Origin of the sequence: Haloarchaeobius iranensis (assembly GCF_900103505.1) — an archaeon.
GTDB classification, from domain to species: domain Archaea; phylum Halobacteriota; class Halobacteria; order Halobacteriales; family Natrialbaceae; genus Haloarchaeobius; species Haloarchaeobius iranensis.
In genome coordinates this window covers 215679-263133 of sequence record NZ_FNIA01000002.1, presented here as the reverse complement: position 1 = coordinate 263133, position 47455 = coordinate 215679, and the positions used below count along the sequence as shown (strand labels likewise).

The 47455-nt window shown below is 68.9% G+C and carries 54 protein-coding genes and 1 pseudogene (1 of these 55 running past the window's edge); 24 read left to right on the top strand and 31 right to left on the bottom strand.

What is annotated here, in order from left to right; all coding sequences use genetic code 11:
- A pseudogene (locus tag BLT27_RS02805) lies at window positions 1–263 on the bottom strand (IS5/IS1182 family transposase); the annotation flags it as partial.
- 243 nt (window positions 264–506) lie between these two features.
- Here BLT27_RS02805 and BLT27_RS19600 point away from each other — a divergent pair.
- Complete coding sequence (locus BLT27_RS19600) at window positions 507–1109, top strand: hypothetical protein (RefSeq protein ID WP_175526356.1); 603 nt, start codon at window positions 507–509, stop codon at window positions 1107–1109.
- Window positions 1110–1229: 120 nt separating this feature from the next.
- On the opposite strand, the gene BLT27_RS02795 is transcribed toward BLT27_RS19600, so the two are convergent.
- Together BLT27_RS02795 and BLT27_RS20480 are read right to left on the bottom strand one after the other, a co-directional pair.
- A complete protein-coding gene (locus BLT27_RS02795; RefSeq protein ID WP_089731504.1) occupies window positions 1230–2042 on the bottom strand; it encodes an endonuclease III domain-containing protein in 813 nt (270 codons plus the stop codon).
- Between the two features lie 99 nt (window positions 2043–2141).
- Window positions 2142–2486 (bottom strand): hypothetical protein, encoded by a 345-nt coding sequence (locus BLT27_RS20480; protein ID WP_368086020.1) that lies wholly within the window; start codon window positions 2484–2486, stop codon window positions 2142–2144.
- Between BLT27_RS20480 and BLT27_RS20475 the strand changes: the two genes are divergently transcribed.
- Window positions 2479–2724: a hypothetical protein gene (locus BLT27_RS20475; protein ID WP_368086019.1), complete on the top strand. Its 246-nt coding sequence runs from the start codon at window positions 2479–2481 to the stop codon at window positions 2722–2724. The genes BLT27_RS20480 and BLT27_RS20475 overlap by 8 nt on opposite strands.
- A 1-nt stretch (window position 2725) precedes the next feature.
- Here the strand turns inward: BLT27_RS20475 and BLT27_RS02785 are convergent, their stop codons facing one another.
- Both BLT27_RS02785 and BLT27_RS19595 read right to left on the bottom strand, forming a co-directional pair.
- Window positions 2726–3139 carry a DUF371 domain-containing protein gene (locus BLT27_RS02785; RefSeq protein WP_089731503.1) on the bottom strand — a complete coding sequence of 138 codons (414 nt, stop codon included), beginning with the start codon at window positions 3137–3139 and terminating at the stop codon, window positions 2726–2728.
- Window positions 3140–3164: 25 nt separating this feature from the next.
- Window positions 3165–3317 carry a hypothetical protein gene (locus BLT27_RS19595; RefSeq protein WP_175526355.1) on the bottom strand — a complete coding sequence of 51 codons (153 nt, stop codon included), beginning with the start codon at window positions 3315–3317 and terminating at the stop codon, window positions 3165–3167.
- 218 nt (window positions 3318–3535) lie between these two features.
- On the opposite strand from BLT27_RS19595, the gene BLT27_RS02780 reads away from it, so the two are divergent.
- The 5 genes from BLT27_RS02780 to BLT27_RS02760 all read left to right on the top strand — a co-directional run bounded on the left by BLT27_RS02780 (window position 3536) and on the right by BLT27_RS02760 (window position 9689).
- Entirely contained in the window at window positions 3536–5425 is a 1890-nt protein-coding gene (locus BLT27_RS02780) for a glycoside hydrolase family 2 protein (RefSeq protein WP_175526354.1), read from the top strand.
- Window positions 5426–5673: 248 nt separating this feature from the next.
- Window positions 5674–6564, top strand: a complete 891-nt coding sequence (locus BLT27_RS02775; protein ID WP_089731501.1) for a coiled-coil protein — start codon at window positions 5674–5676, stop codon at window positions 6562–6564.
- Window positions 6565–6739: 175 nt separating this feature from the next.
- Window positions 6740–7732, top strand: a complete 993-nt coding sequence (sppA, locus tag BLT27_RS02770) for a signal peptide peptidase SppA (RefSeq protein ID WP_089731500.1) — start codon at window positions 6740–6742, stop codon at window positions 7730–7732.
- Window positions 7733–7774: 42 nt separating this feature from the next.
- Complete coding sequence (locus BLT27_RS02765) at window positions 7775–8935, top strand: DUF373 family protein (RefSeq protein WP_089731499.1); 1161 nt, start codon at window positions 7775–7777, stop codon at window positions 8933–8935.
- A gap of 31 nt (window positions 8936–8966) precedes the next feature.
- A complete protein-coding gene (locus tag BLT27_RS02760; RefSeq protein WP_089731498.1) occupies window positions 8967–9689 on the top strand; it encodes a diphthine--ammonia ligase in 723 nt (240 codons plus the stop codon).
- Between the two features lie 95 nt (window positions 9690–9784).
- Here BLT27_RS02760 and BLT27_RS02755 read toward each other — a convergent pair whose 3' ends face one another.
- Window positions 9785–10753 (bottom strand): nucleotidyltransferase family protein, encoded by a 969-nt coding sequence (locus BLT27_RS02755; protein WP_089731497.1) that lies wholly within the window; start codon window positions 10751–10753, stop codon window positions 9785–9787.
- A 96-nt stretch (window positions 10754–10849) separates the two neighbouring features.
- Between BLT27_RS02755 and BLT27_RS02750 the strand changes: the two genes are divergently transcribed.
- Window positions 10850–11140, top strand: a complete 291-nt coding sequence (locus BLT27_RS02750; protein WP_089731496.1) for a transcriptional regulator — start codon at window positions 10850–10852, stop codon at window positions 11138–11140.
- Window positions 11141–11289: 149 nt separating this feature from the next.
- On the opposite strand, the gene BLT27_RS02745 is transcribed toward BLT27_RS02750, so the two are convergent.
- Window positions 11290–11709: a Rieske (2Fe-2S) protein gene (locus BLT27_RS02745; protein ID WP_089731495.1), complete on the bottom strand. Its 420-nt coding sequence runs from the start codon at window positions 11707–11709 to the stop codon at window positions 11290–11292.
- 81 nt (window positions 11710–11790) lie between these two features.
- On the opposite strand from BLT27_RS02745, the gene BLT27_RS02740 reads away from it, so the two are divergent.
- A complete protein-coding gene (locus tag BLT27_RS02740; RefSeq protein WP_089731494.1) occupies window positions 11791–12846 on the top strand; it encodes a saccharopine dehydrogenase family protein in 1056 nt (351 codons plus the stop codon).
- Between the two features lie 106 nt (window positions 12847–12952).
- On the opposite strand, the gene BLT27_RS02735 is transcribed toward BLT27_RS02740, so the two are convergent.
- The 6 genes from BLT27_RS02735 to BLT27_RS02710 form a co-directional block, all read right to left on the bottom strand.
- Window positions 12953–13876 (bottom strand): aminotransferase class IV, encoded by a 924-nt coding sequence (locus tag BLT27_RS02735; RefSeq protein WP_089731493.1) that lies wholly within the window; start codon window positions 13874–13876, stop codon window positions 12953–12955.
- Entirely contained in the window at window positions 13861–14484 is a 624-nt protein-coding gene (locus BLT27_RS02730; RefSeq protein WP_089731492.1) for an anthranilate synthase component II, read from the bottom strand. Before BLT27_RS02730 ends, BLT27_RS02735 begins: the two co-directional genes overlap by 16 nt.
- Window positions 14477–15979, bottom strand: coding sequence for an aminodeoxychorismate synthase, component I (gene pabB / locus BLT27_RS02725; protein WP_089731491.1), 1503 nt, complete (start codon window positions 15977–15979; stop codon window positions 14477–14479). The genes BLT27_RS02730 and pabB overlap by 8 nt, the downstream gene beginning before the upstream one ends.
- Before the next feature lie 41 nt (window positions 15980–16020).
- Complete coding sequence (locus tag BLT27_RS02720) at window positions 16021–16440, bottom strand: helix-hairpin-helix domain-containing protein (protein WP_089731490.1); 420 nt, start codon at window positions 16438–16440, stop codon at window positions 16021–16023.
- A 35-nt stretch (window positions 16441–16475) separates the two neighbouring features.
- Window positions 16476–17291, bottom strand: coding sequence for a shikimate dehydrogenase (locus BLT27_RS02715; protein WP_089731489.1), 816 nt, complete (start codon window positions 17289–17291; stop codon window positions 16476–16478).
- Between the two features lie 90 nt (window positions 17292–17381).
- Window positions 17382–18218 (bottom strand): universal stress protein, encoded by an 837-nt coding sequence (locus BLT27_RS02710; protein WP_089731488.1) that lies wholly within the window; start codon window positions 18216–18218, stop codon window positions 17382–17384.
- Between the two features lie 155 nt (window positions 18219–18373).
- On the opposite strand from BLT27_RS02710, the gene BLT27_RS02705 reads away from it, so the two are divergent.
- The 5 genes from BLT27_RS02705 to BLT27_RS02685 all read left to right on the top strand — a co-directional run bounded on the left by BLT27_RS02705 (window position 18374) and on the right by BLT27_RS02685 (window position 23096).
- A complete protein-coding gene (locus BLT27_RS02705) occupies window positions 18374–19783 on the top strand; it encodes a sodium/calcium exchanger protein (RefSeq protein ID WP_175526353.1) in 1410 nt (469 codons plus the stop codon).
- A 45-nt stretch (window positions 19784–19828) separates the two neighbouring features.
- On the top strand, window positions 19829–21148 hold the full coding sequence (locus BLT27_RS02700; protein WP_089731487.1) for a D-aminoacyl-tRNA deacylase: 1320 nt from the start codon (window positions 19829–19831) through the stop codon (window positions 21146–21148).
- Between the two features lie 118 nt (window positions 21149–21266).
- Window positions 21267–22421, top strand: a complete 1155-nt coding sequence (gene ftsZ / locus BLT27_RS02695; protein WP_089731486.1) for a cell division protein FtsZ — start codon at window positions 21267–21269, stop codon at window positions 22419–22421.
- A 66-nt stretch (window positions 22422–22487) separates the two neighbouring features.
- Entirely contained in the window at window positions 22488–22655 is a 168-nt protein-coding gene (locus tag BLT27_RS02690; protein WP_089731485.1) for a protein translocase SEC61 complex subunit gamma, read from the top strand.
- Window positions 22656–22658: 3 nt separating this feature from the next.
- A complete protein-coding gene (locus tag BLT27_RS02685) occupies window positions 22659–23096 on the top strand; it encodes a transcription elongation factor Spt5 (protein WP_089731484.1) in 438 nt (145 codons plus the stop codon).
- A 210-nt stretch (window positions 23097–23306) separates the two neighbouring features.
- Here the strand turns inward: BLT27_RS02685 and BLT27_RS02680 are convergent, their stop codons facing one another.
- From BLT27_RS02680 to trpC, 7 genes are all read right to left on the bottom strand, one after another.
- On the bottom strand, window positions 23307–23609 hold the full coding sequence (locus BLT27_RS02680) for a DUF7565 family protein (RefSeq protein ID WP_089731483.1): 303 nt from the start codon (window positions 23607–23609) through the stop codon (window positions 23307–23309).
- Window positions 23610–23671: 62 nt separating this feature from the next.
- A complete protein-coding gene (locus BLT27_RS02675; RefSeq protein WP_089731482.1) occupies window positions 23672–24184 on the bottom strand; it encodes a hypothetical protein in 513 nt (170 codons plus the stop codon).
- 40 nt (window positions 24185–24224) lie between these two features.
- Entirely contained in the window at window positions 24225–24794 is a 570-nt protein-coding gene (locus BLT27_RS02670) for a SprT-like domain-containing protein (RefSeq protein WP_089731481.1), read from the bottom strand.
- A 32-nt stretch (window positions 24795–24826) separates the two neighbouring features.
- Window positions 24827–25624 carry a 2-amino-3,7-dideoxy-D-threo-hept-6-ulosonate synthase gene (locus tag BLT27_RS02665; RefSeq protein ID WP_089731480.1) on the bottom strand — a complete coding sequence of 266 codons (798 nt, stop codon included), beginning with the start codon at window positions 25622–25624 and terminating at the stop codon, window positions 24827–24829.
- A 27-nt stretch (window positions 25625–25651) separates the two neighbouring features.
- Entirely contained in the window at window positions 25652–26515 is an 864-nt protein-coding gene (gene trpA, locus BLT27_RS02660; protein WP_089731479.1) for a tryptophan synthase subunit alpha, read from the bottom strand.
- Complete coding sequence (gene trpB, locus BLT27_RS02655) at window positions 26512–27714, bottom strand: tryptophan synthase subunit beta (protein WP_217639090.1); 1203 nt, start codon at window positions 27712–27714, stop codon at window positions 26512–26514. The genes trpA and trpB overlap by 4 nt, the downstream gene beginning before the upstream one ends.
- Window positions 27715–27803: 89 nt before the next feature.
- Window positions 27804–28556 (bottom strand): indole-3-glycerol phosphate synthase, encoded by a 753-nt coding sequence (trpC, locus tag BLT27_RS02650; RefSeq protein WP_089731519.1) that lies wholly within the window; start codon window positions 28554–28556, stop codon window positions 27804–27806.
- Between the two features lie 111 nt (window positions 28557–28667).
- Between trpC and BLT27_RS02645 the strand changes: the two genes are divergently transcribed.
- Window positions 28668–29147 (top strand): MGMT family protein, encoded by a 480-nt coding sequence (locus BLT27_RS02645; protein WP_089731477.1) that lies wholly within the window; start codon window positions 28668–28670, stop codon window positions 29145–29147.
- Here BLT27_RS02645 and BLT27_RS19590 read toward each other — a convergent pair.
- From BLT27_RS19590 to lonB, 3 genes are read right to left on the bottom strand one after another with little or no spacing between them, the layout of a single operon-like run.
- Entirely contained in the window at window positions 29144–29860 is a 717-nt protein-coding gene (locus BLT27_RS19590) for a hypothetical protein (protein ID WP_089731476.1), read from the bottom strand. The genes BLT27_RS02645 and BLT27_RS19590 overlap by 4 nt on opposite strands.
- A gap of 50 nt (window positions 29861–29910) precedes the next feature.
- A complete protein-coding gene (locus tag BLT27_RS02635; RefSeq protein ID WP_245707595.1) occupies window positions 29911–30852 on the bottom strand; it encodes a CPBP family intramembrane glutamic endopeptidase in 942 nt (313 codons plus the stop codon).
- 6 nt (window positions 30853–30858) lie between these two features.
- On the bottom strand, window positions 30859–33033 hold the full coding sequence (gene lonB, locus BLT27_RS02630) for an ATP-dependent protease LonB (RefSeq protein WP_089731475.1): 2175 nt from the start codon (window positions 33031–33033) through the stop codon (window positions 30859–30861).
- Between the two features lie 166 nt (window positions 33034–33199).
- Between lonB and BLT27_RS02625 the strand changes: the two genes are divergently transcribed.
- The 4 genes from BLT27_RS02625 (at window position 33200) to BLT27_RS02610 (ending at window position 36136) form a co-directional block, all read left to right on the top strand.
- The gene (locus BLT27_RS02625) at window positions 33200–33718 is read left to right on the top strand and encodes a nicotinamide-nucleotide adenylyltransferase (RefSeq protein ID WP_089731474.1); all 519 of its coding nucleotides are present in this window, start codon (window positions 33200–33202) and stop codon (window positions 33716–33718) included.
- A gap of 256 nt (window positions 33719–33974) precedes the next feature.
- The gene (locus tag BLT27_RS02620; RefSeq protein WP_089731473.1) at window positions 33975–34772 is read left to right on the top strand and encodes an SAM hydrolase/SAM-dependent halogenase family protein; all 798 of its coding nucleotides are present in this window, start codon (window positions 33975–33977) and stop codon (window positions 34770–34772) included.
- Entirely contained in the window at window positions 34766–35377 is a 612-nt protein-coding gene (locus tag BLT27_RS02615; RefSeq protein WP_089731472.1) for a trimeric intracellular cation channel family protein, read from the top strand. Before BLT27_RS02620 ends, BLT27_RS02615 begins: the two co-directional genes overlap by 7 nt.
- Before the next feature lie 174 nt (window positions 35378–35551).
- Window positions 35552–36136, top strand: coding sequence for a hypothetical protein (locus BLT27_RS02610; protein ID WP_089731471.1), 585 nt, complete (start codon window positions 35552–35554; stop codon window positions 36134–36136).
- A gap of 69 nt (window positions 36137–36205) precedes the next feature.
- On the opposite strand, the gene thsA is transcribed toward BLT27_RS02610, so the two are convergent.
- Entirely contained in the window at window positions 36206–37753 is a 1548-nt protein-coding gene (gene thsA / locus BLT27_RS02605; protein WP_089731517.1) for a thermosome subunit alpha, read from the bottom strand.
- Window positions 37754–38051: 298 nt separating this feature from the next.
- On the opposite strand from thsA, the gene BLT27_RS02600 reads away from it, so the two are divergent.
- Window positions 38052–38876 carry an amidohydrolase family protein gene (locus BLT27_RS02600; protein ID WP_089731470.1) on the top strand — a complete coding sequence of 275 codons (825 nt, stop codon included), beginning with the start codon at window positions 38052–38054 and terminating at the stop codon, window positions 38874–38876.
- Here the strand turns inward: BLT27_RS02600 and BLT27_RS02595 are convergent.
- Together BLT27_RS02595 and BLT27_RS02590 are read right to left on the bottom strand one after the other, a co-directional pair.
- Window positions 38873–39790 carry a glycosyltransferase family 2 protein gene (locus BLT27_RS02595; protein WP_089731469.1) on the bottom strand — a complete coding sequence of 306 codons (918 nt, stop codon included), beginning with the start codon at window positions 39788–39790 and terminating at the stop codon, window positions 38873–38875. The genes BLT27_RS02600 and BLT27_RS02595 overlap by 4 nt on opposite strands.
- Window positions 39791–39849: 59 nt before the next feature.
- Window positions 39850–40557, bottom strand: coding sequence for a class I SAM-dependent methyltransferase (locus BLT27_RS02590; protein WP_089731468.1), 708 nt, complete (start codon window positions 40555–40557; stop codon window positions 39850–39852).
- Window positions 40558–40631: 74 nt separating this feature from the next.
- On the opposite strand from BLT27_RS02590, the gene BLT27_RS19585 reads away from it, so the two are divergent.
- Window positions 40632–40793 carry a DUF6510 family protein gene (locus BLT27_RS19585; RefSeq protein WP_281241447.1) on the top strand — a complete coding sequence of 54 codons (162 nt, stop codon included), beginning with the start codon at window positions 40632–40634 and terminating at the stop codon, window positions 40791–40793.
- A gap of 45 nt (window positions 40794–40838) precedes the next feature.
- Here BLT27_RS19585 and BLT27_RS02585 read toward each other — a convergent pair whose 3' ends face one another.
- Complete coding sequence (locus tag BLT27_RS02585; protein ID WP_089731467.1) at window positions 40839–41240, bottom strand: PPOX class F420-dependent oxidoreductase; 402 nt, start codon at window positions 41238–41240, stop codon at window positions 40839–40841.
- A 135-nt stretch (window positions 41241–41375) separates the two neighbouring features.
- Between BLT27_RS02585 and BLT27_RS02580 the strand changes: the two genes are divergently transcribed.
- The 3 genes from BLT27_RS02580 (at window position 41376) to BLT27_RS02570 (ending at window position 43310) form a co-directional block, all read left to right on the top strand.
- Entirely contained in the window at window positions 41376–41657 is a 282-nt protein-coding gene (locus BLT27_RS02580; RefSeq protein ID WP_089731466.1) for a helix-turn-helix domain-containing protein, read from the top strand.
- Window positions 41658–41697: 40 nt separating this feature from the next.
- Window positions 41698–42486 carry an MBL fold metallo-hydrolase gene (locus BLT27_RS02575; RefSeq protein WP_175526351.1) on the top strand — a complete coding sequence of 263 codons (789 nt, stop codon included), beginning with the start codon at window positions 41698–41700 and terminating at the stop codon, window positions 42484–42486.
- Window positions 42487–42647: 161 nt separating this feature from the next.
- Window positions 42648–43310 carry a YkgJ family cysteine cluster protein gene (locus tag BLT27_RS02570; RefSeq protein WP_089731465.1) on the top strand — a complete coding sequence of 221 codons (663 nt, stop codon included), beginning with the start codon at window positions 42648–42650 and terminating at the stop codon, window positions 43308–43310.
- On the opposite strand, the gene BLT27_RS02565 is transcribed toward BLT27_RS02570, so the two are convergent.
- From BLT27_RS02565 to BLT27_RS02550, 4 genes are all read right to left on the bottom strand, one after another.
- Window positions 43307–43708: a TRAM domain-containing protein gene (locus BLT27_RS02565; RefSeq protein WP_089731464.1), complete on the bottom strand. Its 402-nt coding sequence runs from the start codon at window positions 43706–43708 to the stop codon at window positions 43307–43309. The genes BLT27_RS02570 and BLT27_RS02565 overlap by 4 nt on opposite strands.
- Window positions 43709–43789: 81 nt before the next feature.
- Window positions 43790–45511 carry a radical SAM protein gene (locus tag BLT27_RS02560; protein ID WP_089731463.1) on the bottom strand — a complete coding sequence of 574 codons (1722 nt, stop codon included), beginning with the start codon at window positions 45509–45511 and terminating at the stop codon, window positions 43790–43792.
- A 51-nt stretch (window positions 45512–45562) separates the two neighbouring features.
- Entirely contained in the window at window positions 45563–46492 is a 930-nt protein-coding gene (locus BLT27_RS02555) for a DUF429 domain-containing protein (protein WP_089731462.1), read from the bottom strand.
- Window positions 46489–47455: the 3' end of a hypothetical protein gene (locus BLT27_RS02550; RefSeq protein WP_089731461.1), read on the bottom strand. 1070 nt of this gene lie beyond the right edge of the window; the window shows 967 of its 2037 coding nt (coding positions 1071–2037); its start codon lies off the right edge, out of view; the stop codon is at window positions 46489–46491. Before BLT27_RS02550 ends, BLT27_RS02555 begins: the two co-directional genes overlap by 4 nt.

The window sequence follows — 47455 nt, the reverse complement described above, 5'->3', positions numbered from 1 at the left end:
AACGACTTGCAGAGCGCGGATGGGCCGGGGAACTCGCCGCGCTCGAGAACGAGCGCGGCTCGTACCCGCTCCATCTCCTCGGCCCAGTCGAGGACTTCTTGGAGCGTTGCGTCCATGTGAAGCCGGAGAAAGTGCAGGACGGCGTGCTTCCAGCCGGCAACCCCGTTGCCGGCTGGATGGCTGATCTGCATTAGCGCAGCATCAGTAAGTTTTCGTGCTATCGAGACAGCTTGTTTAACGAAGCGGAAGAGGACCTTTTGCACAACTGTACTCTCCCGCTTCACTTCCAACGTTCTGACGGCTCGTCCCTACGCCGTCCGTGGATTCAATAGAGCCGTCTGGTTGTTGTTGCCAACAACACTGGGACCCCACCGAGATTCACAGCACTGAGTATTTCGATGGGGTACCTAGGGGTTGAAGATACCTTTCCGGAGGTCCCCGTCGGTGGAACAGTGAGACAGGAGTATAATATCTCTCGATATCTCTCCGCTAGACGAACAAACCACGTGATCAAGATAGGTACGTTTGGCGATCACAAAGAGATACGTTTCAATCTCACGGTGAACTCGTCCGACCCGAACGGCGTCCCCCTCCCACAAATTGAGGACGTCGTGGTTGCCCATGAGACGGTCGACGATGAAGAGACCCTCGGTCTTCGTATCACTGTCCGAAATGAGGCACGGCGGCAGTATGTCCCGAACATTAGGGTGACGACGTTCGAAACTCATTCACGGTCACACTCTGCGCGCGTCCCGATGGCGGAGAACACCAGTACAATCTTCATTCCACTGAACGAGGAACCCGAGTTTATTGTCGCCGGAGAGGTCCGACTGTTCACTGGCTGGGTTCACAACGAGTCCAGAATCGCGGACCAGGTCGAGTTCGAAGGGACGGTCGACGGCGAGACGGAGGTTTGGGACCGGGAGTTCGTCCCGATCCAGATCGACTACGCGAACCGGGACGTCGAGGCGTATCAGTATCAGAACGCGACGGTGAAGGCGAAGAACGAGGAGATCTGGCGCGAACGTCTCAAACCGGTCGTGGCCGTAGCCGCTGCGATGATGGTCGGTCTCCTCGTCGTGGCTTCGTGGCTCTCGGAGCGGCGGTGATCTGCAGCACCCCTAACGTATCGGGTAATACGCTCAGTTATAGCTGAGAAGAGCACCATCACCTGTGCGGCCTGGGACCGTATCGGACTGGACGTGCTATATTCGGTTCCTCCCTGGCGGTCACTCGGCCGCGTCCGCTGGGTCCACGAGTTCGCCCGTCTCCGGGTAGACGCCGACCTGGTCGCACTGGTCGGCGAGCGGGCAGGCCTCGGGGTCGTCCAGACACGCCGGCTTGCGTGCCGAGCAGTACTCGCGGCCGAACTGTATCATCGCCGTGTGACCGAAGCCGCACTTCTCGGCGGGCACCGCGGCCTCCAGCGCCTCCCGGACCTCTTCGTGGTCGGCGTCGGCGGGCGCGAGGCCCATCCGACGCGCGATGCGGTGGACGTGCGTGTCGACCGGGAAGACGCCGCCCTGCCCGCCAGCGAACAGGAGCACGCAGTCCGCCGTCTTCGGGCCGACGCCGGAGACCGACAGCAGCGTCTCGCGAACCTCGCCGGGGTCGCCCTCGGCGACGAACTCGTCGAAGGCCCCGGTCGAGCCGAACTCGGAGAGCACCCACGCGGCGGCGTCGCGGATGACCTCCGACTTCTGGTTGTAGAGGCCGGCCGCGGAGATGGTCTCGGCGAGTTCGTCGTGGTCGGCGTCGGCGAGATTGGCGGCGAGGTCCGCGACGGGGCCGTACCGGGCCAGCAGGTCGTCGTGGGCGGGCTGGCTCGCCACGTCGCTGGTGTTCTGGCTGAGGATGGTGCGCACGAGGCACTCGAAGCCGTCCTTCCCGCCGTAGGTCTTCTGCCAGTACCGCTCGCCGAGGCGGTCGACGACGGCCTCGGCGCGGGTCGCGGCCTCGTCGGGGGCGAACTCGGCGGCGATGCCGCCGCCGTCGTCGCCACCGGAGATGTTCTCGGCGGGTTCCAGGTCGTCGTCGCTCATGGGTGCCAGTTGGGACGACGCGCCCAAGTACGGTTCGCCCGCGGTGCCGACGGCGACGCTGTTACGGGGCTGCCTCGTCAGGGAGCGGATATGAACGAGTCAGACGCGCAGCCGGTGGCGGAGAGAGACGGCGGGGACGAACCGCCGGGCATGGGCGACCTGTACGACGAACTGGAGGCGCTCGCGGCGACGGTGGACGACCCGGAGGAACAGGAGCGGGTCGCGTCGGCGATGCGGACCGCCGCCGCGGTCGAGCCGGTGGGCGTGTTCGGGCGCGTCGTGAAGGGGTTCGGGCGCGGCGACCTCGCCGAGGTGCTGCTCGGCAGCGCCCTCTTTGGCATCCCCATGCTCGTCGAAGGGGGGGACGGCAGAGGTCGGGGCGTACATCGCGACGCACCCGCTCTCGGTCGCGGGGACGTTCGCCTTCACCGTCGTCATGGTCATCGGCATCCTCTACGTGAGCAACATTCAGGACGTGCGGGTCACGCAGGCGTTCTTCGGGGTGGTCCCCCGACGACTCGTCGGCGTGCTCGGCGGCTCGTTCCTGTTCGCGGTCGCGTCGATGACTGTGTGGGGGCGCGTCTCGTGGAGTGAGCCCACACTCGCACTCGCTGCGGTCGCCGTGGCCTGGGTGCCGATGGCCATCGGCGCGGCGCTGGGGGACATCCTCCCCGGGACGTGAGTCACTCCACGGCCAGCGTCACGGTCACGTCGGCACCGTCGGCCAGCGCGGCGACGAGGTCGCGGTCGAACCCCGCGGCCGAGATGCTGCTCGCGAGCATGACCGTGCGCTCGTCGACGTAGTCGGAGGTGCGTCCGACCATGCTGCGCTCGCTGTCGAACGCGAGGTCGGGGTGGCCGACGCCAACGGCGGTCTCCTCGTGGCCGTCGGCCCGGAGGGTGCAGGTGATGGTCGCGCCGGGCTCGCGGCAAGCCGCCACGAACTCGTCGTCGAAGTCCGCGGGGGCGCGGTCGGCGTCGACGGCGAGGATGCAGTCGCCCGCCGGGGTGAGGTAGTCGTCGGTCGTCACCTCGAACGTGCTGGCGTGCTCGGCGGTGACGTTCTCGTGGCCGCGGGCGCGGATGACTTCTCTCATGCGCCGCCGTATCCGACGGGTGGCCTTAATCCTCGCGAACGACGGTGACGGTGACAGCGCCGCAGCCGCACTCGTAGGCGCGACGGGTTCCCGCGTCGGTCCGCATGGTGAGCATCAACTGGTCGCCGTCGAGCGGGCGGTCGCAGCCTTCGCAGGCGGCCGTGAGCTGGTCGAGCATACACGGTACTGTGTCCGCATCCCATATGAACCGCAGCCAACCGCGCGGTGAAAGTGAAAGTGAAACGGATGGCCGACGGGGGCGGGGTCGGTGTCGTTCAGGTTCGCTCTCGGACCGGACCGTCGTCGGACGGAGCCGGGCCAGGGCCAGCCGGAGCGCCGCGACTCGGCCGAACCGGCCGAAGACCTTTCGTCGTAGCGGTCGGTGATTGCGCCCGTATGACGAGTCAGTGGGAGGGCGGTCGCATTCTCGACGACACGGTCGGGGGTGGCCCACCCGCGGTGCAGTCGTGGGAGCCGGTGTCGGTGCCGGGGCGACCCGAGCGCTTCGCGGGCGCGGGCGCAGTGGCCTATCGCCTCCGGTTCGCGGACCCGCGGTCGACGCCGGCGCAGCGAGCCCTCCTCGAGTTCCGGGGCCTGTACGGCCACTCACGGGTGTGGCTGAACGGCGAACTGCTCGGGACGCACCGGGAGTACTTCGCGCCCGCCAGGCTCGAGTTCGAGCCGGCGGCGGAGAACGAGCTGGTCGTGGAGTGCCACCGGCCGGAAGACGGGTTCGGCGGGGTGTACGAGACCGACCACGTGCGCGAGGCGCTCGCGGTGCCAGGCATCTGGTGGGGCGTCCACCTCAGGCTCCGGCCGCCGGCGTTCCTGCGGGACCTCGTGGTGAACCCACGGCTCACGGACGACGGCGGAGCCATCGACGTGGCGGTGTCGGTCGACGCGGCGGAGCCGGTCGCCGAGCCGGTGACGCTGTCGCTTCGGCCGGAGGGGTTCCGCGGGGGCGGCGCGATGGAGCGCGAACAGGTCGAAGCCGGCCCGGGCGACCGAATCACGGTGACGCGGACGTTGACGCTGCGCGAGCCGTCGCTGTGGTGGCCGCGGAACCACGGCGACCAGCACCGGTACGTCGTCCGCGCGAAGTTCCGGGACCACGAGATAACGACGACGACGGCGCTCCGGACGGTCGAGTACAGCGCCGACGACGGCCTCCGCGTGAACGGCAAGCGGGTCCGGGCGCGCGGGGTGAACCTGCTCCCGAGCGACGACCCGCTGGCGAACTTCGAGCACGTCGACGAGGCCGGCTTCACGCTCGCCCGACTGCACGCCCACGTCGCCCGACCGGAGCTGTACGAGGCCGCTGACGAGGCCGGCGTACTCGTCTGGCAGGACTGCCCGCTCTCCGGCGACGTACGCGTGGATCCGGAACGTGGACGGACGGTCGCGCGGGCGGTCGCGAGCACGGTCGACCACCACCCGTCCGTCGCGCTGTTCGGCGTCCACGACGACCCGGAGACGCCGTTCGGCTCACGGCTGCGCGGCGGGCGGATGGACAGGCTGCGTTTCCGGCGGCGGGTCGGCACGGGCACTGACGCACGAGCGTCGGCCGAGCGCATCGCCGACGCACTCCCCGCCGACCGCCCGGTGTTCCCGGTGTGCGGGCAGCCCGGTACGGAGCCGGACGCCGCCCACCTCTACCCGGGCTGGACGTTCGGTGACGCCGCCGCGGTGGACTGGCTCTGTGCGACCGTGCCGGCGCTGACGCGGGTCGTCACCGAGTTCGGTGCGGGGTCGCTGACGGAGTCCGGCGCGGAACCGCCGGGGCTCGACCGCGAGATTCACGACGACGTCGTGGGGAGCGCCGACCCGGTTGCCTCGCAGGCGACCCAGGCCCGGACTCTCAAGCGCGTGGCTGAGACGCTCCGTCTCCAGGGTGCGGACGTACTCGCGGGCTTCTGCCTCAGAGACGCCGGGGCCGGCGGCGGGATGGGTGTGCTGGACGTGGACGGGGAGTCCAAGCCGGCGTACGACGCGCTGGCGACCTCGCTGCGGCCCGTCGTGCCGGTGCTTCGCGAGGTACCCACCCCCGGGAGCCGGGTGGAGGCCAGGCTGCTCAACGACGCGCCAGCGGCGGTCCAGGGCACGGTTCGCTGGACCTTCGATGGCCGACAGGAGGGTGACTCCGATGCCGGTGGGTCGTCGTCGGTCACGGCCCCGCCGTTCGAGAACGTCGCCGCCGGCGAGGTGTCGGTGCCCGCCGACGCGACGGCGCTGGAGCTGTCGCTCGAAACGGGAACTACGGCAGTAGTGAATCGATACGGTTTATAACCTCCGAACAGGTGGTTTGCTAGTCCTTTACACGGGTGTCCCCCGTCACGTCTCTCGATTTCCGCAGTTCTCGCAACCGGCAGATTTAAATTACCCAAGGTGGTAGTAGTTGATACCAGAACGCCGCCGGTGTTCCGGTAGCATCGCACGCCGACCAGAATGACACGGAACCTTATCACCGCGACGTCAGCAGTCGACAGCGATGCCTACCCTCCGGCGCGGGACGGAATCGAGGTACGAATACAACCATGGCAGAATCGATAGAGACATCCAAGAACGTAGAACTCACCGAAGACGACCTGCAGAACAAATCCAAAGGACAGCTAATCAAGCTCGCAGGGCAGCTTCGGGACCGACGTAACGACCTCAACCAGATGGCTTCTGAGCGCGCTTCCGAGCGCGACGACCTCAACGCGAAGACTCGCGAGAAGGTCGACGAAGCACAGGAGCACCGCGAGAAGCGCGACGAGCTCAACGAGCTGGTTCAGGAGCACAAGCAGAAGCGCAACGAGCTGAACGCCGAGGCCAACGAGCTCTTCGACAAGGTCGAGGAGATGAAGTCCGACCTCGAGCTCGACGACGGCAAGGACCTCGAGCAGCTCGAGTCCGAGATCGAGGACCTCGAGTTCAAGCAGCAGACCGAGGTGCTCTCCTCCGAGGAGGAGAAGGAGCTCATCGAGAAGATCGAGTCCAAGCGCGAGGAGTACCAGTCGCGCAAGGAGAAGGTGGGCCAGAACGACGACCTCGACGGGCTCGTCGAGGAGGCCGAGGAGGTCCGTTCCGAGGCGTCGACCCACCACCAGAAGGTCACGGAGCTCGCGGACAAGGCCCAGGAACACCACAACCAGATGATCGAGGCCTACCGCGAGGCCGACGACATCCGTGACGAGGCCGACGAGATGCACGAGAAGTTCGTCGATGCCCAGGAAGCGGCCGACCGCCACCACGAGGACTTCGTCCGCGTCCAGAAGCGCCTGCGCGAGCTGGACAAGCAGGAGGAAGAGGAGAAGCAGTCCAGCCGCGACCAGAAGCGCAAGGAGGCCGAGGAAGAGGCCGAGGAGATCTACCAGCGCTTCAAGGAGGGCGAGACCCTCGACACCGAGGACCTGATGAAGCTGCAGAAGGCGGGTCGTCTCTGATTCCGGTCCGGTAGTTCTGCGGTCTACTTTCGCGTTATTTTCCGGGTCCGTAGCCGCAGCGCTGGCTCGCCTCCGGTTCGAGCGACGCGTCGGAGACAGGCGGTGTACTCTCGCACCCAGTCAGGGGACGGCTCTCGGCACAACGGCTTTGTCCCGATTGGCCCAAGGTGGGTGCATGAACGCACCGACGCGGCTCGGGCGGCTCGTCGTGACGGTCCTCGGAACGGTGTTCGGGGTGCTGGTGGGCCTGTTCCTGTTCAGACGACTCCCCGGCACCGCCTTCGGGACCGTCGAAGTGCTGCTGACGCTGGCGACCACGATGCTGTTCGCGGTCCTGTCGGGGCGGTTCGCCCGGAACGCGTTCCCGGCGTACAACGTCGCGGAGGTCGCGGTGGAGGGGCCGATCACCCGCGACGGCGGCGGCTCGCTGGTGAGCCCGCCGACGGGTGCGATGGCCGACGAGGTCGTCGAACAGATCGACCGCGCGGACGACGACGGTGCGGTCGAGGCGCTGCTCGTGAAGCTGAACACCCCCGGCGGCGAGGTGGTGCCGAGCGACGACATCCGGCTGGCCGCGGAGCGCTTCGACGGGCCGACCGTGGCCTACACGAACGACCTCTGTGCCAGCGGTGGCTACTGGATCGCGAGCGGCTGCGACGAGCTGTGGGCGCGCGACGGCACGCTGGTCGGGAGCATCGGCGTCCGACTGGGCAACCTGAACCTCCGGGAGCTGGGCGACCGGGTCGGCGTCTCGTACAACGAGCTGACCGCCGGCGAGTACAAGAACGCCGGCTCGCCGTTCGAGGAGTTCACCGAGGACGACCGCGAGTACCTCCAGAACCTCGTCGACAGCTGGTACGACGAGTTCGTCGACGTGGTCGCCGAGGGGCGCGGGCTGGACGACGAGACCGTCCGCGACACCGAGGCGCGGGTCTACCTCGGCGAGGAGGCGGCCGAGCTCGGGCTCGTGGACGACCTCGGGACGCGAGACGACGTGGAGGCCCGGGTCGAGTCACTGCTCGGCGAGTCGGTCCGCACCGAGGAGTTCCGGCCGCAGCGACGGCTGCGGGCGCGGACGATGCTCGGTGCCACGCGGGTCGCGTACGCCGCCGGAGCCGGCGTCGCGAGCGTCCTCGGCCGCGACGACGAGGTGGAACTGCGGCTGTAGCGGGAGGCAGATTTTTATTCCCGTCGTGTGTCGCTACACGTAGTGGCTACCCTGGTCGTCTGCGTCGACCGTACCGACGACATCGGACGGAAGACGGGGCTGAAGACGCCGGTCGTCGGCTGGGAGGCCGTTCGGTCGCTGGTCACCGACGTGGGGCTCGCCGACCCCGAAGATTCCAGCGTCAACACGCTGCTGGAGACCCTCCGCGTGGCCCGGGACCTCCGCGACGCCGACGAGGAGGCCATCGTGGCGGTCGTCTCGGGGGCGAGCGACTCCGTGGTCGGTGCCGACCGCGCCGTCGGGCAACAGCTCGACGAACTGCTGGAGGCCCACGACATCGACTCCGCGGTCGTCGTCATCGACAGCGCGGAGGACGAACGGCTCGTCCCGGTCGTCGAGTCCCGACTCCGCGTGGACAGCGTCGACCGCGTCGTCGTCAGGCAGGCCCGGGACCTCGAGTCGACGTACTACCTGCTGAAGCAGTTCCTCGCCGACGAGGAGCTCAGACAGACCGTGCTCGTGCCGCTGGGCGTCGCGCTGGTCGCGTTCCCGGTGCTCGCGCTCTGGCGAGGGCCGGCGGTCGGTGCGGCGACCATCACCGCCGTCGTCGGCCTGTTCCTGCTGTACAAGGGGTTCGGCGTCGACGACGTGATGAAGGACGCCGCTCAGCGGACCCAGACCGCCCTCTACTCCGGGAACGTCTCCGTCGTCACCTACGTCGTCGCGGCCGGCCTGACGATGGTCGGCCTGTTCGTCGGTGCGCTCGGAGTCTCGAACCTGAACGACGCGGAGGGCGTCGTCATCCCGGCGATGCAGTTCGTCTTCGACGCCGTTCCGTGGCTGGCGATGGCGGGCGTCACCGCGAGCGTCGGCCGCCTGCTCGACGAGGCCATCGGCTCCGAGGAGGTGCCACGGGCGACCGTCAACATCCCCTTCCTCCTCGTCTCTGTCGGGCTGGTCGTCCGCGGGTTCGCGGCGTACTTCCTCGAGCGCGCGGCGTTCATCGGCCCCGTGCGGGTGCCCGAGGTGACCGTCGGTGCGAGCTCGCTGGGCCCGTTCGTCCTCAACGCCGGCGAGCGCCTCGCCGCGTTCGTCATCGTGGCCGTCCTGCTCGCACTGGTCGGCGTCCGCGTCGCCTCGGTGCTGTCGTCCAACGCCGTCGACGAGGCCGAAGCGGAGGCCGAGCTCGAACACGGTTCGTAGCTGGTTTACCCACCCGGCCGCTACGGCAGGTATGACCGACACCGGTTCGTGGGTGGGGCTGTTCTCCGGCGGGAAGGACTCCTCCTGGGCGCTCTACCGGGCGCTGGCGGAGGGCCTGCCGGTCTCGCACCTCCTGACGGTCCACCCCGAGGGTGACTCGTACATGTACCACGTCCCGGCGACCGAGCTCACCGCGCTGGCCGCCGAGAGCATCGGCCTCGAACACGTGAACGTCTCGCCCGACGACTTCGACGCCGCCAGCGCCGAGGACGCCGGCGAACAGGGCGACACCGAGCTCGAACCGCTCGAGGCGGCGCTGACCGACCTCGCGGCCGACCTCGACGGCGGGCTCGCCGGCGTCACCGCCGGAGCCGTCGAGAGCGAGTTCCAGACCTCGCGCATCCAGGCGATGGCCGACCGGCTCGGCTGCGAGGTGTTCGCGCCGCTCTGGCAGGAGGACCCCGTCGAACTCGCCGAGGCGATGCTCGATGCGGGCTTCGAGATCACCATCCTGCAGGTCGCCGCGGGCGGCCTCGACGAGTCCTGGCTCGGGCGCACGCTCGACGCCGAGGCGTTCGCCGAGTTACAGGAACTGAACGACGAGCACGGCGTCCACGTCCTCGGCGAGGGGGGCGAGTTCGAGACGTTCGTGACCGACGCGCCGCACATGGAGCGCGCCATCGAACTTGAGTACGAGACGGTGTGGGAGGGGACGAGGGGCTACATCGAGGTTACGGACGCGCGGCTGAGGTAGCTCACGCCGGTCGGCAGTACTGTCTGTTCGACTGGGTTTCGCTGTACACGGACGCGCGGAGCAATAGACCCGGCAACCGTCTCCCGTCGTCGAATTCAGTGACCGTTCGTGATCTTCGTGTGCGCACCGATGAGCGCGCCGGCGAGGTCCAGGTTGTCGAGGTGGGTCTCCTCGTCGATGATGGAGTTGCGGATGTCGGATTCGACGATGGTCGCGTCGGGGAAGACGACGGAGTTGTCGACGTGGCTGTCGACGAGTTCGGCGTCGCCCATCACGTGGACGTTCTCGCCGAGGGTGGTGTCGGAGAGCGCCGCGGAGTCGGCGATGTGGTTCTCGCCGTCGAGGTACCAGGCGACGGCGTCGAGGTATGACTCGGGCGTGCCGATGTCGAACCACGCGCCCTCGAACGTGAACGCGTAGGTGGGCTGGCGGTTCTGGAGCCACTGGACGAACCAGCCCGGCTCGTCCGGGTTGTTGTCGCCGGTGAGGTACTCATCCAACAGGCCGACGGACTCGGCGGTGAAGCCGTAGCAGGCGATGGAGACGAGCGTGCTCTTGGGGTCGTCGGGTTTCTCCTGGAAGTCGACGACGCGGTCGTCCTCGAGGTCGACGAGACCGTAGGACTTCGCCCGTTCCTTCGAGCCGACGTCGTAGGCGGCGATTGTCGGGGCCGCCTTCGCCTCGAAGAAGTCGACGAACTCGCTCACGTCGAAACTGATGAGGTTGTCACCGGCGATGACCAGCAGGTCGTCGTCGACGCCCTCGCGGTCGACGAGCTGGGCGAGCGCGCCGATGACGCCGAACTTCTCGTCCTCCTCGGTGGTGTCCTCGACCGAGAGCGTCGGCTTCTCGAACGCGCTCTCCTCGAGGTGTGTCTCGAACTCACCGGCGAAGCGCTCGTTCGTGCTGACGAACACCTCGTCCACGCGGTCGTCCCGTTCGAGCTCCTCGAAGATCTGGTCGATGACGGTCGAGTCACCGACCGGGAGGAACATCTTCGGTCGATGTTTCGTGATCGGCCAGAGACGCGTCGCGTACCCGCCAGCAAGGACGACTGCTTTCATACCCCCGGCTTCTGCAGCCGGTAGTAAGTCCTTTGTCTTTCTCTGTGAGAGGTTCGCCCGAAAAGACGTTTATCGAGGCAGGTCCGAATGGCCGGTATGCGTGAAGCAGACGAGACGACGCGACAGCGCATCACCGACAGGCTCCGTACGGAGGCAGCCACGCCGAGCGTTCTGGCGACGGAGTTCGACGTGACCGCCGGCGCGGCACTCCGGCACGTCGAGCACATCTCGCAGTCGCTCGGCCCGACCGACGAACAGCTGCTCGTCGCCCCGCCGGAGTGTCGCGACTGCGGGTTCACCGACTTCGACGACCTGCTCAACCGACCGTCGCGCTGCCCCGAGTGCAAGAGCGAGGCCGTCGCGGAACCGACGTTCACCGTCCGGTAGTGCGGCTGTCGGGTCTGGTGGTGCGGTTCGAAAGGGGGGAAAGGGGGGAGTTCGAAAGGTCGAGACCACGACCGCACCCACACAGTGTGGAGTACGAGTAAAGATTCTTGTGGCCGGGGACGACCGACGGACACCGGCGGATAGCCCGGTCAGAACTCGACGTTCGAGGTCGAGGTCAGGTCGGCGGGCCCGTCCGCCTCGACGCCGCCGAGGCCGACGAACTCGTGTCCGTCCTCGTCGAGGTACACCGTCCCGTCGGCGACGGCGATGTCGAGTGCGTTGAGGTATGCACCCTCGCACGGTCCGTACGTACACTGGCCCGTGTCAGATTCGAACATCGCACCGTGGTTCGCGCAGATGAGTTCGTCGTCCCGCATCGGTGCACCCGACCCCTTGTCGAGCTTGATGTGGGTGAGGTGCTGGCAGTAGTTGAGCCAGGCGACGATGCCGTCGTCGCGGCGGTGGAGGATGGCTTCCCGCTCCTCGCCCTCCCTGTTCCGGACGGTGAACAGGAGGGTCGACTCGGTGGGGACATCCTCGATCGGTGCGATGCAGCGTGTTTCGTCCATCGCACTGCCGTACCGGCGCGGACGCTTTGAACGCCACGGTCTCTGCCGACCTTTATGCTCTCGGCCCCCGGCGTGCTAGCTATGAGCGAACTCCTCGTCTACGGCTCGTACGGCTACACCGGCACGCTCGTCGCGGAGCAGGCGGTCGCGGGCGGGCTGGACCCGATCCTCGCCGGGCGGTCGCGCGAGGCAGTCGAGGAACAGGCCGCGGCGCTCGACTGCCGCGGACGCGTCTTCACGACCGAGGACCCCGCGACCGTCGCGGACTACCTGGAGGGGGTCGACGTGGTGTTGAACTGCGCCGGGCCGTTCGTCCACACCGCCGAACCGTTCGTCGAGGCCTGTCTGACGACGGGCACGCACTACCTCGACATCACCGGCGAGTGGCAGGTGTTCCGCGACGTCGCCGAACACGACGACCGCGCGACCGAGTCCGGCGTGATGCTCCTGCCCGGCGTCGGCTTCGACGTGGTTCCCTCGGACTGTCTCGCGGCCCACCTCCACGACCGCCTTCCGTCCGCGACGGTACTCTCGCTCGCCCTCGGCGGCCTGGGCGGTACCTCCTGCGGGACGGCGAAGACGATGGTCGAGAACATCGGCGAGGACGGTGTGGTCCGCCGCGACGGCGAGCTGGTCCGGGTGCCGACCGCCCACGACGACCGCGAGATACCGTTCAGCTACGGCGACCGCACCGCGATGGCGATCCCCTGGGGCGACGTGGTGACCGCCTACCACTCGACCGGCATCCCGAACGTGACGGTCTACTCCGAGACCCACCCGAAGACGGTCGCCCGGCTCCGCCGGTTCCGCAGACTCCTCCCGCTCCTGTCCTCCGCACCGGTCCAGAAGCTGCTCACGTGGCTAATCGACCGTCGCATCGACGGCCCCGACGAGCAACAGCTCGAGGAGGGGTCGGGCGAGCTCTGGGGCGAAGCGACCGACGGGGCGGACCGTGTCGTCTCGCGACTCCGGACACCGAACCCGTACGCCTTGACCCGCGACACGGCACTGCTCACCGCGAGACGTGCACTCGGTGGCGACGCGCCGGCCGGATTCCAGACGCCCTCGACGGCGTACGGTGCCGACCTCGTCCTCGAGGTGTCGGGTGTCGAGCGAACCGACGTTGGCGGCGTTTAAGTCCGAAGCCGGGGCCAGGGGCAGCGTGTTCTGACCACTCGACGCGCGGCGGCCGAGGCGGGTGTGTGACGACCCGCCGCGCGAGCGACCGCGTCGCCTGTTCGCCCTACTCGGGAGCGGCGTCGCCCGAGTGCTCACCGTCTCTCCCCGCGTCGGTAGGCAGCCGTTCACCGCCGTAGTGGCGGCGCTCGACCAGCGCGTCGAACCGCCGCCGTAACAGCGCCGTCACCGGCCCGCCCCCGATGTCGATGCCGTCGACGGTGGCGACCGGCCGCAGTTCCCAGGTGGTGTTCGTGAGGAACACCTCGTCGGCCTCGCGGACCTCGCTCGGCTCGTACCGGCCCTGGAGCACCGGGATGCTCTCCTCCCGTGCGAGCTCGATCACGACCGAGCGCGTGATACCCGGGAGCAGCGGCAGCTCCGCCGTCGGCGTGTGCAGACCGCTGTCGTCCACGAAGAACAGGTTGCTCGCCGCGCCCTCCGCGACGAACCCGTCGCTGTCCCGGAGCAGCGCCTCGTCCGACTCGTCGACGAGTTCGTTCCGTGCGAGGATGCCGTTGAGGTAGTTGTGGGTCTTCGCAGCCGGCGGGAGCGTGTTCGACGGCGGTTTGCGCGTCTTCGCGGTCTGGAGGACCGCCGGGGCGTCCCAGACCGACTCGCTCCCGACCCCACCTCGCGGCAGCGGCTTCACGACGACGACCACCGTCGGGTCCACCTCGGGGCTCGCGGTCAGGGTCCCGGGCTGGCTGCCGCGGGTCACGGAGAGCTTGACGTAGGCGTCGCCGAGGTCGTTCACGGCGAGCGTCTCCTCGATGCGCCCGCGCAGGTCGTCGTCGGTCAGCCCGTGGTCCAGCGAGAGCTCGTCGCAGGTCGCGGCCAACCGGTCGAGGTGTGCGTCCAGCTCGAAGACCGAGCCGCCGTAGGCCCGCATCGTCTCGAACGCGGCGTCGCCGTACTGGAAGCCGCGGTCGCGGACGCTCACGGTCGCCGATTCGGCCGGGACGAGGTCACCGTCTACGTGGTACTGCATGTGTCGAGGAAGTTGGCAACGAGCTGTTTCCCGATCCGGAGCGAGAGCGCCTGCCCCGTCTCGCGTTCGGTCGCTGCACCGGTGAGGATGCTCTCCGGGTGGAACTGCACGCCGACGTGTGGTCGGTCACGGTGACGGACCGCCATCGGTACGTTCCGCTCGTCGTCCGTTGCCGCAGTCTCGACCAACTCGTCGGGCAGGTCGTCACGCTCGACCGCGAGCGAGTGGTACCGCCCGACCCGGATGCGCTCGGGCAGCTCGGCGAAGATACCGGCGCCGTCGTGTCGGACGATGGACGGCTTCCCGTGGACGACCTCGGGCGCGTTCACCACCGGCGCGCCGTTGGCCGCACAGAGCGCCTGATGGCCGAGACAGACGCCGAGTGTCGGGTACGTGAGTTCGGCGAAGATGGGGACGGAGACGCCCGCCCCGGCTGGCGTCCCAGGACCCGGCGAGACGACGATGCCGTCCGGGTCGCGCTCCCGAATGTCGGCCACGTCGATGGCGTCGTTCCGGCGCACGACCACGTCGTCCGCGAGCTCGCCGACGTACTGGACGAGGTTGTACGCGAAGGAGTCGTAGTTATCGACGACGAGCACCTCAGTCATCGGCCACCTCCTGGTCGGCGACGGTCATGGCCGCCCTGTCACCGAGCGCGTCGTCGACGGCGGTCACGAGCGCCCTGGCCTTGGCAAGCGTCTCGGCGTACTCTCGCTGGGGGACGGAGTCGTGGACGACGCCGGCACCGACCCGCAGGTGGTACTCGTCGCCGTGACGGACGAGCGTCCGGATGACGATGTTGAGCGTCGCGCGGCCGTCGAAGCCGAACAGGCCGATACTGCCGGTGTACGGCCCGCGGCGGGTCGGTTCGAGCTCGTCGATGATGGCCATGGTCCGCGGCTTCGGGGCGCCGGTGATGGTGCCGCCGGGGAAGACCGCCGCGACGGCGTCGGCGAGCGACGCATCCGGCCGGAGCTCGCCGACGACGTTCGAGACGAGGTGCATCACCTCGGCGTAGCGGTCGACTCGACGGTACTCGGCGACGTCGACGCTGCCGTAGCGACACACCTTGCCGAGGTCGTTCCGTTCGAGGTCGACCAGCATCGCGTGCTCGGCGCGCTCCTTCTCGTCGGCCGTCAGGTCGGCTTCCAGGCCGGCGTCCTCGTCGTCGGTCGCACCGCGCGGTCTGGTGCCGGCGATGGGTTCGGTCCGGACGGCATCGCCGTCGCGCTCCAGGAGCAGTTCGGGGCTCGCGCTGACGAGGTCGAGGCCCGGGAACTCGAGGAGTCCGGAGTAGGGGGCCGGGTTCACGCGCCGGAGTGCGCCGTAGGCGCGGACCGGATGGACGGCCGCCGGTGCGACGAGTCGCTGGGAGATGTTCGCCTGGAACGTGTCGCCATCGTGGACGTAGCGCTGGACGGCCCTGACGCGGTCGGCGTAGGCGCGCTGGCCGCAGTCGCTCTCGAAGGTCACGCGGTCCGCTTCTACCGGCGGCTCCGGGACCGTCGGGTTGCCTTCGGTCGCGCGGCGTGCGAGGTCGAACGCTCGCTCGCGGCCGCGCTCGAAGGCGGCTTCAGGGTCGTTACCGACCCGGGGGCAGGCCGTGATGTGGAGCGTCGTTTCCCCGTCTTCCCGCGGTTCGCGCCAGGTGGCCAGCCGGTCGTAGACCCCGACCTGGAGCCGTGGCAGCCCCCGGTCGTCGGCGGCGTCTCCAGGCAACGATTCGAGTTCGCGGGCGATGTCGTAGGAGAGCCAGCCGATGGCCCCGCACGGGTACGGCACGTCGCAGTCGCCGCGTCGCAGCGACTCACCGGCGAGCAGGCCGTCGAGCGCGTCGAGAGACGGCGACGGACCGTCGAGCGAGCGGGCGTCGGGCGCGACGGTGAGCCGGTCGACCGGGTCGACCGCGAGGTGACCCCAGCCGGACTGACCGCCGGTGGTCTCGAGGTAGGCGTCCCACTCGCCCGTCCGTGCCCGTCGGTAGGCGTCGAACGGATCTGCCACGGTGACGGTCGCCTCGACGGGGACCCGCGCGTCGGCGGGCGCGTCGGCGGCAGTCGCGACGAACGATTCCCGGTCCGTCACGACGTGGGGCGTGGTCATGAGAGGAGGATAGCAGCGGCCGACTAATCGTCTTCCGGTCCTCAGCTGCGGGCCTTCGCGCGCTTGACCCACTCGGTGACACGGGTCTCCGAGATGTCGGTCTCCGCGGCGACGTGCTCCGGGTCGGCGTCGGCGAGGTCGGCGATGGTCTCGATGCCGACGGCGCCGAGGCGGTCGGCGTACGCGGGGCCGATGCCCTTGATCTCCTGCACGGGGTCGGACTCCTCCTCGTCCGGTTCGGTCGTCTCGTCGGTTTCGGGCTCCGGTTCGGTCGTCTCGTCGGCCGCCTCGTCCGTCGGCTCGTCGGTCGTGTGCTCCGCGGTCGAACCGCCGTCGTCGCCCTCGGCCGTCGCTCCGGCCTGCCGTTCCTTCTCGACCGTGACGCCGACGTCACGGGAGGACTCCGACTGTGACCCGTCGTCGAGTCCGAAGAGCGACTTCAACTTCTTGAGCAGTGCCATTGGCGGTACGTAGCTGTCGGTGCCACTTAAACCCGCTACCTGTCGTCTCGGAGGTGTGTCCGCAGGGCGTCGTCCATGGCCGCAACGGGTGCCGCCCGTCCCGTCCACAGCTCGAACGCCTCCGCTCCCTGATACAGCAGCATCCACGCGCCGTCGACCGTCGTCGCACCGACGGCGGCGGCGTCGCGAAGGAGTCTCGTCTGGAGTGGCGCGTAGACCGCATCGAGGACGACGAGGTCGGCGTGGAGCGCATCGGCGGGGACCGGTGTCTCGTCGGTCTCCATGCCGACGCTGGTCGCGTTCACGAGGACGGTGGCGTCGCCGAGCAGGCCCGGGAGCGCATCCAGTCCGTGCCCTGTCGCACTCGGGACGTCGGCGGCGAGGTCCACGGCCCGCTCCTCGGTTCGGTTCGCGATGGCGACGGTCGCGCCCGCGTCGGCGAGTCCGTGGGCGACGGCACGGCCGGCACCGCCCGCGCCGACGACGACGGCCTCGGCACCGTCGAGGGCTGCGTCGCCCTGTGCCTCCAGGGCGCGACGGGCACCGGCCGCGTCGGTGTTGTGACCGGTCGGCTCGTCGCCGCCGAAGTCGACGGTGTTGACCGCGCCGATGCGTGCGGCGAGGTCGTCGACCGCGACGAGGTCGAAGACGCGTTCCTTGTACGGGACGGTGACGTTCAGTCCGCTGACGCCGAGCGCCCGGGCGCCGTCGATGGCAGCCGGGAGGTCCGCCGCCGCGGGCTCGAAGGTGACGTACCGGGCGTCGATATCGCGGGTCTCGTACGCCGCCTCGTGCATCGGCGGCGACAGCGAGTGGCCGACGGGGTTGCCGACGAGTCCGAACACCTGCATGGCTGGAGGCGAGGCGGCCGTGCGTGAAAAGTCGTCCGGGGGTGGCAGTGTTCGCGTGCCGGTGCCGGTCGGTGGCCGTCGCCGCCTGGCTCAGGGATGGACGACGAGGACGGGCTCGTCGACGGTGCGCAGCACGCGGTCGGTCGTGCTCCCGAGCAGCTGCCCGGTCAGGCTCGACTGGCCGCTGGAACTCATGACGACGATGTCGACACCCTCCTCCGCGACGTACTCCACGATAGATTCGCTCGGGGTCCCCGTCACGGCCGCGCGCTCCGTCGCCAGGTCGCCACCGGCACGGTCGGCACAGTCGTCGGCGAGCGCGTCGACGCCCTCGCGCTCCGCGTCGAGGAGCCGGTCGACGTACGCCTGGTCGACCCCGCCGGCGCTGAACGGCCCGGACTCGCGGACCACGTCGACGACGCCGAGGACGTGCAGCGTCGCGCCGTAGGTGCTGGCGAGGTCGATCGCCGGGGCGGCGGCTGCGGCGGCGTCCTCGCTCCCGTCGGTCGGGAGGAGGACGTCGGTGTAGTCGTCGGCCGGCTCGTCGCCGGCCGGGACGGTCAGGACGTGGCGGTCGGTGTTGCGGAGCACGCGCTCGGTGGTGCTCCCGAGGAGCCGCTCGCGGAAGCCCGAGTGGCCGTGGCGGCCGACCACGATGGCGCCCGCGTCCACCTCGTCGGCGAGGGAGACGACGGACCGGGCTGGTCGGCCGGTCACGACGCGGGACTCGACCGTGACACCGGCCTCCTCCCCGATGGCTTCGACGTCGGCGAGAACGCGCTGGGCGTCGTCCTCGTCGAGTTCGTCGTGAGCCGCGGCGACGGCGTCGACCGTCCCGCCGTACTTCGCGGCTACTGCCACGCCCACACGGGCGGCCCGTGTCGCACAGTCGCTACCGTCGACCGCGATGAGAAGTCGCTCGAACATGTCTCTGGTCGTGGATTCGAAGACTCGGTACAAAAGTGATGCGTCGCCGTCCCGTCGTTGGGGCGGCTGTCCACCGTGGGGTGTGGAAACGGCTGCCAGCACGTCTTGCTCCTGAAACCACAAGCGTTACCTACGCCATAGTGAACCGTTGAGGTATGTTGAAGGACCGGATCCAGCACCCGCTGGCCGCCCTTGTCTTCGCCGCCCTGCTCACCGTTCCGTGGGTCGGAGTGGTGCTGCTCGGGGGCCCGGAGGCCGTGGGACTCTCTCATATCGGAACAGTCGCGGTGAGTGGACTCTCCGTACTCGGTGCCTCGTTCATGCTCGCATGGGGTGCCGAGACCGCCGAGAAGGACGTTCCCCGTGCGTTCGCAATCGCGGTGCTGGCGGTGCTCGCCGTCGCACCGGAGTACGCGGTCGACGCCCTGTACGCCTTCGGCGCCGGTGACGGCGGCGCGACGGCCCAGGCGTGTGCGGACTTCACGACCCAACAGATAGAGACCGCCGACGACGGGACCGTCGCGGCTGCCTGTCACGACGCCAACCTCGCCGTGGCGAACATGACCGGCGCGAACCGCATCCTCATCGGGCTGGGCTGGGCCGGTATCGCCCTGTTCACGGTCTACCGCGCCGGGAGCGCCAGTGACCCGGCCGTCCAGGAGGAGGACGGGTTCCTCGCGAACCACGTCAGGCTCGACCGCGACCTCGGACTGGAGATAGTCTTCCTGCTCGCGGCGACCCTCGTCGCGTTCTTCGTCCCGCTGAACGGCGGCATCGGAATCGCGGACACGCTCGTCCTCGTCGGCATCTACATCGCCTACATCGCGATCATCATCCGCGGTGACGTCGACGAACACGAGGAGCAGGTCGGTGTCCCGGCGTACCTGCAGCAACTGCCCTTCGCCTACCGGACGCTCTCCTCTATCACGTTGTTCCTCTACTCCGGCCTGATGATCTACACTGCCGTCCATCCCTTCGCACACGGGCTGGAGGAGATCGGGCTCTCGCTGGGCATCCCCGAGTTCTTCATGATCCAGTGGCTCGCCCCCCTGGCATCGGAGAGCCCGGAGCTCATCGTCGTCGCCTACCTCGTCAACAAGGCGCGGTCGACGGCGGGCTTCAACGCGCTCATCTCCTCGAAGCTCAACCAGTGGACGCTGCTCATCGGGACGCTCGCGGTCGTCTACAGCCTCGCGCTCGGTAGCGTCGGCACGCTCCCGTTCGACGAGAAACAGACCGCGGAGATCTGGATTACGGCGGCCCAGAGCCTCTTCGCCATCGCCATCATCACGAACTTCGACATCTCGGTGCGTGAGGCGGTGGTACTGCTCCTGCTGTTCGCCTCGCAGGTGGCCATCGAGTTCGGTGCCATCGTGACGATGAGCCAGAGCGGGGCGGAGGAGTTCAGCATCTTCATGCTCCACGCCTACACGGTGCTGTACGTCGCAATCTCGGCCGTCCTGTTCTACCGGCGGCGCGAGGCGCTCGTCGACATCTTCCGGACGACGGCGGCAACCGCCCGGGAGTCCGTGACCGGCACGTCCCCGGCCGAGCACTCGGACTGACCGGGACCCGACACCGACTTGTTCTCGCCCCCGTAACCCCGAGCCATGATCGGCATCGTCGTCAGCCGTGCGGACTCGGCCTCGGAGCATATCGGTGAGCACCTGCTCGGCCTCGCCGACTGGGACGCGACGGTCGACGACGGCCGCCGCGACGCCGTCGGCGGCGGGACCGTCCACCGGACCGACGGGTTCGAGCTCCGCACCTTCGACGAGTTGCACCTCCACCTCGACGGCGTTGCGGCGGCGTTCGACGACCCCGACCTGGTGCTGTTCGCGTCGCGACACTCCGGGGACACCGGCCCGCTGCTGACGGCACACTTCACCGGGAACTTCGGCCCCGCGGAGTACGGCGGCGACGACGACGCACTGGCGGCGGCCTGCCCGAACGCACAGGCGGCACTCCTGTCCGCGTTCGACCGGCACGCCCCCGACGGCTACGAGGTCGGCATGGAGTGTACCCACCACGGCCCGAGCGACGTCGGCGTCCCGTCGATGTTCGTCGAGCTCGGCAGCGACGAGGCCGAGTGGGCGGACCCGGCGGGTGCCCGCGCCGTCGCCCGGGCGATCCTCGACGTCGAGGGCGTCGACCCGACCCGCGAACGGAGCGTCGTCGGCTTCGGCGGCGGCCACTACGTCCCGCGGTTCGAGCGCGTCGTCCGCGAGACCGACTGGGCCGTCGGACACGTCGCCGGCGACTGGTCGCTCGACGCGATGGGCCACCCCGAGGAGCACCGCGAGGTCGTCGACCGTGCGTTCACCGCCAGCGGCGCGTCGCTCGCGCTCGTCGAGGGCGAGCAGCCACAGCTGGTCGAGACCATCGCGGACCTCGGCTACAGGGTCGTGAGCGAGACCTGGCTGCGCGAGGTCGACGGCCGTGACCTCGACCGGGTCGCGGCGCTCGAGGACGCGCTCGTCCGGGTCGACGACGGCCTCCGGTTCGGGGCGAGGTTCGCCGTCGAGGAGTGGTCCGTCCGGACGCTCCCCGAGGACCTGTTCGCGGCGGCGCAGGCCATCGACCGCGAGACGACGTACGACCTCGTCGCGTCCCGCGCGGTGGCGCTCGAGACGGAGAACGCCGGCAGTCGGGTCGGCGACCGGGCGGCGTTCCCGCCCGGCGGGTTCGACGCGCTCGTCGACGACCTCTGTGCGGTGCTGGCCGAGAAGTACGAGACGGTCCGGCGGGAGGACGGCGCGGTCGTCGCGGAGGAACGGGCGTTCGACCCGGCGCTCGCCCACGAGGCGGGCGTGCCGGAGGGGCCCAAGTTCGGCGAACTCGCCGGCGGACAGCCGGTCGAGGTCGAGGGCCGAACGGTCGAGCCCGCGGCGGTCCGGACCGAGCGAACCGACCGGTTCGAACTGGGATAATTTCACCAGGGAAGGCGACAGGGTAATCGTTCGTTAGATATTTCGAAAATTTCGTCAGACGGTCGTCAGACACCAGGGGAAAGGTAATTAACCTGCATAATATAAAGGAGGGCTAAGGATGGATTCGATCGTTGAAGACGCTATCGACGAGGCCGAGGGGGAGGCCGAGGCCCCCGACGAGGGTGGGCCCCCGGGAGCCACCAACCGGGAGGAACCGGCGCACCGAACGGGCAAGATGACCGACGACGAGCTGGAGGACGTACTCGAGGACCTCCAGACGAACATCACCGTCGTCGGCTGCGGTGGCGCCGGTGGCAACACCATCAACCGGATGCACGAGGAGGGAATCCACGGCGCGAAGCTCGTCGCCGCGAACACCGACGTCCAGCACCTCGTCGAGATCGGGTCCGACGAGAAGATCCTGATGGGCGAGCAGAAGACGGGCGGGCGCGGCGCGGGGTCGCTGCCGCAGGTCGGCGAGGAGGCCGCCCTCGAGTCCCAGGAGGAGATCTACGAGTCCATCGAGGGCTCCGACATGGTGTTCGTCACGGCCGGCCTCGGCGGCGGTACGGGCACCGGCTCCGCGCCGGTCGTCGCCAAGGCCGCCCGCGAGTCGGGCGCACTGACCATCGCCATCGTCACGACGCCGTTCACGGCGGAGGGCGAGGTCCGCCGCACGAACGCGGAAGCTGGCCTCGAACGGCTTCGAGACGTGAGCGACACGGTCATCGTCGTGCCGAACGACCGGCTGCTCGACTCCGTCGGCAAGCTCCCGGTCCGGCAGGCGTTCAAGGTCAGCGACGAGGTGCTCATGCGTTCCGTGAAGGGAATCACCGAACTCATCACGAAGCCCGGCCTCGTCAACCTGGACTTCGCCGACGTCCGCACCGTCATGGAGCGCGGCGGCGTCGCGATGATCGGCCTCGGCGAATCCGACTCCGACGCGAAATCGACCGACTCCGTGAAGGCCGCACTCCGCTCGCCGCTGCTCGATGTCGACATCTCCGGGGCGTCCTCGGCGCTGGTCAACGTCACCGGTGGCTCGGACATGAGCATCGAGGAGGCCGAGGGCGTCGTCGAGGAGATCTACGACCGCATCGACCCCGACGCCCGCATCATCTGGGGCACGTCCATCGACGAGACGCTCGAGGGGAGCATGCGCACGATGATCGTCGTCACCGGCGTCGACTCGCCGCAGATCTACGGCCAGCCGGGCGACGAGACGGCCGACCCCGACCCCTCGGCCCAGCAGGACATCGACTTCGTCGAGTAATTCTCCGACCGCGGTCGGTTAGCTCGCATCAATAGATAGAAAAGCGCTGATACCGAAGCGTCGCCCATGAACGTTCCAAAGGACCTCAACTCCTACGTGCGTGTGCTCAAGATGGCGAGCACACCCTCGCGCGAGGAGTTCTCACAGATCGCCAAAATCGCCGGTGCAGGGATTCTGCTCGTCGGCGTCATGGGCTTCATCATCGCACTCGTCATGGGGTTCCTCCCCGCCTGAACCATGCCCATCTACGCAGTCAAGACGACCGCGAGCCAGGAGCGAACGGTCGCCGATATGATAATGAATCGCGAAGAGGAGGCCATCCACGCAGCGCTCGCACCCGACTCGCTGACGAGCTACGTGATGGTCGAGGCGGACGACTACAACATCATCGAGCGCGTGCTCGACGACATCCCGCACGCCCGCAGCGTCATCCCCGGGGAGTCCGACATCACCGAGGTCGAGCACTTCCTCTCCCCGAAGCCGGACGTGGAGGGCATCGCGGAGGGCGACATCGTCGAGCTCATCGCCGGCCCGTTCAAGGGCGAGAAGGCACAGGTCCAGCGCATCGACGAGGGCAAGGACCAGGTCACCGTCGAGCTGTACGAGGCGACGGTCCCGATTCCGGTCACGGTGCGCGGCGACCAGATCCGGGTGCTGGACAGCGAAGAACGGTAGTTCTCCCTGCGAGAGACACCGTCCAGCCCAGCGAAAATCGGTACTGGAGTACGACGGGTCCGGACCCCCCTAAGTCGTAGCTCCCCCCGGATCACGACTTAGGTACTGTGTAGCACCGTCCGAGCACACAAAGGAACCGCACCCAACTAGTTAGAGTGGTTCATCGAGTTCTCGACCGAGCCGCTCGCAGCGGGCTGTCCCCACGTGCGCCTAGGACTGCACGGCCTCGCCGCCGAGACGTTCGACCACCGTCTGGAGGTCGGCCTCGTCCTCGACGAGGTCCTTGATCTCCTCGCGTTCGCGGACCTCCTCGGAGCTCGCGCCGTAGGCACGGACGTACTCCGCGCGGGAGTGTTCGTTGAACGCGTGGCGGATGGCGAGGTAACCGTCGGGGACGACGACGCCACAGACCTTGCACTCGCGGCGTTCGTGGTCCGAACTCTGATGGACGACGAGGTCTTCGGGCGTGCCGAACCGCTCGCCGCAGCCGTCGATTCCACATTCCCAGGGCATCGGTTGGCCGGATGTACGCGAGTCCGGTATTTCACTGTTGTCCCCTGGTCTCGCGATGATTGTCACGGGTCGTCGACGACGGTGGCCCGGAGGCTCTCCGGAACGCCGCCAGCCGGGTCGGTGACCCGCAGCAACAGCGAGTGGATGGCGAGGTCGTCGCCGTACCCACCCGAGGGCTCCGCCACCCGGGCGACGATATCGAGGCCGTCGTCCGTGCGCTCGATGCGGTCGAGCTCGAGCCACGTCGCGCTCTGTCTGCCGTACTGGACCACGACGACGAACGACTCGTCGAAGTCGGTCTCGTCGAGGAAGCTGGCCGGTAGATTCGGCGCCGAGATGGCTCTCGTCGCGTTCTCGCGCTCGGTGAACAGTCGGTGGACCGTCCCACCGTCGTAGAGCCGCTCCCGTCGGTCACGTGAGTCTGGAAGCACGTCCCAGACGACGTGCTCCGTGGTCACCGAGAGCCCCGGTGGCAGCGATGGCGAGTCGTCGACGAGCGTGTCGGCGCTGAAACAGCCGCCGAGGAGGGTGGTGAAGGTGGCACCGCCGCCCGCGAGGACCGTTCTGCGTCGCATATGCGAATATACGAAACCAGGCATCTTGTCGCTTCTCCCGTCACCAGTCGTCGCCGAGTTCGGCACGCACCCGCTCGTACCCCGCGCCGTCGTCCCACGTCCGACCCGAGCCCGCGTGCTCGACGACGTACCGCGCCCCGCAGTCGCCACAGCGGTAGCGGGCTGGCTCGGTGACGGTCTTCGAGGCGCGGTAGCGGCGGGCGCGCCAGCTGCAGCCGTCGGTACGGCACCGGAGGACGTACCGCGGGTCGGCGAACGGCTCGCAGTGCCGCGGTGCGTCGACCGCGTCGGCCTGGCGCTCGAACCGCGGCCCGTGCCCCGACTCGCCGAACTGCTGGAACTCCCAGGCGTGGACGAGCTCGTGCCGGACCGTGTCGGCGACCTCGGCCCAGCCGTGGGCCCGATACGAGTGCCAGGAGAGGACGATGGTCACGCCGTCGTCGTGGTCGTAGCGGCAGGCGCCGGCCCGGCGACGCGCGTGCTTCGAGACGTCCCAGCCGACCGCGTCGAGGTCCACGTCGATGTCGACCGTGCGCGCGTAGGTGCGGGCCCACGCGAGCAGCTCCTCGGGGCTGTCGGGCTCCGGTGTGCCGGTGCTGTCGCTGGCCACGGTGGAGTCTCGGAGGACTGGTGCAAAAGCGTTCAGGCTTCGACGACGAAACCGCCACGCTCGAGCGCCTCGTCGACGCTCGCGTCGTCGTGGACGACCGCGGAGACGGCGGCCGTGATGGCGGCAGGGTCGTCGTGCTGGAAGATGGACCGGCCCATCGAGACGCCGGCCGCGCCGCCGTCCATCGCGCCGCGGACCATCCCGACGGTCTCGCGGTCGGTGCCCTTCGCGCCGCCGGCGATGAGCACCGGCAGGCGGGTCGACTCGCAGACGTGCTCGAAGGACTCGCCGTCGCCGGAGTAGCCGGTCTTCACGAGGTCCGCGCCGAGCTCCTCGGCGAGGCGGACCGCGTGGCCGAGCGACTCGGGGTCGGTGCTGTCGACGCCGGGGCCGCGGGCGTACGCCATCGCGAGGACGGGGATGCCGAAGCGGGAGGCGACGTCGGTGACGTCCGAGAGGTCCTCGATCTGCGCCGGCTCGTGGTCGCTGCCGACGTTGATGTGGAAGGAGACGGCGTCAGCGCCGGCGCGGATCGCCTCCTCGACGGTGCCGGTGAGGCGCTTGTCGTTCGTGTCCGGGCCGATGGTCGTCGAGGCGTTGAGGTGGACGACGTAGCCCGCGTCGTTCTTGTTGTCGTGGACACGTGGCGCGATGCCCTTCTGGGTGAGGACGGCGTCCGCGCCGGCCCGCGTCACCGCGTCGATGGTCGATTCGATGTCCTTCAGCCCCTGTACCGCACCGAGTGTGATACCGTGGTCCATCGGGACGACGAGGTACTTCCCCGCTGTCCCGACGCGACCGAGGCGTGCGTGTGTTCCTGGTGTCGTCATTGGTTGTCAGTAGTTAGCATATCGCATTTATTGGCCTTCCGGTTTCGCCATATTTTCCGCGCCGGCCGCGACGCCCTCGCTGAGTTCGCGGGCCTTCGCTTCGAGTCGCTCGGGGACGTCGTCCCCGTCGGGGTCGCCGTGCTCGGCGACGACGTCGACGAGCGCACTGCCGACGATGACGCCGTCCGCACCGGCTTCGACGATGTGCCGCGCCTGGTCACCACTCGACACGCCGAAGCCGACCGCCTTAGGAATGTCGTACTGACTGACCTTCGCGAGCGACGCCTCGGTCTGGTCGCTCACGTCGGCCTTCGCCCCGGTGACACCGAGGCGCGCCTGCACGTAGAGGTAGCCGGAGGACAGCTCGACCATCCGTTCGAGGCGGTCGCCCTCGGTGGTCGGCGCGACGATGAAGACGAGGTCGAGGCCGTGGTCGTCGCAGGCCGCCCTGAGGGGGCCGGCCTCCTCGGCGGGCAGGTCGGGGATGACGAACCCCGAGATGCCGACCTCGGCGGCGCGTTCGACGAACGACTCGGGGCCGTCGCTGGCGGCTTCGCCGCTCGCATCCGAGGCGCGTTGCGCCTCGCTGTCCCCGTACTGGTAGAGCAGGTTGTAGTACGTCATGCAGACGACCGGCACGTCCACGTCGAGGGAGTCGACGAACTCGAAGTACTGCTCGGGTGTCGTCCCAGCTTCCAGCGCACGGACGACCGAACCCTGGATGGTCGGCCCCTCCGCGATCGGCTCGGAGAACGGGAGGCCGAGTTCGAGCACGTCAGCGCCGCCGCGGACGAGCGCCTGCACGTACTCTCGGGTGCGCTCGACGCTCGGGTCGCCGACGCAGAGGTACGGGACGAACGCCGGCTCGTCGAAGGCGTCCGCGAGGTTCATAGTCCGCCCCCCGAGCCGCCGGCCGCACGCTCGAAGATGTCCATGCCGGGGGCGTTCTCCAGCTCGCGGTTCTCCGTCTCCTCGATGACGGACTCGAGGTCCTTGTCGCCGCGCCCGGAGACGTTGATGACGGTCAGTCCGCCCAGCTGCTCGGGGTTGGCCCGCGCGAACGCGACCGCGTGGGCCGACTCCAGCGCCGGGATGATGCCCTCCTCCTGGGAGAGCAGGTGGAACGCCTCCAGTGCCTCGTCGTCGTCGACGTTGACCGGCGTCACCCGCTCGGTGTCGACGAGGTGGGCCAGCTCCGGCCCGACGCCGGCGTAGTCCAGCCCGGAGGAGACGCTGTGGCTCTCGACGACGTTGCCGTCCGAATCCTGCAGCAGCTTCGTCCGTGCCCCGTGGAGCACGCCCTCGGTGCCGGTCGAGAGCGACGCCGAGTTCGGCGCGACGCCGGTCTCCTCGTCGACCGCGAGCGACGAGCCGCCCGCCTCGACGGCGAACAGGTCGACCGACTCGTCGCCGACGAACTCGTGGAAGGTGCCCATCGTGTTCGAGCCGCCGCCTGCGCAGGCGACGACCGAGTCCGGGAGCTGCCCGGCCTGTTCCTGCACCTGTGCGCGAGCCTCCTCGCTGATGACGGACTGGAACGTGCGGACCATCTCGGGGAACGGGTGGGGGCCGACGACGCTGCCGATGACGTAGTGGGTGTCCTCGACGTTCGTCGCCCAGTCGCGCATCGTCTCGTTGATGGCCTCCTTCAGCGTGCCGCGGCCGGCCGAGACGGGGTTCACCTCGCTCCCGTTCAGCCGCATCCGGAAGACGTTGGGGCGCTGGCGCTGGATGTCGCGGGTGCCCATGTACACCTCGCAGGGCATGTCGAGGTGTGCAGCCGCCATCGCCGTCGCGGTGCCGTGCTGGCCCGCGCCGGTCTCGGCGACGATGCGCTCCTTGCCCATGTACTTCGCGAGGAGCACCTGCCCGAGGGCGTTGTTCAGCTTGTGCGCGCCGCCGTGGAGGAGGTCCTCCCGCTTGAGGTACACCTCGCGGTCGAGCCGGTCGCTCAGCCGGTCCGCGCGCTGCAGCGGCGTCGGGCGGCCGCCGAAGTCCCGGAGCCGCCGCCGGAACTCGTCCACGAAGCCGTCCACGTTGTTCAGGACGTAGCGCTCGTAGGCGTCCTCCAGCTCCTGTACCGCGGGCATCAGGGCTTCGGGCACGTACTGGCCGCCGTAGCGGCCGAACGTCCCGTCTCGGTCCTCGGTCTCGTCGGCTCCTCGCTGTGTCTCGTGGCTCACGCGTACACCAACTCCTCGGTCGCCTCTCGGGGCTCGCCGGCCATAATCGCACTGCCGACCAGCAGGCCGTCGGCACCGGCCTCGCGCATCCGGCGGGCGTCCGCGGGCGTCGCGATGCCGGACTCCGCGACGAGCGCCACGTCGGCGGGGGCCCCGGGTGCGACGCGCTCGAACGTCGACAGGTCGACATCCAGGCTGGCGAGGTCGCGGTTGTTCACGCCGACGAGCGTCGCACCGGCGTCGAGCGCGGTCTCGAGTTCGGCCCCGCTGTGGACCTCGACGAGCGGCTCGAAGCCACGCTCGCGGGCGGCAGTCACCATCTCTCCTACGTCGTCGACGAAGCGGGCGATGACCAGCGCGGCGTCCGCCTTGACGGCGTCGAGGTGGCCCGGTTCCAGCAGGAAATCCTTGCGCAGCACGGGCACGTCGACGGCCGCGCGAATCCGTTCGAGGTTCTCGACGCTGCCGCCGAAGTGCTCAGGCTCGGTCAGCACCGAGAGCGCGGCCGCGCCGCCGTCGACCATCGCCCGAGCGAGGTCGACCGGGTCCTCGGTCCGTGTGCCCGCTGTCGTGGGACTCGTCGGTTTCACCTCCGCGATGAGTGGGACCCGACCGTCCGCGTCGGCCGCCGCGAGCGCGCCGGAGAGCGACGCACCGTCGACGCTGACCCGGCGCTCGTGCACCGGCCGTCGCGCCGCGGCGTCCAGGATGGAGCGGACAGCGGGGTCGAACTCCTCAGTGGCGTTCATCATCGTACATCAATGTGCTAATCTGTACATAAGTTTTGCGTCATCGGCGGGCCGGCGGGGACCGCCGACGGTACGGGAACCTTGAAGGCTGTCTCCACCCTCGATGCCCCTATGGACGCTGACGACGCCGGCGTCGCCGGTATCTACGCACGACACTCCCCGTTCCTCGACCGGGACGTACAGATCGGGGTCGCGAGCGGACGGGTCATCTCCGTCTCCTTCCCCGAGGGGGCCGACGCCGACGCGGGTGCCGACCACCCGGTGCTCGACCGCATCGACGAGTACCTCGACGGCGTCGCATCGGTCGCGTTCGACGACGTGGAGGCGGCGCTGACGCTGCCGACCGACCAGCGCACCGTCCTCGAGACGCTGCGCGAGCAGGTTCCCTACGGCGAGGACGTCTCCGTCGCACAGCTCGCCCGGCTGACCCCAGGCCTCGACGCCGAGGACGACGACGACCTCGTCCTCGTCCGCACCGCGCTCGACGCCAACCCGGTGCCGCTGCTCGTCCCCGACCACCGCGTGCGCGACGGCCCGAGCGCGGCCGAGCCGCACGTCGAGCAGAAGCTCCGGTCGATCGAGGGGCTCTAATCCGCACCGGCGGCGGTTCCGTATCGGGCCTCGGCGTTGTCCTGCAGTCCGTGAACCACGCTGTTCACGAGTATCGCGACCGCGAGCACCAGCCATGACCGCGTCAGGACGAACGCGACGCCGAGGACGAGGAAGGCTGTCGTGGTTCTGAAGACGATGCCCGGCCCCTCCCAGGCACCTTTCGCTCCCGCGAGGACAGCCGAGACGCCAGCGAGGCCGAACGCCGCCGGGGTCGTCCCCATCGTCAGCCCACCGACGACGAACGCGACGTAGAGTGTTGCGTCGACCGTCGTGGAGAGCCACGCCGTCGGTAGATACACCACCCACTCGAGCGTCGAATCCGGCCAGAGCGTCGTCCACGCGGCCGAGTCGGTCTCCCAGTCGAACCGGTCGGCGACCATTCCGGATGCGAACGACGCGAGGACGAACGCCAGCCCTACGAAGAGACCACCCACGACGGACGCCGGGGTGAACTGCTGGGCACCGATGCCGACCGTCGACAGCGGTCCGCCGACGACGGCGAACAGAACGGCGACGAGAAACGCCAGCGTGACCGCGCGCGTCGCAGCCTGCTTCGCGGTCGCGCGGAACGTCTCGAAGACCTCGTCGTAAACCTCCGGAGTCCGGTACATCCGGACGAGGATGACGGCAGTCGTCGTCGCGTTGATGAACAGTGCCGCGATACCGAGGCTGAAGCTGGAGCCGGTTGTCATCTCCCCGTTCTTATCCAAGGGTCGACAAATAGGTTTGTGAATCCCCCTGCTCAGACCCACTCCACGCCCAGCCCCTCGTGCACCCCGAACTCCAGCGCGTTCACGAGGTAGTGCGCGACGACGACCGTCACGAGACTCCCCGTCAGCACGAACGCCGCCGCCAGCACGAAGCCGAGCGCGCCGGTGACGGCGACGCCCGCCGGGCCCTGGAGGCCGTGGCCCGCCGCGAACAGCAGCGAGGAGCCGACGGCGAGCAGCCACGGCGAGAGCCCGAAGCCGGCGGCGAGCACGCCGACCATCGCCGCCCGGAACAGCACCTCCTCGAAGACGGCGACGAGTGGTAGCACGAACCCCAGCAGTGCCGCCCACCCCTGCGCGCTGTCGGGTGCGAGCACGCTCCGCAGCCGCTCGTCGTACTCGATACCCGCGCCCTCGGCGACCGCCGCGCCGACCTCGTTGGCGACGTAGAGCCCGACGCCGAGTCCGACGCCGACGAGCAGCGGCGCGGGGCCGACCGCGGCCGGCGCGAGGCCCATCGCGGCCCTCGGGACGCCAGTGAGCACCGCGGCTCCGACGACGGCGACGAGGAACACGCCCTGCGTGATGGCGACGTTCGCGAGCAACAGGCCCGTCGTCATCGTCGCCAGCGGGTCCGTCTCGCCGTCCTCCAGCCACGGGGGGTAGTTCTCCGGCGGGCCGACAGCGGGGTCGAGGCCCGCCGCCTCGTCCGGTTCGGCGGGCCGTTCGCTCCGGCCGTGACTCTCGGCCGGGTCGTCCGCCGCTCCATTGCCCGACTCCCGCTGTCGCTCAGCGACCCCGCCCTCGACCGACCCGCCCGTCATCGCCTGCGTCGTCGAGTACGACAGCACGAGCATCAGCCCCGTGACCAGTGCGAGAGCGGCCGTGAACGACATCGCGTCGAACGACGAGCCGGCGGCTGTCGGCGTGAACGACGGAAGAAGGCCGACGGCGGCTGCCGTCAGGCCGGGCATCGGCGGTTACTGCGGGCTCGGAGAGCCACCGCTGCGGCCGATGTCGTGCTCGAGCGCGGAGCCCGTGATGGACTTCAGCCGGTCGACCAGCGAGTCCTTGTCGGGCTCACCGGCCAGTGCCACGTCCAGGACCTCGCTGATGTGGCTGACCGGGATGATCTCGATCTGGTCCTTGTACTCGTCCTCGATCATCACGTCCTGCTCGTTCGCCTTCGGGATGATGACCCGGTCGAGACCGGACTTCGCGGCCGCCTCGATCTTGTGGGTCACGCCGCCGACGGGCAACACGTCGCCGCGGACCGACAGCGAGCCGGTCATGGCGAGGTCCTGCGCGACGGGCATGTCCTCCAGCGCGGAGATGACGGCGGTCGCGACCGTGATGGACGCGGAGTCGCCGTCGACGCCCTGCTGGCCCGCCTGCACGAACTGGATGTGGATGTCCTTCTCCGAGATGTCCTCGTCGGAGAACTTCTTGATGATGGCGGAGACGTTCTGCACCGCCTCCTCGGCCATCTCCTGCAGCTTCCCGGTGGCGATGACCTGTCCGGGGCCCTGCGAGGGGGCGACCTCGGCCATGACGGGGAGGACGATACCGGAGTCCTCGCCCATGACCGCGAGGCCGTTGACGCGGCCGACCACGTCGCCCTCGGAGACGGTCATCTCGTAGTCCTTGCGGCGCTCGATGTAGTTGTCGGCGAGCTGCTGCTCGATGCCACGGGAGCGACGCTTTGCCTGGATGACGTCGTCGCGCGTGGTCTCCTCCCGGTTCTCGCCGCGGGCGATGTCGCCGGCGACGCGGACCAGCCCACCGAGGCTCCGCAGCTCGAGGGTGAGGTGGCCCTTCCGGCCGGAGCGGCGCTTCGCCTCGAGGATGACCTCCTCCGCGGCGTCGCGGGTGAAGTGCGGGAGCCGCCCGTCGTTCTCGACCTCCTGGGCGATGAAGCGGGCGTACTTCCGGCGCATCTCGGGCGTGTCCTCGATGGTGTCGTCCATGTACACCTCGTACCCGTAGCCCTTGATACGGCTGCGGAGCGCGGGGTGCATGTTCTCCATCGCGTCGAGGTTCCCGGCCGCGACCATCACGAAGTCACAGGGGACGGGCTCGGTCTGGACCATCGCGCCCGAGGAGCGCTCGGACTGGCCCGTGATGCCGAACTCGCCCTCCTGGATGGCCGTCATCAGCTTCTGCTGGCTGCGGATGTCGAGCGTGTTGATCTCGTCGACGAACAGCACGCCCTTGTTGGCCTTGTGGATGGCCCCGGGCTCGACGCGGTCGTGGCTCGGCGTCTCCATCCCGCCGGACTGGAACGGGTCGTGGCGGACGTCGCCCAGCAGCGCGCCGGCGTGTGCGCCGGTCGCGTCCTCGAACGGCGCGGTCTGCTGCTCGGCGTTGTTCACGACGAGGTTCGGTATCATCGAGTCCGTCGAGCGGCCGGAGTAGCGGAACGCGAGATAGACGACACCGGCCGCGAGGATGCCCAGCAGGAGGCTGCGGGTCACGACCGCGTAGACGAGCACCACGGCCATGATGATGAGCATCAGGAACGAGCGCATCTGGTTGCGCTTTCTGGCCTCGTCCTTGTACGCCTCGATTATCTGGTCGCCCTTGCCGGCGGGGACCGTGCGGACCTTCGGCTCGTTGCCGTCGTCCGGGTTGTGGTAGACGAGGATGTCCTGGAGGTCCTCCTTCGGGAGGAGCTGGGACATCGCCTTCGCGAGCATCGACTTCCCGGTACCCGGGGAGCCGATCATCATCACGTGGCGGCGCTGCTTGGCCGCCTTCTTGACGATGTCGCGGGCGTCGTCCTGCCCGATGACCTGGTCGACGAGGCGGTCCGGCACCTCGATCTCGTCCGTGGCGTCGACCTTCAGACCGCCGAGGAGGTCGTCTTCGGCGATATCCTCGTCTATCTCTGCGCCCAGGTCGACCTCGACGTCGCTACCGAGGCGGTCGATGTCGGGACCCTCGTCGTCGAGTGTCCCGTCGTCGCCGGTGCCGTCCTCGATGGTCACGTCGCGGAGGCCACCGTCGTCCGGCGACCCGTCGTCATCCGGGGCCACCGGCTCGAACCCCTCTTCGTCGTCGGGGGCGGGGGAATCGTCACTTTCGGGCTCCCGCTCGCCGACCGTCTCTTCGACCGTCGGCGGGGGGCCGTCGTTGGGGTCACTATCGTTGCTCATGAAACGAGTTGCTACCTGAATTCTGGTGTTTTGTACTGATATACTTTCTCCCTTCTGAAGTCGCCGACGCACGACCGAAAACAGCAGACTCAGCCCCCGAGGGGTGCTGATACGTCGTCAGGAATGTCTCGTCACCCTTATAAACAAACGGGGCGACGGGTTCGCCATGGCGCGGGGATTCTACATCGGCCGGTTCCAGCCGTACCACAACGGCCACCACAGCATGGTCGAGACCATCGCCGACGAGGTCGACGAGCTCGTCCTCGGCATCGGGAGCGCGGGCGACTCCCACTCCCAGCACGACCCGTTCACCGCGGGCGAACGCATCATGATGCTCAGGAAGTCGCTCGTCGACTCGGACCTCGTCACCTACGCCGTCCCCATCGAGGACCTGGAGCGCAACTCCGTCTGGGTGAGCCACGTCCAGAGCATGTCTCCGACGTTCGACGTGGCGTACTCGAACAACCCGCTCGTCATCCGGCTGTTCGAGGAGGCCGGCATCGAGGTCCGCCAGTCCCCGATGTTCAACCGCGACGTGCTGGAGGGCTCGGAGGTCCGCGAACGGATGGTCGAGGGCGGCGACTGGGAGTCGCTCGTCCCCGACGCCTGCGTGGAGGTCATCCGCGAGATCGACGGCGTCGAGCGCATCCAGATGGTCGCGGACTCGGACACGAACGGGGACTGAACGGTCACGGCAGGCCGAGCCGCTCGCTCGCGATGCTGAAGTTACGGACTCGTTCTCGGCTGGCCGTATTCGGGCCATCAGTTCGACAGCGTTCGTCGGTTCCCGGGTCGATGACGAGGAGTAGGGCGGGAACCCGGTGCCCTGGCTGTGGTTCCCCGTCGCAGTCCGAATTCTTTGGGCGGAACTCCCCGACACCGAGCTGTCCCCGTCTCCGACACCACCACAGTTATTCTCCCGCATCTGCCAGGGTTGAGCAATGATTACGCTCTCGTCGGACTTCGGCTCGCCGTACCCCGCGGCGATGCGTGGCGTCATCCTCGACCGTTGCGACGCGCGGCTGGTCGACGTGAGCCACGAGTTCCCCCGGCACGACGTGCGCGCGACTGCGTTCTGGCTGCGCGAGACGCTTCCCTACTTCCCGCCGGCGGTCCACTGCGTCGTTGTCGATCCCGGGGTCGGCACCGACCGCGACGCCATCGTCGTCCGGGTGGGCCGGCACGCCCTCGTCGCGCCGGACAACGGGGTCGTGCTGCCCGTGGCGCGGGCGCTCGCCGGCCTCGACCCCGGTGAGTCGCTCGCGGACGCGACGCACCAGACGGTCGAGGCGTACGTCGTCGACGACGCCGACGCGGCGTCGAGTACGTTCCACGGGCGGGACGTGTTCGCGCCGGCGGCGGCGCGGGTCCACGAGGTCGGGGTCGCCGCGGTCGGCGGGATGGAGGGCGTCGAGGCGACCGACCGCGACGCGCTCGTGGACTGCACGCTCCCAGCCGCGACGGTCGAGGGCGACCGCGCCGAGGGGGAGGTGCTGGTCGTGGACGACTTCGGCAACGCCGTGACGAACGTCCCCGGTGGCTTCCTCGCGGACGCAGAGGCAGCGACGGTCAACGGCGAGCGCGTCCCGGTCGGCGAGACGTTCGCGGCCGTTCCAGAGGGCGAGCAGCTGGTCACGGTCGGGAGCCACGGCAACGTCGAGTGCGACGTGAACCGCGGGCGCGGCGACGAGGCGTTCGGGCTCGGACCGGCCGACGAGGTGACCCTCGAGCGATGCTGACGCCGTTCGCGGCGATGAACGCCATCGGCACGGTCGCCTTCGGCGTCGCCGGCGCGTCGAAGGGCGTCGACGCCGACCTCGACTACCTCGGGGTGACCGTGCTGGGCGTCGTGACGGCGCTCGGTGGCGGTATCACCCGGGACCTGCTCGTCGGGCGCGTCCCGTCGGCGCTGACCGCGGAGACGGACGTGCTGCTCGCGCTCGCGGGCGTCGCGCTCGCAATCGCGCTCGTCCGGGCCGAACGCGGGGCCATCGCGGACTCGCCGCTGCTGACGATTCCGGACGCCGTCGGGCTGGCCGCGTTCGCGGCGACCGGGGCCATCGTCGGCGTCGAGAGCGGCCTGTCGCCGTTCGGCGTCGTCATCTGTGCGACGCTGACCGGCGTCGGTGGTGGCGCGATCCGTGACCTGCTCGCCCAGGAGGTGCCGTTCGTCCTCCACGAGGACTTCTACGCGACGTGTGCCATCGCGGGCGGCACCGTGTTCTGGCTGTTCTGGACCCTCGGCGTCGCGCCGCCGGTCCCGACCGCTGCCTGCGTCGGTCTCGCACTCGGCCTCCGCCTGCTGGCGATGCGGCGGGGCTGGTCGCTCCCGGCCGTGGCCTGACGGACCTACCGAGGAGTCGACGGTGCGGCCCGAGCGCCATGGCGACCCCCGATGCGTCGGAGCTGGCGGTTGCGACATGACAGGGGCTGCTACCACGCTGTCGCGGTTACAGCCACGGCGGAGGCACGCCGGGTCGGCGCCCGGAGTTAACTCTCTGGCACCGTACGGCCCAGTATGAACGCGAAGGAAGAGAGCCGTGGCTCGACCGGGACGACCACCGACCAACCGGAGATCGAGTCGGTGTTCGAGGAGCTGGAGGAACTGGAGGAGATCGTCGACACGGAGGCGGAACGCGAGCAGGTGAGGCAGACGATGCGGACGCTCCGCCGCGCGCGACAGCCGCGAGTGTTCGGCCGGTTCCGCTCCTCGTTCAGTCTGCAGGACGCTGGCGAGGCGCTGGTCGGGAGCTTCGTCTTCGGCATCCCGATGATCGTCGAGGGCGGGACCCTCGAGATCGCCGAACACCTCTCGAGCCGGCTGCCGGTGCTCGGCCTGACGCTCCTCGTCGGCGTCGCACTGGTGCTCGGTATCCTCCATGCGGCCGGGTTCGAGGACGTCGAGGCGGACCGGCTGTTCGGGCTCGTCCCCGCCCGGCTGCTCGGGGTGCTCGGCATCGCCACGATGACGTCGGTCGTTCTGATGACTGCCTGGGGCCGCGCCGACTGGGCGACGCCCTGGGTGGCGACGAGCGCGACGGGACTCACCGCCGTCGTGATGGCCGTCGGTGCAGCGCTCGGGGACGTCGTCTCCGAACCCTGAGAGCGGCAACGAACGTCCGTCTCGCGGCGGGCGAGGACTCGTGGGGCTCGACCACGGTGGTCCGTCGGCTCAGTTCGCGGCGATGACGTCGTCGATGCGGAGGATCATCGTCGCGGCCTCGGTGGCGGACTCGACGGCCTCGCGCTTGACGTCGGCGGGGTCGATGATACCGGAGGCGAGCGGGTCGTCGACGCGGCCGGTCTCACCGTCGCTGATGAGGCCGACGACCTCGCCCTCTTCGCGGCGGGCGCGCAGCGAGACGAGCGCGTCGATAGGGTCCATGCCGGCGTTCTCGGCGAGCGTGCGCGGGATGGTGTCGACGGCGTCGGCGAACGCCTCGACGGCGAGTTGCTTGCGGCCCTCGATGCTGGCGGCCGCGTCGCGGACCGCGGCGGCGATGGCGAGTTCGGACGCTCCTGCACCGGGCAGGACTTCGCCGGACTCGACGGCGACGCTGACCACGTCGAGTGCGTCCTCGAGCGTCCGCTCGAGCTCGTCGACGACGTGCTCGGTGCCGCCGCGGACGAAGACGGTCACGGAGCTGGCGGCCGCGCCCCCCTCGACGAAGGTGAGCTGGTCGTCGCCGACGCGCCGGACGTCGATGGACTCGACGTGCCCGAAGTCGTCGTCTTCGAGGTCGTCGAGCGCGCCGACGCGGCGGGCGCCCGTCGCGGTCGCGATGGCGCGGGCGTCGCTGTCCGAGAGGCCCTCGAAGGCGAGGACGCCCTCCTCGGCGAGGAACGAGGCGACGCGCCCGTCGATGTCGTCGGTCGAGAAGACGACGTCGACGTCGGCGTCGGCGATGGTCTTCGCGTACTCGCGGAGCTCGGTCTCCTCGGCGTCCATCGCGGCGGTGAGCTGGTCGACGGAGGTGACCTGGTACTCGGCGTCGATGTCGGCCGTGCGGACGTCGAGTTCGAGGTCGAGGACGAGCACGTTCGCGTCGGTGACGTGTTTGGACATCTCGTCGTGGACCGGCTCCTCGTCGACGATGATGCCCTCCACGAGTTCTGTCGCGTTCGAGGACGCGCCGACCTTCGTGGTCACGCGCACGTCGTCACGGCTCACGGTACCGTCGTCGCTCTCGACGTGCCGGACGGCCGAGACGACCGTCTCGGCGAGCTGGTCGGCCGTCAGGCCGCCGGTGCCCTTCCCGGTCATGCTGGACTCGGCGACCTTGCGGAGCGTGTCGTCGTCGACCGCCGCATCGAGCACCTCGTCGTCGATGGCCTCCCGGGCGAAGCGTGCGGCCTCGTGGTAGCCCTCGACGATGGTCGTCGGGTGGACGTCGTTCTCCAGCAGGTCCTCAGCCTGTGCGAGGAGTCGGCCCGCGAGGACGGCCGCGGTCGTGGTGCCGTCACCGACGGCGTCCTCCTGAGTCTCGGCGACCTCGACGAGCATCTCCGCCGCCGGGTGCTCGATGTCCATCTCGGTCAGGATGGTCGCGCCGTCGTTCGTGATGACGACGTCGCCGGTCGAGTCGACGAGCATCTTGTCCATGCCGCGCGGCCCGAGTGTGGTCCGGACGGCTTCGGCGACCGCCTTGCCGGCGGTGATGTTCGAGGACTGGGCGTCCCGGCCCTGTGTGCGTCGGGAGTCCTCGGCCAGGATGAACATCGGTCGGTTGCCCATGCCCCGCTGTGCGAAATCTGCTGATGACATGCTGTGAAACCTCGCCAGTAGATTGTTTCTTCTTCTATATAATTGTTGTGTAGGTATGGCGGCGCTTGCTTGCGATTAGCACGGATCTGCCAGACGGCATCCCTACGTCCCATCGGGTCGGCCGCGCCTTCGGCGGTTGCCGTCACCGGCGAGGACCCGCGGCTCCCAGGGACTCGTTCCACAGCCCGAACCGTGCCAGCGACCCACAGTTTGACCGGTATCGAGAAATACGAGGGGCCGCAACGGACGGTAGATGCTGGAGCTGGAGCACCGCTTTCGCGTGGTCGACGTCCACGTCCAGCTGCCGACTGACGAGCACGGCTCGACGGGGCCACACACCGCGCCGGAGACCGTCGAGCGCGAGATGCAGCAGGCCGGTGTCGTGCGCTCGGTGACGTTCCCGGAGCCGCGACCGGAGGAGGGGCCGTACCTGACCGCGAACAACGCCGTGGCGCGCCACAGCGTCGAGCGGCCGTTCCTCGCGTTCGCACGGCTGGCGGGGCCACGTGACCCGGGGTCGAGCGCGTCCAGCCGGCTACGGAACCTGACGGCGTCGCGCAAGGAGTACCACGCGGGCCCGGAAGCGGTCGAGCAGTACGCGTACGACGACCGGTTCCACGGGTTCGTCGTCGACCCGCTGCACGACGGACTGCCCGACGAGGCGGTCGTCGACGTGCTCGGCGAGGTCGGACTGCCCGTGCTGGTCCGGGCCGGCACGGGGTTCCCACCGGACGCGGTGGCCAGGACGCTCCTCGGGCGCGGCTTCCCGGTCATCCTCGCACACTTCGGCGGCTACCCGCTGGACCGTGAGGCGACCGAGCGGACCATCGAGCTGCTCGCGAGCCACGACGACCTGTACGTCGACACGAGCTTCGTCCGGTTCCGCGAGCCGATGGAACGCGCGCTGCTGGAACACCCCGACCGCGTGCTGTTCGGCTCCGGTGCGCCCGGAGTTCACCCGAACGTGGGCGTGATGGAACTGCTGACTCTGGATGTCTCGGAGGACAAGATGCGCCGTGCGTTCTCGAAGAACGCGGTCCGCGTTGTCGACGGGCTCGCGCCCGAGGCGGCGGATTAGTCGGCGGTGCTGGCGATGTCGTACCGACAGACCGCCCGGTCCGCCCGCGTGGAGACTCCGTTCGGGTTCCGCCGGGGCGAACGGTCGGCCTTCCGCGCGGCGAGGCCGTCCTTCGCGCCGACGACGAGCCCCTTCGCGACGGCGCGGCCGCTGCCCAGCCACTCGGACGGTCGTCGGGCCCCGGTGACGACGTCGCGGAGCGACGAGACCCCGTCACCCAGCGCGTCGGTGAGGGTTCGACGCGCCACCGTGGGGCGGATACCGTAGTTCTTCACCATGCGATAGGCGAGCGCCCGGTACTTCCACTGCCAGTCCTCGGGTTCGCGCCCGCCGTCGGTCTCGTACTCGCCGCGGACGCACATGTCGCTGTGCCAGTCCACGTCGTACCGCATCACCGCGATTCGGTGGGCGGCGTCGCGGGCACCGCCGGTCTGGAGGTACTCGTCGAAGCCGTCGAGTGCGGTGAGCGCACCGCGCCGGAAGGCGGCGTTGTCGCCGTTGAAGTAGGTGACGGAGCGGCCGGCGATGCTGCGTCGCTCCTCGGTCTCGGTGGTCATGCCGGCGGGGACGGTCCGGTGGGTCGGGCCGGTGACGACGTCGGCACCGTCGTCGAACGCCGCGACGAGCCCGTCGTGCCACGACTCCTCGACGGCGAGGTCGTAGCTGACGAACGCGACGACGTCGCCGGTCGCGACCTCGAAACCCGCGTTCCGTGCGACGTTGACGTTGCGCTCGCTGATCTCGACGAGCGTGTCGACGTCGGTCCGTGCCCTGACCATCCCGGTCGTCCCGTCGGACGAGGGGCCGTTGACGACCACGACCTCGGCCGATGGGGCGACGCTCGAGAGCGCGTCGAGCGAGCTATGGAGCCGGTCCCGACCGTTCAGGGTCGGAACGACCACCGAGAGGTCCATGTTCGACCCTTACCGCACCGATAGTTAAAAACCGGTATGACGCCCAGCCAATCTGTCTTTCATTCGACCTTCGACTTCCAGTAGGAAACGGACGCGAGTCGTTCGACACCCGGTGCGCCCAGGAGACTCGTGTCCGCGGAACGGAACGTTCTGGCGACGCTGCCGGGGATCTGGCGGTAGAAGCCGTACGGGAGCACGAAGTCGTGGTCGTCCTGTGCGAGCCGGAGCCCCGCGCTGTCCAGCAGTGACTCGACCTCGCCACGGGAGTAGAGCCGCGAGCCCATCGGCAGCGCCCAGTTGTAGATGCTCCGCGTCGAGAAGCGGTTGAACGTGTCGAAGAACACCAGGTCCTTCGAGACGCGCTGCATCTCGGCGAGGAACGACGCGGGTGTATCTGCGAGATGGAAGAACCGCATCGCCATCACGGCGTCGAAGTGGTCGTCGGGGAACGGGAGGCGCGCGGCGTCGCCGCGCATGAACTCCAGGTGGTCCGCGACCCCGGCGGCCTGGGCCTTCTTTCGACCCTGCTGTAACATCTCGGCGGAGATATCGAGGCCGACGATGTCGGCCCCGCGTTCGGCCAGCATGACGGTGAACCGGCCGGTCCCGCAGGCGATCTCGAGCACGTCCTTCCCATCGACCGGGCCGATAGCTTCGAGCACGGCGCGCTTCTCGCGGCGGTCGATGAGACGACCGCCGCCGGAGAAGCGCTTCTCCTCGTACTCCTCGGCGACCTCGGCGGTCTGGTACCACTCCTGGCCCTTCACACTGTCCGTTGCTACTCCCTCGGTGGGATAAAACGGTATTGGAGTCGTCCGACAGCACAAATATTTTGATATTTGTGAACGCGACACACGATATGCCCACCTGTGGACACTGCGGCCAGGAGACGCCGCTCGAAGACGTCGTCAGGCACGAGCACGAGACGGGCGTCGTCGTTCACTGCCCCGACTGCAACTGCGTGCTCGGCCGGTACCGCGACCCGAGCCTGCGCTCGCGCTGAGCACTGCGGCCGCCGACCGACGGGCTGTCGTTCGCGCTTGCAGGCTCAGTTCGCGATGACCGTGTCCGGCCTGATGCGGATGACCACGCGCTCGCCGACCTCCTCGCCGCGGTTCGGGTACTCGTCCAGGTCCATGTAGCGGCCCGCGAGCTCGTCGGCGTGTGCGTCCGCACCCTCGGCCGACACCGACGCTACCTCACCCTGCACGGAGAGGTACCGGTACGGGTCGTCCGGGTCGGTCATCTCGATGCCGACCTTCGGATTCCGGGTCACGTTCCGCTCCTTCTGTCGACCGCGCGCCGTGTTGACGAGCACGTGGTTCGTCTCGGGGTCGTAGTCGACCCAGACCGGCGTCACCTGCGGTGTGCCCTCGGGCAGCAGCGTCGCGAAATGTGCGAACGTCTTCTTCTCGAACAGGTCGCGATGGGAGGACGGTATCTCGGCCATACCCCACGTTCGTCGTGCCAGTGGAAAAGAAACTGTGACACAGGCAACCATGACATATTATCACTTAATATTCTCTCAACAATACCTACTCACCTATAGCCAACCCTTAACACGTGGTTCCCGCTTTCGGTGTGTATGAGCATGAGTACCGCCGACGACCGTGCAGACGATTCCGAAGAACTCCTCTCCGACGCGGAGTACCGGGAGCGGCTCCGCGAGCTCCCCCCGAGCGCGAAGCTCGTCTCCAAGGTGCTGGAGACGGAGTCGCCGCTCTCGCAGGGCCAGCTCGCCGAGGAGTCCCTGCTCCCCGACCGCACGGTCCGGTACGCGCTCAACCGGCTCGAGGAGGCCGGTCTCGTCAGCTCGCGGTACAGCTTCCAGGACGCACGGAAGCAGGTCTACTTCCTTAACTGCTGAGGCCGACTGCTTTTGTCGACTGCGACCCTTCCCCCCCGACGTGAGCGATATCGTCACCATCCCGGTCGAGGTGTCGACGCGGGCCCCCTCCGGCCGGACGAACACCTATCTCGTCGGGGACGACCCTGCAGTCCTCGTCGACCCCGCTGCACGGAGCGACGAACTCGACGCGGCCGTCGCGGAGCGCTCGGTCGGACACATCGTCGTCACGCACACGCACCGCGATCACGTCGGCGCAGTCGGTGACTACGCAGCCGAGACGGACGCGACGGTGTGGGCACGACACGGCCGCACGGACCGGTTCGTCGAGGCGACCGGCGTCACGCCCGACGGCACGCTCCGCGACGGGGAAACGCTCCCGAACACCGCCGTGACCGCCGTCGAGACGCCCGGCCACGCACCCGAACATCTCGCCTTCGAGAGCGGTGCGGGCCTGGTCTGTGGCGACCTCGCCGTCGACGAAGGGAGCGTCGTCGTCGGGCGGCCTGAAGGGGACCTCCGCGCCTACCTCGGGAGCCTCCGCCGGGTGTACGCGCGCGAACCGGACCGACTCTTCCCGGGGCACGGCCCCACCATCGACGACCCGTCGGCGACCTGCCAGCGACTCATCCAGCACCGACTCGACCGCGAGGAGCGCGTGCTGGCGGCCGTCGAGAACGAGGCGGCTCGCCTCGAATCCGTCCTCGACGCCGCCTACGATAAGGACCTCACCGGCGTCCGCGACCTCGCGCTCCGGACCGTCGAGTGCCACCTCCGGAAGCTCGTCGTCGAGGACCGAATCCGGTGGGACGGCAGGGAGATCGAGCCGCGTGGCACCGACGACGGGTAACCGCTGCCGATGTAGCACCGATCGAGCGGAACGTTCCGTATCGACAGTGCGGCCCACCACGGGACGAACTACTGACCGCCCGGACTCACTTCTCCCCACCCGCCGCGGCGACCCCGAGCGCAAGCGTTTCCCGCCTGCGGTGCTCACCTCACGACGACCCGATGGACTCCCTCGAATCGGAACTCGACCGCGCCCGCGACCTCTCGGTCGCCGACCTCGCCGACGCCATCGCCGAGATCGGCTTCGAGTGCACGCGCTGTGGGGCCTGCTGCACCGCCGAGGACGACGACCCCCACACCGCCACGGTGTTCCCGGACGAGGTTCGCGAGCTCCAGGCCGCCACCGACTACGACTTCCGCGACGTGGCCCGACCGATGCCGTACGGCCTCACGGAGACCGACGACGGCGGCGTCGAGGGCGAGACGTTCGAGTGGGCGCTCCAGACCGATTCGTGCGGCGACTGCAGCTTCTACGCGGAGGACGACGACGGCGTCGGTGCCTGTACCGTCCACGAGGACCGGCCGCTCGTCTGCCAGACCTACCCGTTCAGCGTCGCGCTCGCCGGCACGAGCCAGCCGATGGGTGAGGCGGTCGACGAGGCCGGACTGGTCCGCGCCCACGAGTGCGAGGGACTCGGGCGCGACATCTCGCGCGACGACGCCGAGGCGATGGCGGCGACGCTGAAGGAACGGGCGATTCGAGAGCTCGAAGAAGCTATCGGCGTCCGCGACGAGTACGAACCCGCCAACCCGCGCTCGGGCGCGGTGGTCGTCCACGACAGCGAGGGTGCAAAACGGCCGGACGGGTCGGCCTACGAGCGCTAGAAGGTGTCCTCGATTATCTCGCCGACCGCGAAGTTGGACTTGACCTCTGTGACCTCTATCTTCACGCGCTCGCCGACCTCCGCACCCGGGACGATGATGACGTAGCCGCGCTCGACGCGAGCGATGCCGTCGCCCTGCTTGCCGATGTCCTCGATCTCGACGTAGCGCGTCTCGCCGATCTCGACCGGCGGTTGCGGCTCCGAGGGGGCCGTATCGCGGCTCTCGGTCTCTTGGGTGGTCTCCTCTCGTTCCCGTTCGATGAGGGCGACACGATACGTCTCCCCGGGCTCCACCGACCCGGTGTCCACCTCCTGGCGCGGTACTTCGACGACGTAGGAACCGTCCTCGACCTCGACTTCCGCACTGAACAGACACAGTAGCTTATCAGATATTTCCACAGTGAGCCTCCACCAGAGTACTGGAACGGGTGGGTATTAGAATTACCGTTGCCGCACGGAATCAAACGGTGGGTACCGCTCTCAATCAGCGTCGGAGCCGGAGACGGTGCCCGCGTACTTCCGCAGGTCCACGTCGGCGGACACCTCGTCGGGGGAGCCGTAGGGTCGGTTGACGACGATGTCGCCCGCGGTCCCCTTGCCGATGCCGGGGATGGCGGTCAGCTCCTGCAGCGACGCCTCGTTGAAGTCGAGCGGGTACGGTACGCCCGTCACGGACCGGTAGCCGTGGCCCACGACGGCCACGTCGATGGTGCGACCGAGCTCGCGCTCGCCCGGCAGGCCCACGAGCAGCGGGTAGGTGCCGAGCTGCCGGCCGAACGTCGTGCCGTCCTCGTGGTACTCGAGGTGGACGTTCGGGAGCACGGTCCCCGGCGGGGCGAGCCGCTGGAGCATCGGGTTGTCGATCTCCTCGCGCACCTGTTTCTTGTAGCGCTTGAACAGCGACTTGTGCTCGTGGGCGATGTGTGCACCCTCGCTGTTCATCTCCGTCCCCGCGAACGTCATCACCTGCCGGATGTTCACGCGACGGAGCATCAGCCCCTCGTCGTAGACGCGCTGGAGGAACTGCTGGTTCAGCTCGTACGTCTCCTCGCGCTCGTCCTTCAGGCCGTGCAGGAGGTTGATACCCGGCAGTAGCTTGGGCAGTCGCCGTGGCGCGTCGGGACCGGTCGACGGGCCGGTGCCGGGCTCGTCGCCGGGTCGCCAGCCGCCCTCCTCGTTGACGATGCGGACAGCTTCGAAGCACTCCTCGGCGGTGACGTTCAGGTTGTTCGCCTCCTGGACGACCGGGTCGGCGGATTCGAGCCCGAACGCCGCGGTGTCGCCGGGCGTGTTGTGCTTGGCGATGACGCGAATGCCCTCCCGCGATAGCTCCGGCCACTCGACCACCGTGATGGGATTCATGTTGTCGAGGTGGAGGGTTCCCAGGTCGGGCGCGACCTCGCGGATGCCCCCGTACAGCTCGCGGAGGGCGTCCGGCTTCGGCTTCTCGCCGTCGCCGCCGTAGGCGAGGATGTCGGCCTGCCGACCGAGCCGGAAGTGGCGCGCGCCGCGGTCGTACAGCTCCCCGACCTCGCGCACGACGGACTCGGGGGGCCGGAACGACGGGTCGCCGTACAGCGGCTCCGTGCAGAAGGAGCAGCGGTACGGACAGCCACGCGAGGTCTCCATCTCGCAGATGAGGTACTCGGGGTGGTTCGGGTGCTGCTCGACGACGAACGCGCCCTTCGACCCCCAGCGGTCGATCTCCCGGTTGTCCCGCATCCGGTTGTTGAACCCCTCAAGCCCCGATTCGACGAGGTCGTACGCCGCCGCCTCGACGTCGCCCTTCGCCACGAAGTCGTAGTCGAGGTCGTCGCGCTCGGTCTCGGTCGCGCCGGCGTTCTCGTCGCCGACGCCGAACTTCACCGGGCCGCCCATCAGCGTCGTCCCGTCGGCGGTCCAGGCGATCTCGCGCACCTCGTCCGGCTCGGCGGGCTTCCCCCCGACGTAGCTCCCCGGGACGGTCATCCCACCCAGGTAGCAGACGAGGTCCGCGTCGGCTACGTCGGCCCACAGCATCCGGTCGTCGCGCAGCTCGTCGATGGTGTGGTACGTGATGCGCTCCTCGGGGACCCCAGCGTCGACGAGTGCCCCGGCGGTGTACCGGGGGTACGTCGAGATGTACGGCGGTACCCCGAAATGTGCCGGCTCGTCGACGTAGCCGTCGACGATGGTCACGTCGAGCGTAGCGGGGTCAGTCATGGACCGAGATTGCGTCTCGACGGGGAAGAAGTTGACTACACGGCGTCGCGGTCAGACGTAGATGTAGCCCTCGCGGTCGTCGTAGTGGGCCTCGTCGGGGGCGAGTGTGTCGGCAGAGCGCGTCGCCTCGTACGTCGCAACCGCGGCGACGACGGCGTCGAGGGCGTCACCGCCGGGGTTCCCCGTTGCCGTTTCGACGACCGACCGCTCTATCTCGAGGGCATCGACGCTCTGTTCCAGTCCGCAGAGATTCCGCTCTCGTCGACGGCCTTCGGTCTCGCCGGTCCCTTTGTAGCCGGTGCGGTAGAGCCCAAGTCGGCCCAGCGTGCCAGCCGGATAGGCCTCCAGGACGAACGGGCCGTCCTCGGGAGCGGTGTGCCCGTCCGTCTCCATCGGAGCGACTGTCACCGCGTCCCGAACCTCGGAGAGCACCGACACGATACCATGGTAGGTGATGTACTTCCCGACGATACCGTACGGGGGCTGTGCGCCGACGGTCGCATCCGTCTCGCGCTTGCAGTGGACGCAGTCCGTCTCGTCGTTCTCCCGGGCACGGTGGCTGCCCCACGCGCTCAGCGACCGGGGGTCGTCGACCACGTTCCCGTCCCAGTCATCGGCAGGCGGTAGGCCGTCGGGAAACACCTCGACGAACGCCCGCCAGTTCTCGAACTCGTCTCCGAGGACCGCCGCAGGCAGGCCGAACGGGAAATCGAGTCCGACCGCGGTGTCGTCTTCGACCCGGTACTTGTCGCCGTCGCCGGTCTCCCATGCACCCTCCCCGGAGAGGAATCCGACCAGTGCGGCCAGAGCCTCGTTCCTGCGTTTCGGGTCGCCGTCGAACGCCGACTCGACCGTCTCGCAGTGGGTCACGCGTACCCCGCCGTCGTCGACCGCTCCGCGTGCGATCCACGTCTTCCGCCCGGCATTCCGTTCTCCAGCTCCGAAGTCCACCCCGTACACGGTCGACGCCAGTCCCGTCATCGGCCACCTCGGCCGAATACGACCAGGCACGCGACGAGCGCGACCAGTGCGCCAGCCACTCCGAAGCCCGGCGTCGAAGCTCCGCTGTCGTCGGCCGTCGAGGTGTCGGTGGCCCGGGTCTGGGTTGCCGTCTCCGCGACTACTGGGTCGGTTCCCTCGTCGAGTTCGGTCGGGTCGTCGACGCCGTCGCCGTCCGTGTCCACGGCGGTGGGGTCGGTACCGTGCTGGTTCACTTCGGTGCCGTCGTCGAGGCCGTCGCCGTCCGTATCGACAGCGGTCGGGTCGGTGCCGTGCTGGTTCACCTCGGCGCCGTCGTCGAGGCCGTCGCCATCGGTGTCTGCCTCCTGCGGGTCGGTCGCGCCGTCGAACTCCGTTCCGTCCGAGAGTCCGTCGTCGTCCGTGTCCACGGCGGTCGGGTCGGTGTCCGACTCGTGGGCCTCGGTTTCGTCGGTGAGTCCGTCCCCGTCGGTGTCGGCGGCGGTCGGGTCCGAGCCGACGCGCGCCTCGGACCTGTCGCTGAGACCGTCGTCGTCCGTGTCGACGAGCGTGGGGTCCGACCGTCCCGCCAGTTCCTCGTCGTCGGTGAGTCCGTCCCCGTCGGTGTCGGCGGCGGTCGGGTCCGTCCCGAGACCCTCGACCTCGCGCTCGTCGGTGAGCCCGTCCTCGTCGCTGTCGTTGGAGAACGGGTCCGTGCGGGCGGCGTGCTCCTCGGCGTCTGTCAGCCCGTCGTCGTCGGAGTCCAGCGTGGTCGGGGCCGGCGTCGTGAACAGTGCGGGCTCCCGGGGAACCGTCGGGACCGCGCTCGTCAGGACGTACTCGTCGAGCCAGCTCCCGAGTTCTGCCCCACCGACGAGCTGGACGTACGACCGGAACGTCTCGTAGTCGACCCGCTCCGGTTGGCTGTTCATAAGGTAGAACACGTCGGCGAGCGAGTACCGGTCGTCGGACCGCTCGCGTATCTCG

Excerpts from the sequence above, each read along its gene's own strand:
- trpC (WP_089731519.1), bottom strand. The coding sequence starts at position 28,556 with ATGAACGCCACTGAGGAGTTCGACCCCGCTGTCCGCTCCATCCTGGAC.
- BLT27_RS02610 (WP_089731471.1), top strand. The coding sequence starts at position 35,552 with ATGAACGCGAAGGAAGAGAGCCGTGGCTCGACCGGGACGACCACCGAC.
- BLT27_RS02745 (WP_089731495.1), bottom strand. The coding sequence starts at position 11,709 with ATGGACGAAACACGCTGCATCGCACCGATCGAGGATGTCCCCACCGAG.
- BLT27_RS02570 (WP_089731465.1), top strand. The coding sequence starts at position 42,648 with ATGGACTCCCTCGAATCGGAACTCGACCGCGCCCGCGACCTCTCGGTC.
- BLT27_RS02580 (WP_089731466.1), top strand. The coding sequence starts at position 41,376 with ATGAGCATGAGTACCGCCGACGACCGTGCAGACGATTCCGAAGAACTC.
- BLT27_RS20475 (WP_368086019.1), top strand. The coding sequence starts at position 2,479 with ATGGTCATCGGCATCCTCTACGTGAGCAACATTCAGGACGTGCGGGTC.
- BLT27_RS02740 (WP_089731494.1), top strand. The coding sequence starts at position 11,791 with ATGAGCGAACTCCTCGTCTACGGCTCGTACGGCTACACCGGCACGCTC.
- trpB (WP_217639090.1), bottom strand. The coding sequence starts at position 27,714 with ATGCCCGCGGTACAGGAGCTGGAGGACGCCTACGAGCGCTACGTCCTG.
- BLT27_RS02755 (WP_089731497.1), bottom strand. The coding sequence starts at position 10,753 with ATGAAAGCAGTCGTCCTTGCTGGCGGGTACGCGACGCGTCTCTGGCCG.
- BLT27_RS02680 (WP_089731483.1), bottom strand. The coding sequence starts at position 23,609 with ATGCCCTGGGAATGTGGAATCGACGGCTGCGGCGAGCGGTTCGGCACG.
- BLT27_RS02635 (WP_245707595.1), bottom strand. The coding sequence starts at position 30,852 with ATGCCCGGCCTGACGGCAGCCGCCGTCGGCCTTCTTCCGTCGTTCACG.
- BLT27_RS02705 (WP_175526353.1), top strand. The coding sequence starts at position 18,374 with ATGTTGAAGGACCGGATCCAGCACCCGCTGGCCGCCCTTGTCTTCGCC.
- BLT27_RS02780 (WP_175526354.1), top strand. The coding sequence starts at position 3,536 with ATGACGAGTCAGTGGGAGGGCGGTCGCATTCTCGACGACACGGTCGGG.
- BLT27_RS20480 (WP_368086020.1), bottom strand. The coding sequence starts at position 2,486 with ATGACCATGACGACGGTGAAGGCGAACGTCCCCGCGACCGAGAGCGGG.
- BLT27_RS02730 (WP_089731492.1), bottom strand. The coding sequence starts at position 14,484 with ATGACTGAGGTGCTCGTCGTCGATAACTACGACTCCTTCGCGTACAAC.
- BLT27_RS02795 (WP_089731504.1), bottom strand. The coding sequence starts at position 2,042 with ATGAGCGACGACGACCTGGAACCCGCCGAGAACATCTCCGGTGGCGAC.
- BLT27_RS02595 (WP_089731469.1), bottom strand. The coding sequence starts at position 39,790 with ATGGACCTCTCGGTGGTCGTTCCGACCCTGAACGGTCGGGACCGGCTC.
- BLT27_RS02600 (WP_089731470.1), top strand. The coding sequence starts at position 38,052 with ATGCTGGAGCTGGAGCACCGCTTTCGCGTGGTCGACGTCCACGTCCAG.
- BLT27_RS02665 (WP_089731480.1), bottom strand. The coding sequence starts at position 25,624 with ATGACGACACCAGGAACACACGCACGCCTCGGTCGCGTCGGGACAGCG.
- BLT27_RS02620 (WP_089731473.1), top strand. The coding sequence starts at position 33,975 with ATGATTACGCTCTCGTCGGACTTCGGCTCGCCGTACCCCGCGGCGATG.
- BLT27_RS02750 (WP_089731496.1), top strand. The coding sequence starts at position 10,850 with ATGCGTGAAGCAGACGAGACGACGCGACAGCGCATCACCGACAGGCTC.
- BLT27_RS02710 (WP_089731488.1), bottom strand. The coding sequence starts at position 18,218 with ATGTTCGAGCGACTTCTCATCGCGGTCGACGGTAGCGACTGTGCGACA.
- BLT27_RS02645 (WP_089731477.1), top strand. The coding sequence starts at position 28,668 with ATGGACGCTGACGACGCCGGCGTCGCCGGTATCTACGCACGACACTCC.
- sppA (WP_089731500.1), top strand. The coding sequence starts at position 6,740 with ATGAACGCACCGACGCGGCTCGGGCGGCTCGTCGTGACGGTCCTCGGA.
- BLT27_RS02760 (WP_089731498.1), top strand. The coding sequence starts at position 8,967 with ATGACCGACACCGGTTCGTGGGTGGGGCTGTTCTCCGGCGGGAAGGAC.
- BLT27_RS02555 (WP_089731462.1), bottom strand. The coding sequence starts at position 46,492 with ATGACGGGACTGGCGTCGACCGTGTACGGGGTGGACTTCGGAGCTGGA.
- BLT27_RS02560 (WP_089731463.1), bottom strand. The coding sequence starts at position 45,511 with ATGACTGACCCCGCTACGCTCGACGTGACCATCGTCGACGGCTACGTC.
- BLT27_RS02615 (WP_089731472.1), top strand. The coding sequence starts at position 34,766 with ATGCTGACGCCGTTCGCGGCGATGAACGCCATCGGCACGGTCGCCTTC.
- trpA (WP_089731479.1), bottom strand. The coding sequence starts at position 26,515 with ATGAACCTCGCGGACGCCTTCGACGAGCCGGCGTTCGTCCCGTACCTC.
- BLT27_RS02675 (WP_089731482.1), bottom strand. The coding sequence starts at position 24,184 with ATGCGACGCAGAACGGTCCTCGCGGGCGGCGGTGCCACCTTCACCACC.
- lonB (WP_089731475.1), bottom strand. The coding sequence starts at position 33,033 with ATGAGCAACGATAGTGACCCCAACGACGGCCCCCCGCCGACGGTCGAA.
- BLT27_RS19595 (WP_175526355.1), bottom strand. The coding sequence starts at position 3,317 with ATGCTCGACCAGCTCACGGCCGCCTGCGAAGGCTGCGACCGCCCGCTC.
- ftsZ (WP_089731486.1), top strand. The coding sequence starts at position 21,267 with ATGGATTCGATCGTTGAAGACGCTATCGACGAGGCCGAGGGGGAGGCC.
- BLT27_RS02720 (WP_089731490.1), bottom strand. The coding sequence starts at position 16,440 with ATGGCACTGCTCAAGAAGTTGAAGTCGCTCTTCGGACTCGACGACGGG.
- BLT27_RS02690 (WP_089731485.1), top strand. The coding sequence starts at position 22,488 with ATGAACGTTCCAAAGGACCTCAACTCCTACGTGCGTGTGCTCAAGATG.
- BLT27_RS02775 (WP_089731501.1), top strand. The coding sequence starts at position 5,674 with ATGGCAGAATCGATAGAGACATCCAAGAACGTAGAACTCACCGAAGAC.
- BLT27_RS02685 (WP_089731484.1), top strand. The coding sequence starts at position 22,659 with ATGCCCATCTACGCAGTCAAGACGACCGCGAGCCAGGAGCGAACGGTC.
- BLT27_RS02715 (WP_089731489.1), bottom strand. The coding sequence starts at position 17,291 with ATGCAGGTGTTCGGACTCGTCGGCAACCCCGTCGGCCACTCGCTGTCG.
- BLT27_RS19590 (WP_089731476.1), bottom strand. The coding sequence starts at position 29,860 with ATGACAACCGGCTCCAGCTTCAGCCTCGGTATCGCGGCACTGTTCATC.
- pabB (WP_089731491.1), bottom strand. The coding sequence starts at position 15,979 with ATGACCACGCCCCACGTCGTGACGGACCGGGAATCGTTCGTCGCGACT.
- BLT27_RS02700 (WP_089731487.1), top strand. The coding sequence starts at position 19,829 with ATGATCGGCATCGTCGTCAGCCGTGCGGACTCGGCCTCGGAGCATATC.
- BLT27_RS02625 (WP_089731474.1), top strand. The coding sequence starts at position 33,200 with ATGGCGCGGGGATTCTACATCGGCCGGTTCCAGCCGTACCACAACGGC.
- BLT27_RS02585 (WP_089731467.1), bottom strand. The coding sequence starts at position 41,240 with ATGGCCGAGATACCGTCCTCCCATCGCGACCTGTTCGAGAAGAAGACG.
- BLT27_RS02735 (WP_089731493.1), bottom strand. The coding sequence starts at position 13,876 with ATGCAGTACCACGTAGACGGTGACCTCGTCCCGGCCGAATCGGCGACC.
- thsA (WP_089731517.1), bottom strand. The coding sequence starts at position 37,753 with ATGTTCATCCTGGCCGAGGACTCCCGACGCACACAGGGCCGGGACGCC.
- BLT27_RS02785 (WP_089731503.1), bottom strand. The coding sequence starts at position 3,139 with ATGAGAGAAGTCATCCGCGCCCGCGGCCACGAGAACGTCACCGCCGAG.